The 57,671-nt window shown below is 63.3% G+C and carries 40 protein-coding genes (1 of these 40 running past the window's edge); 14 read left to right on the top strand and 26 right to left on the bottom strand.

The features are described 5' to 3' along the window. The 11 genes from G559_RS0123665 to glnE form a co-directional block, all read right to left on the bottom strand. On the bottom strand, positions 1-691 hold the 5' portion of the coding sequence (locus G559_RS0123665; RefSeq protein ID WP_028630603.1) for a glycosyltransferase family 2 protein. 233 nt of this gene lie to the left of the window's left edge; only the first 691 of its 924 coding nucleotides appear in the window; the start codon lies at positions 689-691; its stop codon lies beyond the left edge, outside the window. Beyond that, positions 675-2,432, bottom strand: coding sequence for a carbamoyltransferase family protein (locus tag G559_RS0123660; RefSeq protein ID WP_028630602.1), 1,758 nt, complete (start codon positions 2,430-2,432; stop codon positions 675-677). The genes G559_RS0123665 and G559_RS0123660 overlap by 17 nt, the downstream gene beginning before the upstream one ends. A 4-nt stretch (positions 2,433-2,436) precedes the next feature. Further along, positions 2,437-3,894 (bottom strand): lipopolysaccharide kinase InaA family protein, encoded by a 1,458-nt coding sequence (locus G559_RS0123655; protein ID WP_028630601.1) that lies wholly within the window; start codon positions 3,892-3,894, stop codon positions 2,437-2,439. Further along, a complete protein-coding gene (locus G559_RS0123650) occupies positions 3,891-4,646 on the bottom strand; it encodes a lipopolysaccharide kinase InaA family protein (protein ID WP_028630600.1) in 756 nt (251 codons plus the stop codon). Before G559_RS0123650 ends, G559_RS0123655 begins: the two co-directional genes overlap by 4 nt. Beyond that, entirely contained in the window at positions 4,643-5,380 is a 738-nt protein-coding gene (locus G559_RS0123645) for a lipopolysaccharide kinase InaA family protein (protein WP_028630599.1), read from the bottom strand. Before G559_RS0123645 ends, G559_RS0123650 begins: the two co-directional genes overlap by 4 nt. After that, entirely contained in the window at positions 5,377-6,192 is an 816-nt protein-coding gene (rfaP, locus tag G559_RS0123640) for a lipopolysaccharide core heptose(I) kinase RfaP (RefSeq protein ID WP_028630598.1), read from the bottom strand. The genes G559_RS0123645 and rfaP overlap by 4 nt, the downstream gene beginning before the upstream one ends. Continuing rightward, positions 6,189-7,310: a glycosyltransferase family 4 protein gene (locus G559_RS0123635; RefSeq protein ID WP_028630597.1), complete on the bottom strand. Its 1,122-nt coding sequence runs from the start codon at positions 7,308-7,310 to the stop codon at positions 6,189-6,191. The genes rfaP and G559_RS0123635 overlap by 4 nt, the downstream gene beginning before the upstream one ends. After that, on the bottom strand, positions 7,310-8,371 hold the full coding sequence (gene waaC / locus G559_RS0123630) for a lipopolysaccharide heptosyltransferase I (protein ID WP_028630596.1): 1,062 nt from the start codon (positions 8,369-8,371) through the stop codon (positions 7,310-7,312). Before waaC ends, G559_RS0123635 begins: the two co-directional genes overlap by 1 nt. After that, positions 8,372-9,415 carry a lipopolysaccharide heptosyltransferase II gene (waaF, locus tag G559_RS0123625; RefSeq protein ID WP_028630595.1) on the bottom strand — a complete coding sequence of 348 codons (1,044 nt, stop codon included), beginning with the start codon at positions 9,413-9,415 and terminating at the stop codon, positions 8,372-8,374. It lies immediately after the preceding gene. Positions 9,416-9,508: 93 nt separating this feature from the next. Continuing rightward, the gene (locus tag G559_RS0123620; protein ID WP_028630594.1) at positions 9,509-10,432 is read right to left on the bottom strand and encodes a branched-chain amino acid transaminase; all 924 of its coding nucleotides are present in this window, start codon (positions 10,430-10,432) and stop codon (positions 9,509-9,511) included. A gap of 42 nt (positions 10,433-10,474) precedes the next feature. Further along, positions 10,475-13,408, bottom strand: coding sequence for a bifunctional [glutamate--ammonia ligase]-adenylyl-L-tyrosine phosphorylase/[glutamate--ammonia-ligase] adenylyltransferase (gene glnE / locus G559_RS0123615; RefSeq protein ID WP_028630593.1), 2,934 nt, complete (start codon positions 13,406-13,408; stop codon positions 10,475-10,477). Between the two features lie 280 nt (positions 13,409-13,688). Between glnE and aceE the strand changes: the two genes are divergently transcribed. From aceE to G559_RS0123590, 5 genes are all read left to right on the top strand, one after another. Further along, complete coding sequence (aceE, locus tag G559_RS0123610) at positions 13,689-16,334, top strand: pyruvate dehydrogenase (acetyl-transferring), homodimeric type (RefSeq protein WP_028630592.1); 2,646 nt, start codon at positions 13,689-13,691, stop codon at positions 16,332-16,334. Positions 16,335-16,345: 11 nt separating this feature from the next. Further along, on the top strand, positions 16,346-18,331 hold the full coding sequence (gene aceF, locus G559_RS0123605; protein WP_028630591.1) for a dihydrolipoyllysine-residue acetyltransferase: 1,986 nt from the start codon (positions 16,346-16,348) through the stop codon (positions 18,329-18,331). Positions 18,332-18,588: 257 nt separating this feature from the next. Then, entirely contained in the window at positions 18,589-21,285 is a 2,697-nt protein-coding gene (locus tag G559_RS0123600; protein WP_028630590.1) for a putative bifunctional diguanylate cyclase/phosphodiesterase, read from the top strand. Positions 21,286-21,355: 70 nt separating this feature from the next. Further along, positions 21,356-22,003: a peptide-methionine (S)-S-oxide reductase MsrA gene (gene msrA / locus G559_RS0123595; RefSeq protein ID WP_028630589.1), complete on the top strand. Its 648-nt coding sequence runs from the start codon at positions 21,356-21,358 to the stop codon at positions 22,001-22,003. Between the two features lie 67 nt (positions 22,004-22,070). Beyond that, a complete protein-coding gene (locus tag G559_RS0123590) occupies positions 22,071-23,321 on the top strand; it encodes an HD-GYP domain-containing protein (protein ID WP_028630588.1) in 1,251 nt (416 codons plus the stop codon). Here G559_RS0123590 and G559_RS0123585 read toward each other — a convergent pair whose 3' ends face one another. After that, positions 23,322-24,161 carry a 23S rRNA (adenine(2030)-N(6))-methyltransferase RlmJ gene (locus G559_RS0123585; RefSeq protein WP_028630587.1) on the bottom strand — a complete coding sequence of 280 codons (840 nt, stop codon included), beginning with the start codon at positions 24,159-24,161 and terminating at the stop codon, positions 23,322-23,324. Positions 24,162-24,297: 136 nt separating this feature from the next. Here G559_RS0123585 and G559_RS0123580 point away from each other — a divergent pair, with 136 nt between their 5' ends. The 4 genes from G559_RS0123580 (at position 24,298) to selO (ending at position 33,053) form a co-directional block, all read left to right on the top strand. After that, positions 24,298-26,100 (top strand): acyl-CoA dehydrogenase, encoded by a 1,803-nt coding sequence (locus tag G559_RS0123580; RefSeq protein WP_028630586.1) that lies wholly within the window; start codon positions 24,298-24,300, stop codon positions 26,098-26,100. A 211-nt stretch (positions 26,101-26,311) separates the two neighbouring features. Continuing rightward, the gene (locus G559_RS0123575) at positions 26,312-28,054 is read left to right on the top strand and encodes a potassium/proton antiporter (protein WP_028630585.1); all 1,743 of its coding nucleotides are present in this window, start codon (positions 26,312-26,314) and stop codon (positions 28,052-28,054) included. A 167-nt stretch (positions 28,055-28,221) separates the two neighbouring features. Then, positions 28,222-31,551 (top strand): mechanosensitive channel MscK, encoded by a 3,330-nt coding sequence (gene mscK, locus G559_RS0123570; protein ID WP_036997864.1) that lies wholly within the window; start codon positions 28,222-28,224, stop codon positions 31,549-31,551. 41 nt (positions 31,552-31,592) lie between these two features. Further along, positions 31,593-33,053, top strand: coding sequence for a protein adenylyltransferase SelO (gene selO, locus G559_RS0123565; protein ID WP_028630583.1), 1,461 nt, complete (start codon positions 31,593-31,595; stop codon positions 33,051-33,053). A 75-nt stretch (positions 33,054-33,128) separates the two neighbouring features. On the opposite strand, the gene G559_RS0123560 is transcribed toward selO, so the two are convergent. Then, positions 33,129-33,824, bottom strand: coding sequence for an aspartate/glutamate racemase family protein (locus G559_RS0123560; protein ID WP_028630582.1), 696 nt, complete (start codon positions 33,822-33,824; stop codon positions 33,129-33,131). 237 nt (positions 33,825-34,061) lie between these two features. Between G559_RS0123560 and G559_RS0123555 the strand changes: the two genes are divergently transcribed. The 4 genes from G559_RS0123555 to G559_RS0123540 all read left to right on the top strand — a co-directional run bounded on the left by G559_RS0123555 (position 34,062) and on the right by G559_RS0123540 (position 37,770). Continuing rightward, positions 34,062-35,849 (top strand): SLC13 family permease, encoded by a 1,788-nt coding sequence (locus G559_RS0123555; RefSeq protein WP_028630581.1) that lies wholly within the window; start codon positions 34,062-34,064, stop codon positions 35,847-35,849. A gap of 55 nt (positions 35,850-35,904) precedes the next feature. Continuing rightward, positions 35,905-36,339 (top strand): thioredoxin TrxC, encoded by a 435-nt coding sequence (gene trxC / locus G559_RS0123550; protein ID WP_028630580.1) that lies wholly within the window; start codon positions 35,905-35,907, stop codon positions 36,337-36,339. Between the two features lie 89 nt (positions 36,340-36,428). Beyond that, positions 36,429-36,872 carry a PaaI family thioesterase gene (locus G559_RS0123545; RefSeq protein WP_028630579.1) on the top strand — a complete coding sequence of 148 codons (444 nt, stop codon included), beginning with the start codon at positions 36,429-36,431 and terminating at the stop codon, positions 36,870-36,872. Positions 36,873-36,945: 73 nt separating this feature from the next. After that, the gene (locus tag G559_RS0123540; protein ID WP_028630578.1) at positions 36,946-37,770 is read left to right on the top strand and encodes a universal stress protein; all 825 of its coding nucleotides are present in this window, start codon (positions 36,946-36,948) and stop codon (positions 37,768-37,770) included. A 53-nt stretch (positions 37,771-37,823) separates the two neighbouring features. Here the strand turns inward: G559_RS0123540 and G559_RS0123535 are convergent, their stop codons facing one another. From G559_RS0123535 to G559_RS0123480, 12 genes are all read right to left on the bottom strand, one after another. Further along, positions 37,824-38,588, bottom strand: coding sequence for a ParA family protein (locus G559_RS0123535; RefSeq protein ID WP_028630577.1), 765 nt, complete (start codon positions 38,586-38,588; stop codon positions 37,824-37,826). Between the two features lie 222 nt (positions 38,589-38,810). Further along, positions 38,811-39,878: a uroporphyrinogen decarboxylase gene (gene hemE, locus G559_RS0123530; RefSeq protein ID WP_028630576.1), complete on the bottom strand. Its 1,068-nt coding sequence runs from the start codon at positions 39,876-39,878 to the stop codon at positions 38,811-38,813. A gap of 283 nt (positions 39,879-40,161) precedes the next feature. Next, a complete protein-coding gene (locus tag G559_RS0123525) occupies positions 40,162-41,580 on the bottom strand; it encodes an FAD-dependent oxidoreductase (RefSeq protein ID WP_028630575.1) in 1,419 nt (472 codons plus the stop codon). A gap of 36 nt (positions 41,581-41,616) precedes the next feature. Beyond that, on the bottom strand, positions 41,617-46,062 hold the full coding sequence (gene gltB / locus G559_RS0123520) for a glutamate synthase large subunit (protein ID WP_028630574.1): 4,446 nt from the start codon (positions 46,060-46,062) through the stop codon (positions 41,617-41,619). 252 nt (positions 46,063-46,314) lie between these two features. After that, positions 46,315-47,970, bottom strand: a complete 1,656-nt coding sequence (locus G559_RS0123515) for an AAA family ATPase (RefSeq protein ID WP_028630573.1) — start codon at positions 47,968-47,970, stop codon at positions 46,315-46,317. A 9-nt stretch (positions 47,971-47,979) separates the two neighbouring features. After that, positions 47,980-49,083 carry a 3-dehydroquinate synthase gene (gene aroB, locus G559_RS0123510; RefSeq protein WP_028630572.1) on the bottom strand — a complete coding sequence of 368 codons (1,104 nt, stop codon included), beginning with the start codon at positions 49,081-49,083 and terminating at the stop codon, positions 47,980-47,982. A 56-nt stretch (positions 49,084-49,139) separates the two neighbouring features. Further along, the gene (gene aroK, locus G559_RS0123505) at positions 49,140-49,658 is read right to left on the bottom strand and encodes a shikimate kinase AroK (RefSeq protein WP_081668151.1); all 519 of its coding nucleotides are present in this window, start codon (positions 49,656-49,658) and stop codon (positions 49,140-49,142) included. Between the two features lie 5 nt (positions 49,659-49,663). Continuing rightward, a complete protein-coding gene (gene pilQ, locus G559_RS0123500; RefSeq protein ID WP_028630570.1) occupies positions 49,664-51,760 on the bottom strand; it encodes a type IV pilus secretin PilQ in 2,097 nt (698 codons plus the stop codon). Positions 51,761-51,817: 57 nt separating this feature from the next. After that, on the bottom strand, positions 51,818-52,351 hold the full coding sequence (pilP, locus tag G559_RS0123495) for a type 4a pilus biogenesis lipoprotein PilP (RefSeq protein ID WP_028630569.1): 534 nt from the start codon (positions 52,349-52,351) through the stop codon (positions 51,818-51,820). Continuing rightward, positions 52,348-52,971 carry a type 4a pilus biogenesis protein PilO gene (gene pilO / locus G559_RS0123490; RefSeq protein ID WP_028630568.1) on the bottom strand — a complete coding sequence of 208 codons (624 nt, stop codon included), beginning with the start codon at positions 52,969-52,971 and terminating at the stop codon, positions 52,348-52,350. Before pilO ends, pilP begins: the two co-directional genes overlap by 4 nt. After that, a complete protein-coding gene (locus tag G559_RS0123485) occupies positions 52,968-53,564 on the bottom strand; it encodes a PilN domain-containing protein (protein ID WP_028630567.1) in 597 nt (198 codons plus the stop codon). The genes pilO and G559_RS0123485 overlap by 4 nt, the downstream gene beginning before the upstream one ends. After that, a complete protein-coding gene (locus G559_RS0123480; protein WP_028630566.1) occupies positions 53,564-54,628 on the bottom strand; it encodes a pilus assembly protein PilM in 1,065 nt (354 codons plus the stop codon). The genes G559_RS0123485 and G559_RS0123480 overlap by 1 nt, the downstream gene beginning before the upstream one ends. 181 nt (positions 54,629-54,809) lie before the next feature. Between G559_RS0123480 and G559_RS0123475 the strand changes: the two genes are divergently transcribed. Further along, positions 54,810-57,248: a penicillin-binding protein 1A gene (locus tag G559_RS0123475; RefSeq protein ID WP_028630565.1), complete on the top strand. Its 2,439-nt coding sequence runs from the start codon at positions 54,810-54,812 to the stop codon at positions 57,246-57,248. A 129-nt stretch (positions 57,249-57,377) separates the two neighbouring features. On the opposite strand, the gene G559_RS0123470 is transcribed toward G559_RS0123475, so the two are convergent. Further along, positions 57,378-57,671 (bottom strand): transposase (locus G559_RS0123470; RefSeq protein WP_155945753.1); only part of this gene is annotated, 294 nt, incomplete at its 5' end.

Below are 57,671 nucleotides of genomic sequence, written 5' to 3'. Positions count from 1 at the left end.
GCGCAAGACCCACTTTGCGAGCTGCTTCGGCGTTGTGGCGCAGGCTGCCGGGGTGCTTGTGGATACGTGCGAGCATCAGGTCGAGGACTTCTACCTGACGCTGGGTCAGGCAGTAGGCGAACACCGGGATGTCCTCGCTGTGTCGCAGGTGTTCAGGATAAGGCCGTTCCAGCAGCAGCTCGCGTAGGAACACGCAGGCGCCGTGGCTGAGGGCGATATTCTTGTCCAGCAGGTAATCCTTCAGCCGTTGCAAAGCGTCGCCGGGAACGCTGCTGGCGGGATGTCCGCGTTCGCGGCCGTCGGGCTGGACGGCGACATGGCCGGCTAGCCAGAGGCCGACATCGGGCTGCTGGCGTAACCGCTCGCAGAGGTCAGGCAGCACATCGGGCGCCAGCTCGTCATCGGCGTCCAGCAACAGGACGTAGTTACCCTGGGCCAGTTTCACACCGTTGTTGCGTGCGGCTGAGGGGCCGGCATTGGTCTGTCGAACGCCCTGGAAGGCCGCACCGTAGCGCTGGCTCAGGGCGGTGAAGACTGCCGGGGTGTCATCGGTGGAGCCGTCGTCCACGACCCAGAGTTCGACCTCCGGGGTGGCTTGGGACAGCACCGATTCCACGGCACGCGGGAGCACGCCCGCGTAGTTGTAGGTAGGGATGATGACGCTAAGCAGCGGCTTAGCCGACATTGTCATACCAGTCCTTGCCTTCCTTGACGACGAGGATGTCTTCCATGATCAGGTACTGCAGGTCCGAGCCGTAGAACATGTTCAGCGCATCGGTGGGCGAACAGATCATCGGCTCGCCGCGACGGTTGAGCGAAGTATTCAGGGACACGCCGTTTCCGGTGAGGACTTCCAGTTCCTTCATCAGGTCATACCAGCGGGGATTGTGGCGACGCTCCAGGACCTGGGCACGGGACGTGCCATCCTCATGCACCACTTCGGCCACGCGGGTCTTCCACTCTTCGTTGACTTCGAAGGTGAAGGTCATGAAGGGCGACGGGTGATCGACCTTGAGCATCTGCGGCGCAACGGTGTCCAGCATCGACGGGCAGAAGGGGCGCCAGCGCTCACGGAACTTGATCTGCTCGTTGATGCGGTCGGCCACGCCGACCGCACTCGGGCAACCGATGATGGAACGGCCGCCGAGGGCGCGCGGGCCGAACTCCATGCGGCCCTGGAACCAGGCCACCGGGTTGCCGTCGACCATGATCTTCGCGATGCGCTGCGGCGTGTTCTCGATGCGCTTGAACACTGGCTTCTGCGGGTGCCTGGCACAGGCGGCAATGACGTCTTCGTTGCTGAACGCCGGGCCGAGGTAGACGTGTTCCATCTTCTCGACCGGCACGCCGCGCCTGACCGAGACGTAGGCAGCGGCACCCACCGAGGTGCCGGCGTCGCCAGACGCGGGCTGGACGAACAGCTCCTTCACTTCCGGACGGGCGATGATCTTCTGGTTCAGCTTGACGTTCAGCGCGCAACCGCCGGCGAATGCGATCTTGCCGGTCTGGCGGATGATGTCGCCCAGGTAGTAATCCATCATCTCCAGCGCCAGTTTCTCGAAAAGAGCCTGCATGCTGGCGGCGTAGTGGATATAGGGGTCGTCGGCGATGTCGCCCTGGCGTTTCGGGCCCAGCCACTCGATCAGCTTGGGCGAAAAATAGAAACCCTTGCCGTTTTCCTTGTAGCGTCGGAAGCCGATGACGTTGGCGTAGTCGGTGTTGATGATCAGCTCGCCGTTCTCGAACTTGGCCAGACGCGAGAAGTCGTACTTGGCGGCGTCGCCGTAGGGCGCCATGCCCATGACCTTGAATTCGCCGTCAAGCATCTCGAAACCGAGGTACTCGGTGATTGCGCCGTAGAGGCCACCGAGGGAGTCCGGATCGTAGAACTCCTTGATCTTGTGGATCTTGCCGTTCTCGCCCCAACCGAAGAAGGTCGTGGCGTACTCGCCCTTGCCGTCGATGCCGAGGATCGCGGTTTTTTCCTTGAAGCCTGAGCAGTGGTAGGCGCTGGACGCGTGGGCCAGGTGGTGTTCCACCGGCTCGATCTTCACCTTCTTGGCATCGAAGCCCAACTGCTCCAGGCACCAGACGATCTTCTTGCGGTAGCGCTTGTAGCGACGGTTGCCCATGAGGATGGCGTCCAGCGCACGATCCGGGGCATACCAGTAGCGCTTGGCGTAGTGCCAGCGGGCCTTGCCGAACAGGCTGATGGGCGCGAAGGGAATGGCCACGACGTCGACGTCGGAAGGCTTGATACCGGCCTGTTCCAGGCAGAACTTGGCCGACTCGTAGGGCATGCGATTCTTCGCGTGCTTGTCGCGCACGAAGCGCTCTTCTTCGGCGGCCGCGATCAGCTTGCCGTCGATATAGAGCGCGGCGGAGGGATCATGGCTGAGGGCGCCGGAAAGGCCGAGAATCGTCAATGCCACGGGGTTAGCCTCTTTCAGGGCAGGTGCCTGGCACCTGCGGTAATCGTTTATCCAGTAGCTGGTGCAGCGCCGATTCGGCCGGCCAGTTCCGCAGGAAGCGCGCGCGGTCGCGAGCATAGGCCCGGGCGAAGCTGCGCTCGCTGCGATGCTGGTACACGGCATCGAGATCGATCAGGGTCCAGCGGCCGTCCTGCCAGAACAGGTTGTAGCCCTTGAAGTCGCCGTGACTGATGCGCTCGCGGATAAGCGCAGCGAACAATCGGTCGAGAGCTTGCAACTCGACTTCCGGCGGAGCACCAGCCCCATCAGGATTGTCCAGATAGGGTCGAAAACGGGCGATTATATCTTGCCCGGAGAGATATTCGGTAATCAGGTAGGCCCGGCCGCGCATCCAGAGAAACCGCCGTTCGAGCACGGCCAGCGGACGTGGCGTGGCGATGCCAAGGAACTCCAGACGGTTGCCCTCGCGCCAGCTGTGCCAGGCGCGACTCGGGCGCCAGAAGCGCGTCAACCAGTGCAGCAGGCCCTTGATGTTGTAACGCTTGACCAGCAGTTTGCGTCCGTCGATCTGGACTTCCGCTACCGTGGCGGTAGCCCCTTGCTTCAGCGAGCGACCCTGCTCAAGCGCGGCGTCCGGCGCCTGCAGCAGCCTTTCGAGCCCTGCTTCCGCCTCGCGACGGACCGCGCGCAGGCCGAATGCGCCGCGAACGACACTGAACAGGCTGCAATCGCGAGCGATCTTTTTCATGTAGTCAGCCAGGCGCCAGCGTCGCACCCGGGCGATTTCTTTCTCCAGGGCCTCCAGCGGCAAGGCATGCTCGCCGTTGACCAGCAGGTAGTGCACCAGCAGCTCTTCCAGGAAGGGGTCCAGCTCCGCCGGCAATTGGGCAAAGAAGATGCCCAGGTTGGCCAGGACCTTGTCCCTCGGCAGAGGATTGCCGGGGTTTTCAGCGCGGATGCCGCCACCGTCGATCACGTGCAGCTTGTTGTCCTGTCGCAACAGGTTGTCCAGGTGCAGGTCTTCCTGTGCGAGCCCGACCAGGTGCAGTCGGGCAATGACTCCGAGCGCCTCGCCCAACACGGCTTGCTGACCGTCGGACAACGGGGCATCGCGCTCCACCTGGCGCCAGGCATCCCAGAGGCTTTCCGCTGATTCCAGATATTCGAACAGCAACCAGCCACCCTGCCCTGGCTGCTGCCCTTCATTCAGAAGCGCCGGGGAATCGATGCCCTGTTCATGCAGGGCGCGCGCGCCCGCCAGCTCGCGCTGGAAATGCCGCTCGGCCTTGGCGCCGACCAGCAGCTTGGCCAGCACCTTGCGGCCCTGCCACATCGCCACGCCCACGTAACGCTGCCCGGGCAGAACCCGCAGCAGGCCCTGCAGCTCCAGGCCGCCAGCGACATCAAGGCGAATGGGAAGCTGCGGGGTTCTCCCCGCACGGGCCAGGTCAGCCAGAGTCATTGAGCGCGTTCCTTGTCACGCCGGCGACTGGCGAGGCGTGCCAGCCAGTCATTCACGTCCGCCGAATCCTGCCCGCGCTCCAGGTAGCCAGACAGCAGTTCGCGTACCTCGACTTCGCCCCAGGCATCAGCCCGGCGCACCAGGGCCTCCAGGTCCTTGACCCGGTCGCGGCGCCCCAGCAGCAAGGGCCGGGTCTTTTCCAGGTCGATCAGACAAGCCTCGAATCCGGCCTGGGTCTCCCGCAGGAATACGTGCTTGGGATAGAAGCAACCGTGCACCTGGCCAGCGCCATGGAGGCGCCGCGCCAGATCCGCCACCGCGACGATGATCGCCGAGCGCTTCCCGGCGGCCATTGCGGGCCACGCATCCAGCCAACCGGCAAGCTCGCGCCAACCATCCAGGGCACGAGTCAGCAGGATGGCGCGACGCTCGCCCTCAACCAGGCGGTAGCCGAAGAAGGCCGCCTGCAGAGCCGGAACGCCCAGTTTCTGGTAGCGGCAAATGTTGCGGAACTCGCGAGCGAAGGTGGGCTCGCCAAAAGGTCGCAGCAGGTTGCGGCTAAGGAAGTTGCTCTGTCGCTTGAGGTAGTAGGTGGCCTCACCCAGGTCCAGGCGGAACACACTGCTCCAGCCACCACGACCGGTGTTGGGCTCATCGACCGCCTCCAGGCGCAAGGCCCAGAGCGATTCGAAACTGTCCAGGCCGTGGCGGGCGAGAATCTCGCGATCCGCCGCGGCGATGAAGTCGCTCATTCGCGCCCCTCGAAGAACTTGAGGATCTTCCGCACTTGGCGCTTGTCGCGGCTACGCAGGCGCGATTGATCCCGGTATTGCAGGTAGAAGCGCAGGCGCTGGCTGCGACTGAGGTGGTACTTGGCCACCTTGTCCAGGCAGGCCAAGTCCTTGATCACCCGATAGTGCAGGAAGGGTCCCCACCAGAACGTGCCGGTTGGGCAGTCGATCAGGAACAGCTCGCCAGCTTCGTCCACCAGCAGGTTGCGCCACTTCAGGTCGTTATGGGCGAAGCCGTGCTGATGCAGGCTTCGGGTGGCCTTCGCCAACTGTCGGCTGACGCGGTCGACCCAGCGCGGATCGCTCAGGCGCGGATCGCCCTGCTTGGCCATTTCCGCCATGTCGACCGTGCCTTCGAGTTCCCGGGTGATCAGCGCACCACGATGGAAGGCGCCGGCACGACGTTCCTGCCCCCACCCCACCACAGGCGCAGTGGGAATGCCCCATTTGGTGAAGCGCTTGAGGTTCTGCCATTCGGCCTTGACTCGCGGCCGACCGAACCAGCGACGCAAGCCCTTGCCCGCTGCCCAGTAGCGTTTGACGTAGTAGCGCACGCCACGGTGTTCCACCCGCAGCACCTCGGACAGCGGGTCGCCGGTGATCCAATCACCTTCCACGGCAAATACCTTGTCGAGGTCACCGAACAGCTCTGCGACCTCAGTCTCCAGCCCCTCGGCCAGTTTCCATTGGCTCACGCCTCTCCTCCCCCGGCGTACTTGCGCTCATAGCGCGAGAGCAGGCGCTCGGCCTTCTGCTCGAGCCAGGCCAGCAGACCGATTTCATCCCTCAGGACATGGCGCAGAGGCTGGCGGAAGTAGGCCTTGAGGAAGCGCAGCTTGTCACGCCGGGTCAGGCCGATGTTCAGCGCCGAGAAGTAGAGTCCGGCCAGGTCCTTGTCGCGCCAGCGCCTGGGAGTTGCGGCACGGGTTTGCGCACGATGCAGGTCAATCAGCGACAGTTTGAAGTCGTCGGCGGTCACCGGTCGTGCCGTGTGCAGCAGGAAGTGGCAGATATAGCAGTCGCGATGATTGACCCCGGCCCGGTGCATCGTGCCGGTCATGCGTGCCACTTCCTCGATCAGCGCCCACTTCAGCCGTACCGGCGGCGGATTGCTTGGCCAATCGACACAGAAGTCTTCGAGGCTGACCGTGGGTGCCAACTCTTCCGTGACAATGAAGGAGTGCTGGCTCGCCGGATTGCTGCCGCGCTCGCCAAATGCAACGGCGGTCATGGTCGGTACACCGGCCTCGTGCAGGCGCTGGATGGCCGTCCATTCCTGGCCAGCGCCCAGCACGGGCGCCTTCGCAGTGATCAGGTTCTTGACGATCTCACCCCAGCCGATGCCGCGATGGATCTTGACGAAATAGCCGCTGCCGGCCACTTCAGTGCGCAGGGTGCGACGACCTTCCAGCTCTCGGTAGACCTGGCCCTGGAGCGCTTCCACCTCGACGAAGGCGTCACGCCCGGCCCAGAGGTGCTCGAAAGGGGGCTTCAGGACAAGCTTCATGGGCGCTCCGCGAGAATCACATCCGCTGCGTGCTGCGGCATGCTGTAAAGGTCGGCGCTGTCGGCAAAGGCCAGGCCGTTAGCGCTCCAGCGCGCGCGGGCCGCCGAATCGGCGAGCATCTCGACAAGCGTGCGATTGAGGCCCTCCTGCTCGAAGGGGCTGGGCAACACGCGGCCGCTGTCCGCCTCGGCGATGTAGTGGGCATAGCCGCAAACGTCGGTGACCAGCACGGGCAGCCCCGCAACCAGCGCCTCCAGCAATACAGTGCCGGTGTTCTCGTTGTAGGCCGGGTGGATCAGCAGGTCGGCACCCAGCAGGAAGCGCGGGATATCGCTGCGCCCCTTGAGGATGTCCACCTGGTCGGAAATGCCCAGGGTCTTCATCTGCAGCAGGAAAGGCTTGGGATCGTCCTGGCCGATAACGATCAGGCGAGTGCGCTTGCGCAGTTCACGCGGCAGCGCGGCCACGGCCTTGAGACTGCGATCCAGGCCCTTGGTCTTGAAGCCGGAACCGATCTGCACCAGCAACAGGTCGTCATCGCTCAGCTTGAACTCACGGCGGAACTCAGCGCGGATGTCCGAGGCGTTGGCCGGCGCGCGGCGATCGGCGGCGATACCCGGTGGCAGCAGGTGGAAGCGTTTGGCCGGCGTGGCGTAGTGCTTGACGAAGAGCGGCTGCTGCACCTCGGAGATCATCAGCACCTCGGTCTTCGATTCAGGGGCGAACACCGCGCGCTCATAGTCTGAGAAGTGTTTGTAGCGACCCCAGCGGCGGTAGAGACCATTGCGCAAGGTCTGCGCCTTGTCCTCGAAGCAAGGGTCAGCGGCGTAGTAGACATCCAGACCCGGCATCTTGTTGAAGCCGATTACCCGATCCACAGGACGGCGCGCCAGGTCGGCCTCGACCCAGGCGGTGAATTTCTCGTTGCGCTTGTGGTTGAACAGCGCCTTGACGGGCGCAATCAGCACTTCGAAGCCGTCCGGGACGTCGCCCTCCCAGATCATGGTGTAGACGCGAATGGCATGACCGCGACGCTGGCACTCCAGGGCGATGCGCATGAAATCACGCTGCAGGCCACCGAAGGGGAAGTACTTGTAGAGCACGAATGCCAGTTGCATCAGTGGATATCCTCAGTCAGCAGAAGGGCTTCCAGCTGGGTCGCCACGCGCTGCGGATTCAGCCGGGTGAAACAAAGCGGCTGTTCACCTTCCAGATCGAACAGGCGGCGATCTTCCACCGTCGGCTTGTAGGCACAGACCTTCTTCAAGCAGGGCGCGCAGGGGAAGTCGCTACCCAAGTGGATCTGCGACCGCCCATAAGCGCCGGTGAAGCCCGGGTTGGTCGGGCCGTAAAGTGACAAGGTCGGCACATCCAGGGCGGCAGCCAGGTGGCCGAGGCCGGTATCCACCGCCACGCAGGCGCGGGCGCCGGCCACGACCTTGGCCATCCCCGCCAGGGATAACTTGGGGAGCACTGCAGCCTTTTCCAAGCCTTCGGCAATGCGTTCGGCACGTGCTTTTTCCGTCGGATTGCCCCAGGGCAGCCGCACGTGCCAGCCATGGTCGCAGGCGCGCTCGGTAAGTTCGCGCCAATACTTTTCCGGCCAGTGCTTGGTCTCCCACGTGGTGCCATGGAGGAACAGCAGGTAGGGCGCACCGCTCTGAGCGTCGGCCAGTTGGGCGCGATTCAGACCGTAGTTGCCAACCCCTTCAGGCACCCGATAGTCCAGTGCCTGGGCGAACAACTGGCGCACGCGCTCGACAGCGTGCTGTCCCCAGGCCACCGGATAGCGGCGATCATAGAAGTGGCTGGCCACCGGCTCGCGGGCCGAGTCACGATCCAGCCCCACTACCGGTGCCTTGGTGTAACGGGTCAGCAGGGCGCTCTTCAGCAAGCCTTGTGCGTCGATCACCAGGTCATAGCGGGTTTCCCGCAGACGGCGCTTGAAGCGGCGCCATTCGCCGCTTCTCAGGGTCTGCCAGAGGTTGTTGCGCCAGCGGCGGATCGCCACCGGAATGACTTGCGCCACCGCCGGATGCCAGGCCGGAATCTCGGCAAACCCCTCTTCCACCACCCAGTCGAACTCGATGCCGGGAATCGCCCGCGCAGCATCGGTGAGCGCCGGCAAGGTATGAATGACATCGCCCAGGGAAGACGTCTTGATCAGCAGTACCCGCACTCAGCGACTCTCCACCAGCTCGAGCGGGTCCGGCACCAGGCGGTCCAGGGCTTCGATCACCGGGCGCGGTTTGAGCTCGCGCAGGCAGTTGTAGTGGCCGAAGCGGCAAGTGCGCTCGAAGCAGGGGCTGCACTCCAGACCGAGGCGGACAATCTCCACCTGCTCGGCCAGGGGCGGGGTGAACTGCGGCGAGGTCGAACCGTAGACCGCCACCAGCGGTCGCGCCAAGGCAGCCGCCACGTGCATCAGCCCGGAGTCGTTGGACACCACTGCGCTGGCGCAGGACATCAGGTCGATGGCCTCGGCCAGGCTGGTTTCACCGGCGAGGTTGACCGCTTCTTCGCGCAGGCCCGGGATAAGGCGCATGCGGATGTCTTCGCCCCCCGGGTGGTCGTTCTTCGAGCCGAACAACCAGACCTGCCAGCCGGTCCGGATCTTCAGTTCGGCCACCTTGGCGTAGTGCTCGGCGGGCCAACGCTTGGCCTCGCCGAACTCGGCACCCGGACAGAGCGCCAGCACGGGGCGATCCAGATCCAGGCCGAACTTGGCCCGGGCGGCGTCGCGGCTGGCCGGATCGATCCGCAGCGAAGGGCGTGGATAGGGCTTGGGCAGCTCGGCGCCCGGTTCGAAGGCCAGGGCCATGAAGCGCTCGATCATCAGCGGGTAGCGCTGCTTGTCGAGAACACGAATGTCATTCAGCAGGCCGTAGCGCATCTCGCCCTTCCAACCGGTGCGTTTGGGGATGCCGGCGAACCAGGGCACCAGCGCCGACTTCAGCGAGTTGGGCAGGAGAATGGCCTGATCGTACTGCCCCAGCAGGGACTTGCCGATCTTGCGGCGAGTGGCGATATCCAGCACGCCGTGGCCGACGGGGAAACTCAGCGCCTGGCGCACTTCCGGCATGCGCTCAAGGATGGGCCGGCTCCACTCGGGGGCCAGCACGTCGATCTCGCAGTCGGGATGGCGGGCCTTCAGGCACTGGAAGAGTGTCTGCGCCATCACCATGTCGCCGACCCAGGAGGGTCCTACGATCAGTATTTTCATAAGGGCAGCTTCAAGCCTCAAGCGACAAGCCGCAAGCTCCAAGCGGTGCGAACCACTTGCAGCTTGCGGCTTGCCGCGTGCAGCTTAGTCGGATTACTTGACCAGGGTGCGCCACTCGCCGTGGGCGGAAGTCTTGCCGGTCACCAGGTCGAAGTAGGCTTTCTGCAGCTTCTCGGTCACCGGACCACGGCGACCGATGCCGATCTTGCGGCCATCCACTTCGCGGATCGGGGTGACTTCGGCGGCGGTACCGGTGAAGAAGGCCTCGTCGGCGATGTACACCTCGTCACGGGTGATGCGCTTCTCCACGACCTTGATACCCAGCTCGCCAGCCAGGGTCAGGATGGTGCTGCGGGTAATGCCATTGAGGCAGGAGGTCACTTCCGGGGTGTACACCACGCCGTCCTTGACCAGGAAGATGTTCTCGCCCGAACCCTCGGCCACGTAGCCTTCCGGGTCCAGCAGCATGGCCTCGTCGGCGCCGCCGGAAATGGCCTCCTGCAGGGCCAGCATCGAGTTGATGTAGTTGCCGTTGGCCTTGGCGCGCGTCATGGAAATGTTGACGTGGTGGCGGGTATAGGAGCTGGTACGCACCTTGATGCCGTTGACCAGTGCTTCCTCGCCCATGTACGCGCCCCAGTGCCAGGCGGCGACGATCACATGCACCTTCAGACCGGTCGCGCGCAGGCCCATGCCCTCGCTGCCGAAGAACACCATCGGCCGCAAGTAGGCGCTTTCCAGGCCGTTCTCACGAACAGCGGCGCGCTGGGCTTCGTTGATTTCTTCCTTGGAGAAGGGAATCTCCATGTTGAAGATGTGAGCGGAGTCAAACAGTCGGTCGGTGTGAGCCTGCAGGCGGAAGATGGCAGTGCCGTCCGGAGTGTTGTAGGCGCGTACGCCTTCGAACACGCCCATGCCGTAATGCAGGGTGTGGGTCAGGACGTGAGTGGTTGCTTCGCGCCACGGCACCAGTTCGCCGTCATACCAGATCACGCCATCACGATCGGCCATCGACATATTGCCAGCTCCTCAAGAATTCGATTGGTTCAGCCAGCCGGGTCAGTTCAGACCCAGTTCACGCCAGATCCGCATCACGCCATGGCGCTCCGCGTGGAACTGGTCCCCGCTCACTATCCCGGGCTGCTTCTGCAAGGCCTGGCGGTGGGCCGCTGAACGGTAGGCTTTGTAGGCTTCCTGCAGCAGGCGCACTTCGTCGCCGGCCAGCAGGTTTGCCTGCTCCAGGCCATCCAGAATGCGGATGTTATCGGTGTAACGCACCAGTTCAGGGTGCTGTCGCGACCAGGCCAGGGCCGCATATTGCACCATAAATTCGATATCGACGATACCGCCGGCATCCTGCTTCAGATCGAAGGAGGCCGCGGCCTCGAAGGCATTCGACCCTGTGCCGGCAGCGGTTTCGCGGGTGCCAAGGTTGCCACGCATCTTGGCGCGCATCTCGCTCACCTCTGCGCGCAACCCGGGCAAATCGCGCTCGCGGCCGAGCACCGCCAGGCGCACCTGCTCGAAGGCGGTGGCGACCTGCGGCGAGCCCACCAGCACCCGCGCACGCACCAGCGCCTGGTGCTCCCAGGTCCAGGCTTCGTTCTCCTGGTAGCGCTGGAAGGCGCCCAGGGAACTGACCAGCAGGCCTGCAGCACCCGACGGACGCAGGCGCATGTCCACTTCGTACAGGGCTCCGGAGGTGGTCTGGGTGGTCAGCAAATGGATGATGCGCTGCCCCAGGCGAGTGAAGAACTGCGCGCCGTCGATGGGTTTGTCGCCATCGGTTTCAGCCTGGGGATCGCCATCGTGGATGAACACCAGGTCCAGGTCCGAGCCATGGCCGAACTCGAGGCCACCGACCTTGCCGTAGCCGACGATGACGAAGTCCGGATCGCAAAGACTGCCGTCAGCGCGCTTGGGCGTGCCGTACTTGGCCACGGTCTGGCGCCATGAAAGGGCAAGCACTTGATCGAGAATGGCCTCGGCCAGCCAGGTCAGGTAGTCGCTGACCTTCATCAGCGGCAAGGTGCCGGCTATTTCCGAAGCCGCCACCCGCAGACTGTGGGCCAGCTTGAAGTGGCGCAGGGCCTCCATCTGCTGCTCCAGATCGTCTTCGGGGATCCGCGTCAGGCGCTCGCGCAGCTCGGCCGCCAGCTCCGGCGCCAGCGGCGGGCGATAGAGGCGGCCCTCATTGAGCAGTTCATCCAACAACAGCGGGAAGCGGGTGATCTGCTCGGCGATCCAGGGGCTGGCCGCACAGAGTTCGATCAAACGCTGCAGGGCGCCGGGGTTTTCGGTCAGCAGTACCAGGTAGGCGGAACGGCGCGCCACCTTTTCCACCATGGGCAGCACCCGCTCCAGCACCAGGTCAGGCGTGCGATGCTCCACGGTCAGGCTCAGCAGGCGCGGTATGAACGCATCCAGACGCTCGCGTCCGAGACGCTGCATGGCACGCACCTGCGGGCCATTGCGCAGGTCGGAAAGGCGACGCCAAGCTGCGACGGGCTCGGCGAAGCCGGCTTCGCCCAACTGACGGCAAGCACTCTCCTCGTCCAGCGCCTCCTCCCAGAGCGGAAGCCATTCGCCACCGATGCAGCTTTCACCGTCGCCGCCCTCTTCGTCATCCGGATCGGCGATCACTTGCTGAAAGTGCCACTCGACACGCCCGCGCCAGTGCATCAGGCGCTCGTGGAAGCTCGTCCAGTCGTCAAAGCCCATGATGAAGGCAACACGCGCTCGATCCAGCTCACTGTCCGGCAGCATCTGCGTCTGGCGGTCGGCGATGGCCTGCAAGGCGTGCTCGGTGTAGCGGAGAAACTCGTAGCCTTCCTTCAATTCGGCAACCACCGGTGGCGGCAGGTAGCCCTGGCCCTCCAAGGTCTCCAGTACCGTCAGCAGCGGTCGCTGCTGCAGGCTGAGGTCGCGGCCGCCGTGAATCAGCTGGAAGGCCTGGGCGATGAACTCAACTTCGCGAATGCCTCCGGAGCCGAGCTTGACGTTCTCGGTCATGCCCTTGCGCCGCACCTCCTGCTGGATCAATTGCTTCATCGAGCGCAGCGCTTCGATGGCAGAAAAATCCAGGTAGCGGCGATAGACGAAGGGACGCAGCATCTGCAGCAGGTAGGCGCCGGCCGCCTGGTCGCCGCCCACCACCCGCGCCTTGATCATGGCGTAGCGTTCCCAGTCACGCCCCTGGTCCTGGTAGTACTGCTCCAACGCATTGAAGCTGAACACCAACGACCCGGATGAGCCGTAAGGACGCAGGCGCATATCCACACGGAAGACAAATCCGTCCACAGTGATGGCGTCCAGCGCCTTGATCAGCCGCTGGCCGAGGCGCGTGAAGAACTCCTGATTGTCCAGGGCGCGCTTGGCACCTTCAGTCTCACCGCCCTCGGGGTAGCCGAAGATCAGGTCGATGTCCGAGGACAGGTTCAATTCATGGGCCCCAAGCTTACCCATGCCCAGCACGACCAGATGCTGTGGAAGACCAGAGCGACGGCCGATGGGCGTGCCGAACTGGGCGCAATGGCGGCTGTAAAGCCAGTGGTAAGCGAGGTCGATGCAGGCGTCTGCGAGGTCGGAGAGGTCGCGACAGGTTTCCGCAAGATCCGCCTGACGGGTCAGGTCGCGCCAGATAATGCGCAACTGCTGGCGGTGGCGGTAGCGGCGCAGCCGTCGCCCAAGGTCGTCTTCTTCCATGCAGTCTTCCAGCAGCTCCGCGACCTGGGCGCGCAACTCGCCGGGCGCCAGAGGCCGCTCCAGCTCACGGGAGGCAGCCAGCGCCAACAGCATGAGCGGGTCGCGCTGGGCCTGTTCGGCGACGAAATCACTGGCGGCACTGACTCGCACGAAGGCTTGCCGCCGTTCGTCGGGCCAGCTGTCAAAGTCCTGGGACTGATCAGCGAGGGCAGTGCGGAAGGCAGACAGCGCCCGATCGGCACTGGGCTGGAGGGTGGCCGACAGGGCGGCCAGCGACGGCAAGCTCATGGTCTATCCTTTCTGGGCTGCGGGCCGAGGCTGGACCCGCAGCTGGCGCAGCGGTGGCGGAACAGCTCTAACTCGGGGCTTTCAGCCGACTGCGCCGCGCAGTCTGTAGTTTTACTACGAAAGATTGTATCCAGAGTGCTGAAACCTTCGTCGATTTGTAGTAAAACTACACGAGCCCGGCCCTACCCCCGGTAACAAGAATTTCGCCGCGACCGCCCCACAAGGCCGGCCGTGACCACTGGCATCCGATTCTGGAAGCCTTTCCGCCCTGGAGCAAGCCATGCAAGACCTCGATCCCGTCGAAACCCAGGAATGGCTGGATTCCCTGGAGTCCGTACTCGACAAAGAAGGCGAAGACCGCGCGCATTACCTGCTGACCCGCATGGGTGAGCTGGCCACCCGCAGCGGCACCCAACTGCCCTACGCCATTACCACGCCGTATCGCAACAGCATCCCGGTAACCCACGAAGCACGCATGCCTGGCGACCTGTTCATGGAACGCCGCATTCGCTCGATGGTGCGCTGGAACGCCCTTGCGATGGTGATGCGCACCAACCTGCACGACCCGGATCTGGGCGGTCACATTTCCAGCTTCGCTTCCTCGGCGACCCTCTACGACATCGGTTTCAACTACTTCTTCCAGGCTCCTACCGAGGAGCACGGCGGCGACCTGATCTTCTATCAGGGCCACGCATCCCCCGGCATCTATGCTCGCGCCTTCCTCGAAGGCCGCATCAGCGAAGAGCAGATGACCAACTTCCGCCAGGAAGTGGACGGCAAGGGCCTGTCCTCTTACCCGCACCCCTGGCTGATGCCGGACTTCTGGCAGTTCCCCACCGTATCCATGGGCCTCGGCCCGATTCAGGCCATCTACCAGGCCCGCTTCATGAAGTACCTGGAAAGCCGCGGCTTCATCCCCGCCGGCAAACAGAAGGTCTGGTGCTTCATGGGTGACGGCGAGTGCGACGAGCCGGAATCCCTTGGCGCCATCTCCCTGGCCGGCCGCGAGAAGCTGGACAACCTGATCTTCGTCATCAACTGCAACCTGCAGCGCCTAGACGGCCCGGTCCGCGGCAACGGCAAGATCATCCAGGAGCTGGAAGGCGTCTTCCGCGGCGCCCAGTGGAACGTGAACAAAGTGGTCTGGGGCCGGTTCTGGGACCCGCTGTTCGCCAAGGACACCAACGGCTCCCTGCAGCGCCGCATGGACGAAGTCGTCGACGGCGAGTACCAGAACTACAAGGCGAAGGACGGTGCTTACGTCCGCGAAAACTTCTTCAACTCGCCAGAGCTCAAGGACATGGTCAAGGACCTCTCCGACGACGAGATCTGGAAACTCAACCGTGGCGGCCACGATCCCTACAAGGTCTATGCGGCCTACCACCAGGCGGTCAACCACAAAGGCCAGCCCACGGTCATCCTGGCCAAGACCATCAAAGGCTACGGCACCGGTGCGGGCGAAGCGCAGAACACCGCGCACAACACCAAGAAAGTGGATGTCGAGAGCCTGAAGCAGTTCCGCGATCGCTTTGACATTCCGGTCAACGACAACGATCTGGAAAAACTGCCGTTCTACCGCCCGCAGGAAGGCAGCGCCGAGCACAAGTACCTGCACGAGCGTCGCGCCGCCCTGGGTGGCTATATGCCGCAGCGTCGCGCCAACAGCTTCAGCATCCCGACCCCGCCGCTGGAAACCCTCAAGGCCATCCTCGACGGTTCGGGCGATCGTGAAATCTCCACCACCATGTCCTTCGTGCGCATCCTGGCGCAGTTGGTGAAGGACAAGGAACTTGGCCAGCGCATCGTTCCGATCATCCCGGACGAAGCCCGTACCTTCGGTATGGAAGGCATGTTCCGCCAGCTGGGCATCTACTCCTCGGTCGGCCAGCTCTACGAGCCGGTGGATAAGGACCAGGTGATGTTCTACAAGGAGGACAAGAAGGGCCAGATCCTTGAAGAAGGCATCAACGAAGCAGGCGCCATGTCCTCCTTCATTGCGGCCGGTACCTCCTACAGCAACCACAACCAGCCGATGCTGCCGTTCTACATCTTCTATTCGATGTTCGGCTTCCAGCGTATTGGCGACCTGGCCTGGGCAGCCGGCGACAGCCGTGCTCGCGGCTTCCTGATCGGCGGCACCTCCGGCCGGACCACTCTGAACGGCGAAGGCCTGCAGCACGAAGACGGCCATAGCCACCTGATGGCGGCCACCATTCCGAACTGCCGCACCTACGACCCCACCTACGGCTACGAGCTGGCGGTGATCGTGCGTGAAGGCATCCGCCAGATGACCGAAGAGCAGCAGAACATCTTCTACTACATCACCGTGATGAACGAGGCCTACCAGCAGCCCGCGCTGCCGGCTGGAGCCGAAGAAGGCATCATCAAGGGCATGTACCTGCTGGAAGAAGATAAGAAGGACGCCGCGCACCACGTGCAGCTCCTGGGCTCGGGCACCATCCTGCGCGAAGTCCGCGAAGCGGCGAAGATCCTCCGCGACGAGTTCAATGTCGGCGCTGACGTCTGGAGCGTTACCAGCTTCAACGAACTGCGCCGCGAAGGCCTGGCGGTCGAGCGTCACAACCGCCTGCATCCGGAACAGAAGCCGCGTCAGACCTACATCGAGCAGTGCCTGGCAGGCCGCAAGGGCCCGGTCGTGGCCTCCACCGACTATATGAAGCTGTTCGCCGACCAGATTCGTCAGTGGGTACCGAGCAAGGAATACAAGGTCCTCGGCACCGACGGTTTCGGCCGCAGCGACACCCGCAAGAAACTGCGCCACTTCTTCGAGGTTGACCGTTACTGGGTGGTCCTCGCGACCCTGGAAGCCCTGGCGGATCGCGGCGAGATCGAACCCAAGGTCGTGGCCGAGGCCATCGCCAAGTTCGGTATCGATCCTGAAAAACGCAACCCGCTGGACTGCTGAGGAGACGCATTGTGAGTGAACTGATTCGCGTACCCGACATCGGCAGCGGCGAAGGTGAAGTGATCGAGCTGTTCGTCAAGGTTGGCGACCGCATCGAAGCCGATCAGAGCCTGCTGACCCTGGAGTCTGACAAGGCCAGCATGGAGATTCCCGCGCCCAAGGCCGGTGTGATCAAGAGCCTGAAGGTGAAGCTGGGCGATCGCCTGAAAGAAGGCGACGAACTGCTGGAGCTGGAAGTCGAGGGTGCTGCAGCTGCAGCGCCCGCTCCGGCGGCGGCTCCGGCACCCAAGGCCGAAGAACAGCCCGCGGCCCCGGCGCCAGCTGCTGCCCCTGCGGCCGCCAGCTCCAGCGTGCAGGAAATCTTCGTCCCGGATATCGGTTCGGCCGGCACTGCCAAGGTCATCGAGGTTCTGGTCAAGGCCGGCGACACGGTGGCAGCCGAGCAGTCCCTGATCACCCTGGAGTCCGACAAGGCCAGCATGGAGATTCCCTCCCCTGCCGCCGGCGTGGTGGAGAGCGTCGAGGTCAAGCTGGATGCCGACGTCGGCACCGGCGACCTGATCCTCAAGCTGCGCGTAGCCGGAGCAGCACCGTCTGCAGCCCCGGCTCCGGCCCAGGCCGCTGCACCTGCCGCCGCACCTGCCGCCGCACCGGCACCGGCTGCCACTCAAACGCCTGCCCCGGCGGCAACCGCCTCGGTGCAGGACATCAAGGTTCCGGACATCGGCTCGGCCGGCAAGGCCAAGGTCATCGAAGTACTGGTCAAGGCCGGCGATACCGTCGAAGCCGAGCAGTCGCTGATCACCCTGGAATCCGACAAGGCCAGCATGGAAATCCCCTCGCCGTCCGCCGGCGTGGTGGAAAGCGTCGAAGTGCAGCTGGACGCCGAAGTCGGCACCGGCGACCTGATCCTCAAGCTCAAGGTCGCGGGAGCTGCTCCGGCAGCGGCCGCAGAGCAACCGGTCCATCGCGTACCCGAGGGCGCCCATCCGGTCGCAGCCGCCGAGGTCACTGCTATTGCCTCGCTGGCCGCAGCGGCTGCAAGCACCACCGGCATTCCGGCCCGTTCCAGCGGCGCCAAGGTCCACGCAGGCCCGGCGGTTCGCCAACTGGCCCGCGAGTTCGGCGTCGAGCTGAGCGCAGTTCCGGCCACCGGCCCGCACGGTCGCGTCCTCAAGGAAGACGTGCAGGCCTACGTCAAGACGATGATGCAGAAGGCCAAGGAAGCTCCGGCCGCAGCCGCCGCTGCAACCGGTGGTGCCGGTATCCCGCCGATCCCGGCGGTGGACTTCAGCAAGTTCGGCGAAATCGAAGAAGTGGCCATGACCCGCCTGATGCAGGTCGGTGCTGCCAACCTGCATCGCAGCTGGCTCAACGTCCCGCACGTGACCCAGTTCGATTCGGCCGATATCACCGAGCTGGAAGCCTTCAGGGTTGCCCAGAAGGCCGTGGCGGAAAAGGCCGGCGTCAAGCTGACCGTCCTGCCGCTCCTGCTCAAGGCCTGCGCCTACCTGCTCAAGGAGCTGCCGGATTTCAACAGCTCCCTGGCCCCCAGCGGCAAGGCGCTGATCCGCAAGAAGTACGTGCACATTGGCTTTGCCGTGGACACCCCGGACGGCCTGCTGGTACCGGTCATTCGCGACGTCGACCAGAAGAGCCTGCTGCAACTGGCCGCCGAAGCCGCCGAACTGGCGGAGAAAGCGCGCACCAAGAAGCTGTCCGCCGATGCCATGCAAGGCGCCTGCTTCACCATCTCCAGCCTCGGCCACATTGGCGGCACCGGTTTCACGCCGATCGTCAATGCGCCTGAAGTGGCGATCCTCGGTGTGTCCAAGGCCACCATGCAGCCGGTATGGGACGGCAAGGCCTTCCAGCCGCGCCTGATGCTGCCGCTGTCGCTTTCCTACGACCACCGCGTGATCAACGGCGCCGCTGCCGCGCGCTTCACCAAGCGTCTCGGCGACGTGCTGGCGGATATCCGCACCATGCTGCTGTAACCGTTTGCAATTCGCGAGCACGCCACGCTCGTACCTCAACCCCGCCCCCTGAGGCGGGGTTTTTTTTGACTGCTGGATGCCCTCCACCCTCACGGTGACTGCGCAGTCCCGCACAATTCCAACCGTCTTTTCTCCACTCGCGAAAAGCACGGTGCGGCGCGCTTGCCAGTGCCATCATCATGATGCACCCTTGCCCGATGCTTTGAAGAAGTAGGCCGGACCCTCTTCCGGTCAGAGAAGTGGAAGCCTAGCGCCCAATGAAGAGCCATCCCGATGCCACCAGCCGTACGGTGGCCGAGATAGTGACGCAACTGCCCGTCCCCTCGCGGCTGGGCCTGATGCGTTTCGAGCGGCTCAATGAGGCCAGCTGGGCGATGCTCTTTCTCGACCCCGCCTGCGAACGCACATTCGGCCTCCCGGCCAGCGAACTCTGCGCCCTGATTGACGCCCCTTACGCCAGCCTGATGGAACCGGAAATCCGCTACCGGTTGCACGACGAGGTGCAACTTCAACTGGCCGCGCACCCGCATTACTCCATCCAGTACACCCTGCACACGCCCAAGGGCCCGCTGCTCCTGCAGGAAGTCGGCGAGCCTTTCCAGCAGCACGGGCGGCAGCTGCTGCGCGGCTACCTGCTGGTGGCCGGCGAGTCATCGGAACACCAGGAACGGCTGAAAAACCTCGATCTGGAGGCCCAGAACAGCCGGCTGCGCACCTCCCTGGAGCTCTACCAGCGTTCCCAGGACGACCATCTGCAGCACCTGGTGCGCTCCCGCGCCCAACAGAGCCTGATCGTCCGCCTGGCGCGACACCGTTACATGTCCAGCAACCCCGCCGAGGAAGCCGCACAGCTCATCACCCAGGCTGCCTGCGAAGCCTACGACGTAGCGCGCGCCGGCGTCTGGATGCTCGAAGGCACCCAATTGGTAGCGGTCAGCCTGTTCCGCCGCGACCAGGACCACCATGTACACCCGCGCGCCATGGAGATGAGCCAGTTCCCGCATTACCTCGATGCCCTGCACAGCGGCCGTGCCATTGACGCCCACAATGCCCAGAGCGACCCACGCACCAGCGAACTGGCCAAGGGTTACCTCAAGCCCCAGGGCATCAGCGCCATGCTCGACGCCAGCATCCGCATTGGTGGCGAAGTGGTCGGCGTGCTCTGCCTGGAACATACGGGCGCGCCACGCGTCTGGCAGACCGACGAGATCGCCTTCGCCGGCGAGCTGGCCGACCAGTTTGCCCAGGTGCTGGTGAACCAGCAGCGGCGCCACGCTACCAGCGCGCTGCACCTGTTCCAGCGCGCCGTCGAGCAAAGCGCCAGCGCCTTCATGCTGGTCGACCGCGACGGCCTGGTGGAGTACGTCAATCCCAGTTTCACCGCCATCACCCAGTACAGTGCCGATGAAGTGCACGGTCGCCGCCTGTCGGACCTGCCAGCCCTGGAAAACCTCAGTGAACTGCTGTTCGACACCGGCTCCGGCCTGGCGGCCTGCAACAGCTGGCAAGGCGAGTTCCGCAGCCGGCGCAAAAACCTCGAGCCCTACTGGGGCCAGCTGTCGATCTCAAAAGTATTTGGCGAGGACGGCGAGCTCACCCACTACATCGGCATCTACGAAGACGTCACCCAAAGCAAGCTGGCCCAGCAGCGCATCGAGAAACTGGCCTATACCGACAACCTCACCGGCCTCGGCAACCGTCCCTACTTCATCCGCACCCTCGAGGAGCGATTCCAAAGCGACCGCGATACTCCGCTCTGCCTGCTGCTGGTGGACATCGACAACTTCAAGCGGATCAACGACAGCCTCGGCCACCAGACGGGGGACAAGTTGCTGGTAAGCCTGGCCCGGCGCCTGCGCAATAGCCTGAGCCCCAACGGTATCCTGGCGCGCTTTGCCAGCAACGAGTTTGCCGTATTGCTGGACGGTGCCGACCTGGATAGCGGCCAACGCATCGCCGCCCAGGTCCTGCAAACCCTGGACAAGCCGTTGTTCGTCGACAACCAACTGATCAACGTCACGGGTTCCTTGGGGCTCGCCTGTGCGCCGCAGCACGGGCGCGACCCGCAGACCCTGATGAAGCACGCTGGCCTGGCACTGCACAAGGCCAAGGCCAACGGCAAGCACCAGCTGCAGCTGTTCACCGAGGCGCTGAATGCCGAGGCCAGCTACAAGCTATTCGTCGAGAACAACCTGCGCCGCGCCCTGGCACAGAACGAGCTGGAAGTCTTCTACCAACCCAAGCTCTGCCTGAAGACCGGCCAGTTGCTCGGCATGGAAGCGCTGCTGCGCTGGCACCACCCGGAAAAGGGCATGATCAGCCCGGATCAGTTCATCAGCGTGGCGGAAGAGACCGGCATGATCATCCCCATCGGCAAATGGGTGATTCGCGAAGCCTGCCGCATGAGCAAGCGCCTCAGCGCTGCCGGGCTGGGCGACCTGCAGGTGGCCATCAACCTGTCGCCCAAGCAGTTCAGCGACCCGGACCTGGTGGGCTCCATCGCTGCGATCCTCCATGAAGAGCAGCTACCGCCAAAGCATCTGGAGCTGGAGCTCACCGAAGGCCTGCTGCTGGAAGCCACCGAAGACACCCGGCACCAGCTCAACCATCTGAAAAACCTCGGCCTGACCCTGGCCATGGACGATTTCGGCACCGGTTACTCGTCGCTCAGCTACCTGAAGAAATTCCCCATCGACGTGATCAAGATCGATCGCAGCTTCATCAAGGACATCCCCGACAGCCAGGATGACAAGGAGATCACGTCTGCGGTGATCGCCATGGCTCACAAGCTCAAACTCAAGGTGGTCGCCGAAGGTATCGAGACGGCCGCCCAGCTCGGTTTCCTGCGCCGGCAGCACTGCGATGTGGGCCAGGGCTACCTGTTCGACAAACCGATCTCCGGCAAGCACCTGTTCGAGAACCTCGTCCGCTACCCCTGCCGCAAAGGCGTCTGAACAGTCGTTGAAAAACGACTGCACAATCGGGGTAACATCGGGATTCATTGCAATCCCGAGGAGACGGCTGATGGTCCTGCGTTCGCAAATACTCGCCCACAAACTCGAGCTGCCAAGCGCCGCCCAGGCCCTGCCCGGCCGCGAGACGCCCATGCCGGTGCCCGACAGCCACTACGTCAATGGTCGCCCGCTGCAAGGCCCCTTCCCCGCCGGCCTGCAAATGGTGCAATTCGGCCTGGGCTGTTTCTGGGGCGCTGAAAGGCGCTTTTGGCAACAGCCGGGGGTCTGGACCACGGCTGTTGGCTACGCGGGCGGCTTCACCCCGAACCCCACCTATGACGAAGTCTGCTCCGGCCTGACCGGGCACACCGAAGTGGTGCTGGTGGTGTTCGATCCGCGGGAAACCAGCTTCAACGAGCTGTTGAAGGCGTTCTGGGAAGCCCACAACCCGACCCAGGGCATGCGCCAGGGCAATGACGTTGGCACCCAGTACCGCTCCGCCATCTTCTGCTATGACGAAGCCCAACTGGCCGCCGCCCGTGCGAGCCAGGAGCGCTTCCAGGCCGAGCTGGAGAATTCCGGATTCGGCGCCATCACCACCGAAGTCCGAGAGGCGCCAGCCTTCTATTACGCCGAGGCCTATCACCAGCAGTACCTGGCGAAGAATCCTGGCGGCTACTGCGGCCTGGGCGGAACCGGGGTCTGCCTGCCCGCCTGAAGTCGGGCAGGCGGGGTGGTTATTGAAGAGTTAGACTCAAGTGGCCAATCGCCACCCAGCCTCCGGTATGTCGCCCCAAATTCACTACATCCATCCCGACCAGCTCTGCATAGGCCTCTACATCCAGCTGGAGCTGGGCTGGCTGGAGCACGACTTCACCTTCAGCAACTTCAAGATCAAGGATGAAGGGCAGGTTCGCGCCCTGCAGGCGCTGGGCCTGCAGCGGCTGCGCTACGACCCCGCGCGCAGCGACTGCGAGCCCCTGCCCCTTGAAACGTCCGAAGTGCCGGCACCAGCCCCGCCGCAGGAAGACCCGGAGACTCGGGCGCGCCAGGCTCGAACCGAGAAGCTCCGCGAACTGCGGCAGCGGGTAGCCGAGGTGGACCGCCGGTTCCTTCAGGCCAGCCAGCAGGTCAAGAACCTCAACCAGATCCTGCGCAGCCGTCCGGAAGAAGCGATCCAGCATGCCGGTGCCATTGTCGGCGGGCTGGTGGAAACCCTGCTGGGAGAACCCGGTGTCGTGCTGCACAGCATTACCGGCAAGGGGGCCGAGGACAGCTATTACCACGCCCTGAATGTCACCGTGCTGGCGCTGCTGCTGGGCCGCCAACTCGGCCTTGATAGCGAGGCCTGCCACAGCCTGGGTCTCGGCGCCCTGCTGCATGACATCGGCAAGATGGAAGTCCCGAGCAAGGTACTGCTCAAGCCCGAGCCCCTGACCCGCGCCGAGCAACAGTTCCTGCAACTGCACACCGAATTCGGCCTGCGCATGGGCCAACGCCTGATGCTGGACGACGAAGTGCTACGCATCATCCACGAGCACCACGAGCATTGCGACGGCAGCGGCTATCCCCGCGGCCTGCGGGAGGCGGGCATCGGTCGGCTGAGCAAGCTGGTGGCCATCACCAACCAGTTCGACAACCTGTGCAACCCGCTCGACCCGCGAAACGCCCTCAGCCCCCATGAGGCCCTGGCGCTGATGTTCAAGCAGCAGCGTTCGCGCTTTGACGAGGTGGCCCTGAAGGCATTCATACGTGCCATGGGCGTCTACCCGCCCGGCAGCCTGGTGCAACTGGATGACGAGCGCTACGCCCTGGTACTGGGCATGAACCCGGGCCAGCCGCTGCGACCGACCCTGATCGTCCACGCCCCGGACGTGCCCAAACAGGAGGCGCTGATCCTCGACCTGGAACAGGAATCGCACCTGTCCATCGCCCGCAGCCTGCGGCCGGCGCAGTTACCGCTGGAGGTGCTGGAATACCTTAACCCGCGGCAACAACTGACCTACTACGTGGAACCTCGCCCCGGACGAAGCTGATCACTCAGCGATCAGCCAGTCCAGTTGCCAGCCACCCTTGCTTTGCGCCAGGCGCTCGGCGAGCCAGGGCAGGACCTGGCGCAGTTCGTCCTCGATGCCCCACGGCGGGTTGGCGATGACCAGGCCTGAACCGTTCAGCCCGGAATCCGCAGTGTCAGCCGCATGCACCCGCAGCTCTGCACGCAGCAGTTTGGGCGCGCCACTGGCCTGCAGCCCCTGGTAGAAGCGCTTGAGCTGGCGCTGGTCCTTGATCGGGTACCAGATGGCGACCACCGTCTGGCGCATGCGGCCGATGGCTTCCTTCAGGGCGGTGACACAGCGCTCCAGTTCGTCCGCCTTTTCGAAGGGCGGGTCGATGAGCATCAGCGCGCGCTTTTCCGCCACGGGCAGCAGCGCCCGCGCCAGGTGCCACCCTTCACCCAGGTGCACGGCGACTCGGCGGTCGCCGGCCATGTTGTCCCGCAACAGCTGGCCGTCTTCCGGATGCTTCTCGTTCAGTTGCAGGCGGTCCTGGGGGCGCGTCAGGCGCCGCGCCAATTCCGGTGAGCCGGGGTAATAACGCAGGCTGCCATCCGGGTTCAGTTCATGGATCACCTGCAGGTAGTCGGCCATCGGCGCCGGCAGGTCGGGCAGGTCCCAGAGGCGACCGATGCCCTCGCGCCATTCATCGGTGCGACTGGCCTGGTCCCCCAGCAAGTCATAGAGACCGACACCGGCATGGCTGTCGAGGTAGGCGAAGGGTGCCTCCTTGCGCGACAGCAGGGCAATCAGGCGGGCCAGGGTGAAGTGTTTGAGTACGTCGGCGTGGTTGCCGGCGTGGAAGGCATGGCGGTAGTTCATGGAGAGTCCTCGCGAGGCGCGCATTCTATCAGCCAGTGGCTCACCACGGCTTCACCCCCTTTATCACGCTCATGGATGTTGCTAGGCGCCCTTCATTCACCGATCTAGACTCAGGCGATCCCACCGGAGAGCCACCATGTCCGAGACCCTGCTCAGTTCCCGTAACCTGGCTTTCGAACTCTACGAAGTGCTGGACGCCGAAGCCCTGACCCAGCGCGAGCGATTCGCCGACCACAACCGCGAAACCTTTGATGCCGCCCTGGGCACTGCCCGCAGCATCGCCGAGAAGTTCTTCGCTCCGCACAACCGCAAGGGCGACGAACAGGAGCCGGAGTACGTCAATGGCGCCGCCACCCTGATCCCGGAAGTGAAGCCGGCGGTCGACGCCTTCCTCGAAGCCGGATTCCTCAACGCCACCCGCAGCTTCGAACAAGGCGGCATGCAGTTGCCGACCTTGCTGTCCCAGGCCTGCTTCGCGCACTTCCAGGCGGCCAACGTCGGCAGCTCGGCGTACCCGTTCCTGACCATGGGCGCGGCCAACCTGATCGAGAGCTTCGGCAGCGACGAGCAGAAACAGCGGTTCCTGCAACCGATGATCGACGGCCGCTTCTTCGGCACCATGGCCCTGACCGAACCCCATGCCGGCTCGTCCCTCTCGGACATCCGTACCCGAGCCGAACCGGCTGCCGATGGCACCTACCGCATCAAGGGCAACAAGATCTTCATCTCCGGTGGCGACCACCCGCTGGCGGACAACATCGTGCACATGGTCCTGGCCAAGCTGCCGGACGCCCCGCCCGGGGTGAAGGGTATCTCCCTGTTCATCGTGCCCAAGTTCCTGGTCAACGACGACGGCTCCCTCGGCAAGCGCAACGACGTGATCCTGGCCGGCCTGTTCCACAAGATGGGCTACCGCGGCACCACGTCTACCGCGCTTAACTTCGGTGATAACGGTGAATGCGTCGGCTATCTGGTGGGCAAGCCCCACGCCGGGCTGTCCTACATGTTCCAGATGATGAACGAGGCACGCATCGGCGTTGGGATGGGCGCGGTGATGCTCGGCTACGCCGGCTACCTCTATTCCCTCGAATACGCCCGCGAGCGCCCGCAGGGTCGTCTACCAGACGGCAAGGACCCAACCTCGCCCCAGGTCTCGATCATCCAGCACGCCGACGTGCGCCGCATGCTGCTGACCCAGAAAGCCTATGTGGAAGGCGCCTTCGACCTCGGCCTGTACTCGGCGCGCCTGTTCGACGACACCCAGACGCTGGCCACCGAGGAAGAGCGCCAGCAGGCCCACGAGCTGCTCGACCTACTCACCCCGATCGTCAAATCCTGGCCTTCGGAGTTCTGCCTCAAGGCCAACGAGCTGGCGATCCAGATACTCGGCGGCCATGGTTACACCCGCGAATACCCGGTGGAGCAGTACTACCGCGACAACCGCTTGAACCCGATCCATGAAGGCACCCACGGTATCCAGTCCCTCGACCTGCTGGGTCGCAAGCTGGCGCAGAACAAGGGGGCCGGCCTCAAGCAACTGACCCGGCTGATCCAGGGTTGCTGCGAGCGCGCCGCCGAATACGAGTCGCTGACCGCCCTGCGCCAACCGCTGGAGCACCTGCTGGCACGCCTCTCCAATGTCACCCTGGCGCTGCTCGGCGACCTGATGCAGGGCAAGGTCAACCAGGCCCTGGCCAATTCGGCGCTGTACCTGAAGGTGTTCGGCCATACGGTGATCGGCTGGCGCTGGCTGGAACAGGCCATCCGCGCCGAACAGGGACTGGCCCGTGGCAATACGGCAGACGCCGACTTCTACCAGGGCAAGCTGCAGGCCGCACGTTACTTCCTCACCTGGGAAGTGCCCGGCTGCCACCACGAGCTGACACTACTCGAAGCCCGCGACGACACCTGCCTGGCAATGCAAGACAACTGGTTCTGACCCTTTTTCAGGGTATTTCACGCCCCGCGCACATGCGGGGCTTTTTTATGCCCGCTCGCTGAGACTGGCCACGCCCGGGGAACCGCCGTTCCAGCCGCTGGCAAGAACCCTGCATGAAATCTTGCAGGGGCTTGCCACCGGCAGGTTAGAATTCCTCGGCATGCGCCCCCTGCATGCCCCATAGCCCCTCCCCCCATGCAAGGAGCCACCAGTGGATGCCACCACCGTCAATAGCCTGTTCCTGATCGGCGCGGTGCTGGTAGGCATGAGTATTCTGGTCAGCGCCTTCGGGTCACGCTTCGGCGTCCCCATCCTCGTCGTATTCCTCGTGGTCGGCATGCTCGCCGGCAGCGACGGCCCTGGCGGCATCGTCTTCAACAACTATTCCCAGGCCTACCTGGTGGGCAACCTGGCGCTGGCGATTATCTTGCTGGACGGCGGCATGCGAACCCGTGCCGCCACCTTCCGCGTGGCGCTCTGGCCCTCCTTGTCCCTGGCCACCATCGGGGTGCTGGTCACCGCAGGACTGACTGGTGTGGCCGCCGCCTGGCTATTCAACCTGAGCACCCTGGAAGGCCTGCTGATCGGCGCCATCGTCGGCTCCACCGACGCCGCAGCGGTGTTCAGCCTGTTGGGTGGACGCGGCCTCAACGAGCGCGTCAGCGCGACCCTGGAAATCGAGTCGGGCAGTAACGACCCGATGGCGGTGTTCCTCACCGTGACCCTGATCGAGATGCTCGCCAGCGGCCAGACCGGCTTCAGCTGGACCTTTGTCGTGCACATCATCCAACAGTTCGGCATCGGCACCCTGCTGGGCTTCGTCGGTGGCTGGCTGATGCTGCAACTGATCAATCGCCTGACCCTGGCGAACGGCCTCTACCCCCTGCTGGTAGTGGCCGGCGGCATCCTGGTGTTCGCCGTGACCAACGCCGTACAGGGCAGCGGCATCCTTGCCGTCTATCTCTTCGGCCTGTACCTCGGCAACCGGCCAATCCGCTCCCGCCACGGAATACTGCACATGCTCGACGGCCTCACCTGGCTGGCGCAGATCGGCATGTTCCTGGTGCTCGGCCTGCTGGTCACGCCACACGAAATGTTCCCGATTCTGCTACCGGCCCTGGGCCTGGCGCTGTGGATGATCATCTTTGCCCGTCCGCTGTCGGTGTTCCTCGGCCTGCTGCCCTTCCGCGCGTTCCACGACCGCGAAAAGGCCTTCATTGCCTGGGTTGGCCTACGCGGCGCGGTGCCAATCATTCTCGCCGTGTTCCCGCTGATGGCCGGGCTGCCCAATGCCCAGCTGTTCTTCAACGTGGCGTTCTTCATCGTGCTGGTGTCCCTGGTTCTACAAGGCACCAGCCTGCCCTGGGCCGCCAAGCTGCTGCGAGTCACGGTACCGCCCGAGCCCGCGCCGATCTCCCGCGCGGGCCTGGAAGTACACCCCACTAGCGAGTGGGAGCTGTTCGTCTACCGACTGGGGGCCGAGAAGTGGTGCATCGGCGCCGCCCTGCGCGAGCTGAAAATGCCCGAAGGCACCCGTATCGCCGCCCTGTTCCGCGGCAAGGAGCTGCTGCACCCATCGGGCAGTACCACCCTGGAAGCTGGCGACATCCTCTGTGTCGTCGGCCACGAGCATGACCTCTCTGCCCTCGGCAAACTGTTCAGCCAGGCGCCTCAGCGCGGGTTGGACCTGCGCTTCTTCGGCGACTTTGTCCTGGAAGGCGATGCCCAGCTGTCTGCGGTGGCCGCGCTCTATGGCCTCAAGCTCGGCGAGCTGGATGGCCACCAGGCCCTGGGCCGTTTCATTGCCCACGAAATCGGCGGCGAGCCGGTGGTCGGAGACCAGGTGGAATGGAACGGCCTGACCTGGACCGTTGCGCTGATGGAAGGGAACAAGGTACGCAAAGTGGGCGTCAAATTCCCCGAAGGGCAGGGTCGTCCGGGGCTGTTCCTCTAGAGGACGCGTCTAGGACGGCTCTCCCGAGTCGTCAGGCCCCCGCCATGGAAACCCGGGGTTCGCCTATGCGCGAACCCGGATCACTACCGCTCGTGCCAGACAGTCCCGCAAAGGCCGTCGTGGCATATCATTAGCCGCATTTGAACCCGAGTTACCCGATCGCGATGATTGCCTCCTTGCGCACCTTTCTTGCTGCCACCCTGCTGGGCCTCTGCCTGACTCCGGCCTACCTGCAAGCTGCCCCCACCGTCGGCGCTGCCTTGCCCAAACCGACTGCCGCGCCAACCGAGAGCAAGTCCGCCGAAGGCGAGGCCCAGGACAAGCCCTCGCTCGAGGAACAGACTCAGACCTTCGTGGCCAGCCAGCAGGAAAGCCAGCAAGCCCTGACAGCGCTCAAACGACAGCTGAGCGATGCCCCCCGTCTGATCAATGAAGCACAGCGCGAACTGACGCGGCTGAAGAACAGCCCGCCAATCGCGGTGAAAGAGCGCTATGGCAAATCCGAACTCGCACAACTGGAAAAGCTGCTGGATGAGCGCAGCAGCGAACTGGCCGAGCGGCAGAAGTCACTGGCCGACGCCAACAGCCTGATCATCACCTCCCAGACCCGCCCGGAGCGGGCCCAGGCCGAGATCAGTACCAACCAGACGCGTATCCAGCAGATCAACAACAATCTCAAGACCGGCAAGGAAAACGGCAAGACCATCAGCGACAATCAGCGCAACCTGCTCAGCGCCGAGCAGGCCGCCCTCGCTGCCCAGACCGAATTGCGCCGCGAAGAGCTGGCGGGCAACAGCCTGCTGCAGGACCTCGGCAACAGCCAGCGCGACCTGCTCATGGAGCGCATCCGCCGCCTTGAGCAGGAAACCCAGGACCTGCAGTCGCTGATCAACGAGATGCGCCGGGAAAGCTCGGAGCAGACGGTGGCCGAACTCTCCCGCGACACTGACAAGGCGACGCCGGATAGCCTGCTCGCGAAAGAAAGCGCCATCAACCTGAAGATGTCCGACTACCTGCTGCGTGCCACCGACCGTCTCAACGAGCTGACCCAGCAGAACCTGCAGACCCGCCAGCAACTGGACAACCTCAGCCAGGCCGACCAGGCCCTGGAAGAGCAGATCAGCGTACTCAAGGGCAGCCTGCTGCTGGCCAAGATCCTCTACCAGCAGAAGCAGGCCCTGCCCCTCCTGCACCTGGACAAGAACCTGGCCGATGAGATCGCCGATATCCGTCTCTACCAGTTCGAGCTGAATCAGCAGCGCGACCAGTTGAGCAACCAGCAGGCCTATGTTGATGACCTGCTCGCCGAGCAGCCGCCCGAGCAAGTGACAGCGGATCTGCGTACGACCTTGATGAAACTGGTCTCCACCCGCGCCGAGCTGCTCGATCGCCTGAGTCGTGAGCTCAACACCCTGCTCAACGAATCCATCACCCTGCAGCTCAACCAGAAGCAATTGCAGGAGACCTCCCAGGCCTTGCGCAACACCCTCGACGAGCAGATGTTCTGGATTCCGAGCAACAAGCCACTGGACCTCAACTGGCTGAAATCCACGCCGCACCTGTTGGAACGCCAGTTGGCAGAAATGCCCTGGGGTGCAGGGCTGCGCGAATTGGGCGAGGGCCTGGTGGACCGTCCCTGGCTGTTCCTGCCGTTGCTTCTGGTGATTGGCGGCCTGCTGTGGAAGCGTCGCTACCTGTACGCCAAGCTCCACGAGATCAACCAGGACGTCGGCCACTTCAAGCGTGACAGCCAACTGCACACGCCAATGGCGCTGTTCCTCACCGTGATGCTCGCCCTGCCGGTCAGCCTGTTCCTGGTCCTCTGCGGTTTCGCCCTGCAGATCGACGCCCGCGGCCAAAACGCCACCCTGGGCGCCGCCTTTATGGAGATGGCCCAGGCCTGGATGGTGTTCTATACCCTCTACCGCATCCTTGCACCGGGCGGCATCGCCGAACTGCACTTCCACTGGGACCGCCCTCGGGTCGCCTTCCTGCGCAGCCAGATCCGTCGCCTGGGTGGCGTGGTCATGGCGCTGGTAGCCATCGTCACCGTCGCCGAGCACCAACCCGCTGCGCTGGCAGACGACATCATCGGCGTCATCGTAGTGCTCAGTTGCTATGCCTTGATGACCCTGGTGCTGAGCAACCTGTTGCTGGCCGAACCCATGCGCGAGCAGACATCACCTGTCCGCCTGCTGATCGGCGTCGCCTTCACGCTGGTTCCGCTGGTCTTCATCGTCGCGGTGGGCTTCGGTTACTACTACACCTCGCTCAAACTCACCGATCGGCTGATTACCTCTCTTTACCTGGTGATCGTCCTGTTGCTGGTCGAGGCAGCCTTCGTCCGCGGCCTCTCTGTGGCGGCGCGGCGCCTCGCCTACCAGCGGGTGCTCGCCAAGCGCCAGGCGCAGACCAAGGAGAATGCAGAGGGCGAAGAGGTCGTGGTGGAAGAGCCGACCCTCGACATCGAAAAGGTCAACCAGCAGTCGCTGCGCCTGATCCGCCTGGCGCTGCTGGGCGTGTTCATCGCCTGCCTGTACCTGGTCTGGGCCGACCTGATCAGCGTGTTCGCCTACCTCGACCAGATCACCCTCTACCAGTACTCCACCGGCACCGGCAATGCCGCCACGCAGGTGCCCATCAGCCTGTTGGACGTGCTCGGTGCATTGATCATCGCCGGCATTACCATGGCGCTCGCGCGCAACCTGCCAGGCCTGCTGGAGGTCCTGGTGCTATCCCGGCTGAAGCTGGCCCAGGGCAGCGCCTACGCCACGACCACCCTGCTGTCCTATGCCATTGCTGGCATTGGCTTTGTCACGGCGCTGTCCACCCTCGGCGTCAGCTGGGACAAGCTGCAATGGCTGGTGGCCGCCCTCTCGGTGGGTATCGGCTTCGGTATGCAGGCGATCTTCGCCAACTTCATCTCCGGCCTGATCCTGCTGTTCGAGCGCCCCGTGCGCATCGGCGACCTGGTCACCATCGGCACTGTCACCGGCACGGTGAACCGTATCCACATTCGCGCCACCCACATCACCGACAGCGACCGTAAGGAAGTGATCGTCCCAAACCAGACCTTCCTTACCAGCCAGCTGATCAACTGGACCTTGACCGACACCGTCACCCGCATCGTGCTGGAGTACAGCGTCAACCGCAGCAGCGATCTCGACCTCGAGATGGTGCGCAAGCTGCTGCTGCAAGCCACTCAGGAGAACCCGCGCGTACTCCGCGACCCTGCACCCACCGTGCAGCTGAAAACCTATGGCCCTGCCACGTTAGATCACGAACTGAAGATCTATGTGCGCGAGCTCAGCGACAGAGGCCTGGCCACGGACGAACTGAACCGTCGCATCGACCAGCTGTTCAAAGAGCACGACATCAATACCTCCAGTACGCCGAAGATGGACGTCACCCTCACCCGCAGGATCGACAAACATGGCGATACCGAAGCCGAAGGCATACCGATCAAGGACAAGGCACCGGTCCCGGAAGCCAGATGAGTCCACTTCCAGCGCCGACGGCGGCATGACAAGCTGAGCCCATGAAAAGACTCGACGACCTGCAGTTCGACAACCGTTTCGCCCGCCTGGGGGATGCCTTCTCCACCGAGGTGCTGCCCGAGCCCATCGCGGAGCCGCGCCTGGTGGTGGCCAGTCCGGCGGCCATGGCCCTGCTCGACCTGGACCCGGCTGAAGCCGACACCCAGGTGTTCGCCGAGCTGTTCTCCGGGCACAAGCTCTGGTCCGAGGCAGAGCCACGCGCAATGGTCTATTCCGGGCACCAGTTCGGAGCCTACAACCCGCGCCTGGGTGACGGCCGCGGACTGCTGCTGGGCGAGGTGCTCAACGATGCCGGCGAGCATTGGGACCTTCACCTCAAGGGCGCGGGCCAGACGCCCTACTCGCGCATGGGCGATGGCCGCGCGGTGCTGCGCAGCTCGATACGCGAATTCCTCGCCAGTGAATACCTGCACGCCCTGGGCATTCCCACCAGCCGCGCACTGTGTGTGACCGGTTCCTCGACCCCGGTGTACCGGGAAACGCGCGAAACCGGCGCCATGCTGCTGCGTCTGTCGCCGAGCCACGTACGCTTCGGTCACTTCGAGTACTTCTATTACACGCGCCAGCACGAGCAGCTCGAAACCCTGGGGCGACACGTCATGGAATGCCATTTCCCCCAATGCCTGGAGCAGGAGCAACCCTGGGCCGCGTTCTTCCGCGAAGTGCTGGAACGCAATGCCGAACTCATCGCCCTCTGGCAGGCCTACGGCTTCTGCCACGGCGTGATGAACACCGACAACATGTCGATCCTCGGCATCACCTTCGACTACGGCCCCTACGCCTTCCTCGACGACTTCGATGCCAACCACATCTGCAACCACTCCGACGACACCGGCCGCTACAGCTTCAGCAACCAGGTGCCTATCGCCCACTGGAACCTCGCGGCCCTGGCGCAGGCGCTGACGCCCTTCGTCGACGTGGAACAGCTGCGAGAGACCCTCAACCTGTTCCTGCCGCTCTACCAGGCCCATTACCTGGACCTGATGCGTCGCCGTATGGGCTTCACCTCAGCTGACGAGCAAGACGAGGCGCGAGTGCAGCGCCTGCTGCAACTCATGCAAGGCAGTGCCGTGGACTACAACCAGTTTTTCCGCCGTCTGGGCGAGGAGAGCCCGGAGCAGGCACTGCGCAAGCTGCGGGAAGACTTCGTCGACCTGGCAGGCTTCGATACCTGGGCCGCCGACTACCAGGCCCGCGCGGCGCTGGAAGGCGACGACCAGCAAGCACGCCGTACCCGAATGCACGCGGTGAACCCCAGGTACGTCCTGCGCAACTACCTCGCCCAGCGCGCCATCGAGGCGGCCCAGCAGGGTGACTATGCCGAGGTGCGCCAACTGCACGCGGTACTTTCCCGCCCGTTCGACGAACAACCTGGCATGGAACGTTTTGCCGAGCGCCCGCCGGAATGGGGCAAGCATTTGGAGATCAGTTGCTCGTCCTGAGCCGCGATCCCTGTAAGAGCTAGCTTGCTAGCGAACGACTTTTTTCGCCAGCAAGCTGGCTCCTACAAATCAGGGCTAGCGGCCCAACATCCAGTCCAAGCCCATCGCCACATGCCGCTCGGCGCTGTCCACCAGCGGCAGCGGCGAGGCGCAGCCGTCCAGCAACAGACCAATTTCTGTACAACCGAGGATGGCCGCCTGCGCACCCCGCGCCTTCAACTGCGCCAGCTGGTCGAGATAGAAGGTTCGGGCAGCAGGCAGGAACTGCCCCACGCAGAGTTCCTGGAAGATCACCCGGTCGATCTCCGCCATTGCCTCCGCGTCGGGCACCAGCACCTGAATGCCGAAGCTCCGGTCCAGGCGTTCGCGGTAAAAGTCTTCTTGCATGGTGAAGCGGGTGCCAAGCAGGGCCGCACGCTCGACGCCGCCCGCACGCAGCGCCCCGCCAACGGCATCGCCAATGTGCAACAGCGGAATATCCACGGCCTGCTCGATGGCCGCAGCGACCTTGTGCATGGTGTTGGTGGCCAACAACAGCGCCGTCGCACCAGCACCCTCCAGCCCACGCGCGGCTTGCGCCAACACCCCACCGGCAGCCTCCCATTCACCGGCCTTCTGCTGCGCGGCGATCTGCGCGAAGTCCACCGAGTGCAGCAGCAGAGGCGCCGAATGCAGCCCGCCCAGACGGTCGCGCACGCCTCGGTTGAGCAGTTGGTAATAGGTAACGGTGGATTCCCAGCTCATCCCACCCAGAACGCCCAGCATCCTCATCACTGCCACCTCTTGAATGGAAAGACCCAGCCTAGCTGATGCCCCCGGCGCTGCAGGCATACAGCTGCATGGCAAGGCAGGAATACAGCCTTCCGCTGATAACCAAATGACATATAAACCTATTGAAATTGTCTTAGACTCTCTAAAAAAACCCCACTAAATTGGCGGCCTTGCGCGGGTGCCTTACAGGCGCGCCCGATACCTCATACGAGATTCGCACGCCCTCTAAGGAACTCCATGCCCTCTTGGGACGCTTTCCCTCTGCTATTCGTGTCTGCGCTCCTGGTCTGGGTGCTCTATGCGTTCGTCCGCGAAAAGTGGACCCCGGACGTGGTTGTGGCCATCGCCGTCGCCGCCCTGCTGGCCGCTCAGCAACTCACGCCCCACGACGTGCTCGGCGTGCTTTCCAACTCCGCCCCCGTAACCATCGCCTGCATGTTCGTGCTCTCGGCAGCGCTGGAGCGCACAGGTTGCATCGATGCCCTTGGCAACTGGCTCGGTGACCTGGTGGGCGACAGCCCCACCCGCGTGCTCGCAGGCCTGATGATCACGGCCCTGGTGGTGTCTGCCTTCCTCAACAACACCCCGGTGGTAGCCATCCTCACCCCGGTAGCCATCGCCCTGGCCAAACGTGCCAGCAGCTCGCCTTCGAAACTGTTGATCCCGCTGTCCTATGCCACGGTGCTGGGCGGCATGCTGACCATGATCGGCACCTCCACCAACATCCTGGTGGACGGCGTGGCGCGCAAGGCCGGCCTCGAGCCGTTCGGCATGTTCGAGATCACCCCGGCGGCCCTGGCCTTCTGCGCCGTCGGTTTCGTCTACCTGATGCTGTTCAGCCGCCGCCTGCTGCCGGACCGCGAAACCCTCTCCAAGCAACTGCGCCCGGACCTGGGCCGAACCTTCATGAGTGAGTTGCTGGTGCCCCACGATTCACCGGTGATCGGCCGCACCATCGGCGAGGCCAACCTCAACGGCGGCAGTGGCCTGAAGGTGCTGAAAATCTTCCGCGACGAGCTGGAAATCACCGAGCCGGGCCATGACACGGCACTGGCGGCCGGCGACCTGCTGGTCCTGCACGGCCAGGTCAAGGACGTGGTCGACCTGCGGGAGAGCAACAAGCTCACCTTCAACCGCGGCGAGGCCTTCGAGACCGTCAGCAGCCATGATGTGATCGTGGCCGAGGCCATCGTCGGGCGTAACTCGCGCTACAGCAACCGCCCCATGCGCGACCTCGACCTCACCGCGCGCTATGGCATCGCCGTGCTTGCCGTGCACCGCCAGGACGAGAACGTGCAGGGTAACCTGGACGACTTCCAGCTGCAGTTCGGCGACGTGATGCTGGTGGAAGGCACGCCTGCACAGATCAAGCGCTTCGCCGACAACGGCGACCTGATCAGCCTCAATGCCGTGCAGGAACGCGCCTACCGCCGCGACAAGGCGCCCATCGCAATACTTGCGACCCTGGCAGTGGTCGTCCTGTCCGCCTTCAGCTTCATGCCCATCGAGGGGCTGGCGATCATCGCTTGCGCCGTGGTCCTGGGCACCCGCTGCCTGGACGTAGATGACGCCTACAAGGCCGTGGACTGGAAAGTACTGAGCCTGATCTTCGGCATGCTCGCCATCAGCATCGCCATGGACAATGTGGGACTGATCGACCTCGTCGTGGCCAAGACCATGGCCGCGATCCCGAACGCCAGCCCGCTGCTGATGCTGGGCTTCGTCTACCTGCTGACCACCATCCTCACTGAGATCCTCTCCAACAACGCCGTGGCGGTCCTCGTCACCCCTATCGCCATCGGCATTGCCCAAAGCCTCGGACTGGACCCCCGGCCGTTCGTGGTCGCGGTGATGTTCGCCGCCAGCGTCAGCTTCGCCACTCCGATCGGCTACCAGACCAACACCTTCGTCTACAACGCCGGCGGCTACCGATTCAGCGACTTCATGCGCATTGGCATCCCGCTGAACATCCTCATGGTCGGGGTCGCCATGCTGGTGATCCCGCGCATCTGGCCGCTGCAGTAACCTTGAAATTCGCAGGCGCGGCTCCAGATCGGTATCACCGACTCTGGAGTCCCTCATGACCGATCCTTTGCTTGTTCCCTGCGCCCACTGCGCCAGCCTGAACCGCATTCCCGCCGCCCGCCTGGGCGACTCGCCGCGTTGCGGGCATTGCAAGGGCGCCGTGCTACCCACCGCCCCCTTCGACCTGAATGAGACCAGCTTCGCCAAGCAACTACGCGGCGACCTGCCGCTGCTGGTGGATGTCTGGGCCGACTGGTGCGGTCCCTGCAAGGCCTTCGCCCCCATTTACCAGCAGGCCGCCGGCCAGCTCCAGGGCCGTTGCCGGCTGGGCAAGCTGGACAGCGAGGCCAACCGCAACCTCGCCGGGCAACTGGGCATCCGCTCGATCCCCACGCTGATCCTGTTCAAGGATGGCCGCGAGGTCGCACGCCAGAGCGGTGCGCTGCCCCTGCCGCAACTGCTCGGCTGGCTCAGCGCCCAAGGCATCTGATCGCTTCGGTCAATCATGCTGGCCATCCCGGTCATTGCCCGGATGGCCACGGCCGCTAGTCTCTGGACATCGCCAAGCCGGAGTCCGCCATGTCCATGCCCATCGAACTGGTTCGCCAGCTGACCGAGGAACAGATCGCCTTCGTCAAACGCAGCGGCCTCAAGGCCGAGGTCCTGGAGCCCGGCCATGTGCGCCTGCGCATGCCCCTGGAAGGTAACCAGAACCACATCGGCACGCTCTACGCCGGGGCACTCTTCACCCTGGCCGAAGTACCCGGCGGCGCGCTCTTTCTCACCAGCTTCGACAGCCGCCGCTTCTACCCCATCATCAAGGAAATGAACCTGCGCTTCCGCCGCCCCGCCAAGGGGGACATTACGGTCGAAGCACGCATGGGCAGCGAGGAAATCACGCGCATCCAGCAAGAGGCCGAAACCAACGGCAAGGCCGACTACCTGCTGGAGCTGCAGTTACTGGACGCCGACGGCGAAGTGGTTGCGCAGAGCCGCGGGCTCTATCAGATGCGAGCCCATTGATCGGCCTTGCCCTGGATCAAAATGGCGGGTGACGAAAAGTCGCAGAGTGCGAGCCTCAGAGGAGGCCCCCACCATGTTCCAGCACATCCTTGTCGCCCATGACCTCAGCCACGAAGCAGACATCGCCCTGCGCCGTGCCATCCAGTTGGCCCGCCAGCACAATGCACGCCTGTCCCTGCTGCACGTTCTCGAGGACCACCTGCCCAATGCTGTCCAGGGCAACCTGCGGGATGCAGCCCAGCAGTACTTCACTGAACGCCTGGCACAGCTGGGCGCCGAGGACTGCCAGGTGCTACTGCGCAAGGGCCGTCCGGCACAGGAGATTCTCGAGGAAACAGGCGACAGCCAGGCAGACCTGCTCGTTATCGGCCGGCACCACCACAACGCACCCGAGCTCTTCATTGGCACCACGCTGGAGCGGGTCGCCCGCCACCTCACCACGCCACTGCTCCTGGTAGTCGGGGAGCGACCTGAACAGCCCTACCAACGTGCCGTCGCCGCCCTGGACTTCTCCCTCTGCGCCTGCGACGCCCTGCGCAAGGGCTGCGCCCTGCTACCTCGGGAGGCCCACCTGACCGCACTGAATGTGATGGAGCTGGGCAACAGGTTGCTGTCCAGAAGCGCCAGCTCGGGCGATTTCCTGGAAACCCAGAAAGTGCTACTGGGGAAGCTGCTGGAAGACGAACTCGCCGGCCTGGCCGAACGGGCCCCCACAGTGGAAGTGGAAGTGCTGCGTGGCTCGCTCCCCAAGGCACTGGACGACGGCATCGCCAGCCTGCGCCCACAACTGCTCGCCCTCGGCAGCCACGGCCGCAGCCTGATTGCGCAGGCCCTGCTTGGCAGCCTCGCCCTGCGCTACCTGCAAAACCCACCCGCCGACCTGTTGCTGGTCAAATAACGCATTCGCCCCGGCAAGCCGGGGCGAACAAGATGCTGTCCATTACCGAGCCATCAGCTTTCCAGCAGGTCGTGCAGCTCGACGAACTGTTGGGTCAGCTTATGGCTACGATCGAAGTAGATCAGCGGTTTGCAGGCCTGGTGCGACTCGCGCATCTTCACCGACATCATCAGGTTGACCGGCAGCACCGGCAGCCCCTCCTCCAATAGCTCATCCAGCAACTGCTGGGGCAAGGTCGCCCGCGGCTGGAACTGGTTGACCACAATGCCCTCCACTTCCAGGCCCTCGTTGTGGTCCTCTTTCAACTCCTCGATTTCTGCAAGCAACCCGTAGAGCGCATTGCGGGAGAAGCTGTCGCAGTCAAAGGGAATCAGGCAGCGATCGGCGGCGATCAACGCGGAAACCGTATAGAAGTTCAGGGCAGGAGGCGTATCCAGGTAGATCCGGTCGTAGTCTTCGGCCAAGTCGTCCAGCAACTTACGCAGCTTGTTGATCTTGTGCTTGGCCTCGAGCTTCGGCTGGAGATCGGCCAGCTCAGCCGTGGCGGTCACCACGTGGAGGTTGTCGTAGGGCGTTTCGTAGATATCCACCTTGCCCTTGCGGAAGGCGGTAGCCGAGAGCGTCTGCTTGAAGAAGTCAGCGATCCCCATGGGGATATCTTCACCGGTCAGGCCGGTGAGGTAGTGGGTAGAGTTGGCCTGGGCGTCGAGGTCGATCAACAGGGTGCGATACCCCTGCGAAGCACTCACCGCCGCCAGGTTACAGGCAATGCTGGACTTGCCGACACCGCCCTTCTGATTGAAAACCACGCGCCGCATCGCACACCTCACTGAGCCTGATAAGTGTCGGATTCTATGCAATGCCCATGACAAGGGCGAGGCCTCCGGCAAGATGCTTGCACCAAACAAGTGAAATCAAAAAGCCACTCGGAGGACTCCTCCATTGCTCACCATCGACCAGGCTCCAGAAGCACAGCGCGGCGAACTCATCAGGATCAACTAAAAAAGGCCGCGAAAGCGGCCTTTTCCATTGCACGGATCTCAGGCGTGGTACTGCGCCGACAGTTCGTGCACTGCCTCGAAGAAGGCACCGGCGTGGGCCGGGTCGACTTCCGGGGTGATGCCGTGGCCGAGGTTGAATACGTGGCCAGAGCCCTTGCCGTAGGCGGCGAGGATACGGCCCACCTCGGCGCGGATGGCCGCCGGATTGGCGTACAGCACGGAGGGGTCCATGTTGCCCTGCAGCGCGACCTTGTCACCAACGCGGGCGCGGGCGCTGCCGATGTCGCAGGTCCAGTCCAGGCCCAGGGCTTCGGCGCCGCTGTCAGCCATGGATTCCAGCCAGAGGCCACCGCCCTTGGTGAAGAGGATCACCGGTACGCGACGGCCGTCGTGTTCGCGGATCAGCCCGTCGACGATCTTCTTCATGTAGGCCAAGGAGAATTCCTGGTAGGCCGCCGCTGACAGGCTGCCGCCCCAGGAGTCGAAAATCTGCACCGCCTGGGCGCCGGCCTTGATCTGGCCGTTCAGGTAGACGGTCACCGACTGGGCCAGCTTGTCCAGCAGGGCGTGCATGGCTTGCGGGTTGTCGTAGAGCATCGCCTTGGACTTGCGGAAGTCACGGCTGGAACCGCCTTCGACCATGTAGGTGGCAAGCGTCCAGGGGCTGCCGGAGAAGCCAATCAGCGGTACGCGGCCATTCAGCTCGCGGCGAATGTTGCGGACGGCGTCCATCACGTAGCCCAGGTCCTGCTCCGGGTCCGGGATCGGCAGGGCGTCGATGTCGGCCAGGTTGCTCACCACTTTCTTGAAGCGCGGGCCTTCGCCGGTCTCGAAGTACAGCCCCTGGCCCATGGCATCGGGAATAGTGAGGATGTCGGAGAAGAGGATCGCCGCATCCAGCTGGGGGTAACGGTCCAGCGGCTGGACGGTGACCTCGCAGGCCAGTTCAGGGTTCTTCATCAAGCTGACGAAGTCACCGGCCTTGGCGCGGGTTGCTCGGTATTCCGGCAGGTAACGACCGGCCTGGCGCATCATCCAGACGGGAGTGACATCAACGGGCTGCTTGAGCAGGGCGCGGAGGAAACGGTCGTTCTTCAAGACGGTCATGGCAGTGTCCAACGAAAAAGTGCGGGCATTTTCGCAAAGCCCAACGCAAAAGGCACGGCGAGTGCCGTGCCTTTTGTCCATCGCGACGAAATGCCGCGAACCGCAGCTCTCTGAGCGTCACGAGCGAAGGTCAGGCTAGGCGCAACGACCAACGGAAGTAACAGCCAGAGGCTGGCCCGAAGGGCGAGCGCCAGTGAGTCAAACAGGCGAGGAAGCGGAGTTTACTAGCTGTTAATGAGCATTCCGAGCCTGTTTTCAACAACGCCTGGCCGAGCGCAGTAGCTTAGACGCCCAGGTAGTCCAGGATGCCTTCGGCGGCGGTCCTCCCCTCGAAAATCGCCGTCACCACCAGGTCCGAACCGCGGACCATGTCGCCACCGGCGAAGATCTTCGGGTTGCTGGTCTGGTGTTTGAACTGCGCCTGCGCGGGGGCGACCACGCGACCCTGGTTGTCGATGCTGATTTCGAACTGCTCGAACCAGGGCGCCGGGCTCGGACGGAAGCCGAAGGCGATCAGCACGGCTTCGGCCGGAATGATCTCCTCGGAACCCGGAATGGGCTCGGGGCTGCGACGGCCGCGGGCATCCGGCTCGCCGAGACGGGTCTCGACCACCTTCACGCCTTCCACCTTGTCTTCGCCAACAATGGCGATGGGCTGGCGGTTGAAGAGGAACTTCACGCCCTCTTCCTTGGCGTTCTTCACCTCTTTGCGCGAACCGGGCATGTTCTCTTCGTCACGGCGGTAGGCACAGGTCACGGCCTTGGCGCCCTGGCGAATGGAGGTGCGGTTGCAGTCCATCGCAGTGTCGCCACCACCCAGGACCACCACGCGCTTGCCCTTCATGTCGACGAAGTCTTCGGGAGACTTCTCGAAGCCGAGGTTGCGATTGACGTTGGCGATCAGGAAATCCAGCGCGTCGTGCACGCCCGGCAGGTCCTCGCCCGGGAAACCGCCCTTCATGTAGGTGTAGGTACCCATGCCCATGAAGACTGCATCGAACTCCTCGAGCAGTTGGTCCATGGTCACGTCCTTGCCCACCTCGGTATTCAGGCGGAACTCGATACCCATGCCGGTGAAGACTTCGCGGCGACGGCTCAGCACCTGTTTCTCAAGCTTGAACTCGGGGATACCGAAGGTCAGCAGGCCACCGATTTCCGGGTTCTTGTCGAAGACCACGGGAGCCACGCCATTGCGCACCAGTACGTCGGCGCAACCCAGGCCCGCCGGACCGGCACCGATCACCGCTACACGCTTGCCGGTGGGCTTGACCTTGGACATGTCCGGACGCCAGCCCATGGCGAACGCGGTATCGGTGATGTACTTCTCCACCGAGCCGATGGTCACGGCACCGAAACCGTCGTTCAGCGTGCAGGCGCCTTCGCAAAGGCGGTCCTGCGGGCACACGCGGCCGCAGACTTCCGGCAGTGTGTTGGTCTGGTGCGACAACTCGGCGGCAGCCAGGATGTTGCCTTCCGAAACCAGCTTCAGCCAGTTCGGAATGAAGTTGTGCACCGGGCACTTCCACTCGCAATAGGGGTTGCCGCAGCCAAGGCAGCGGTGGGCCTGGTCAGCCGCTTGCTGCGGCTTGAACAGGTCATGGATCTCGACGAATTCCTTCTTGCGCTGGCGCAACAGTTTCTTCTTCGGATCCTTGCGCCCGACCTCGATGAACTGGAAGTCGTTGTTCAGACGTTCAGTCATTAAAAAAACCTCATCAAACCACTTCAGGCGCTGTTGTTATTGCGGGTTGGCACGGGTGCTGGAGAGCAGCGAGGCAAGGCTCGCGGCCTTCGGCTTGACCAGCCAGAACTTACGCAGGTAATCGTCCAGGTTTTCCAGCAGGTGGGCACCCCAATCGCTGGAGGTTTCCTTGACGTATTCCACCAGCACGCCGTGCAGGTGGCTGCGATAAGCCTCCATGGACTCGTTGCTGATGCGCTGGATCTCCACCAGCTCGTGGTTGACCCGGTCGACGAAGCTGTTGTCCTGGTCCAGTACGTAGGCGAAACCGCCAGTCATGCCGGAACCGAAGTTATAGCCAGTCTTGCCCAGGACACAGACGAAACCGCCGGTCATGTACTCGCAGCAATGGTCGCCGGTGCCTTCCACCACAGTGTGGGCGCCGGAGTTACGCACTGCGAAGCGCTCGCCTGCAGTTCCTGCGGCGAACAGCTTGCCACCAGTGGCACCGTAGAGGCAGGTGTTGCCGACGATGGCCGACTCCTGGCTCTTGAACGGGCTGCCCTTGGGCGGAGTGATGACCACCTTGCCGCCGGTCATGCCCTTGCCCACGTAGTCGTTGGCATCGCCTTCGAGGTACAGGTTCAGGCCACCCGCGTTCCACACACCGAAGCTCTGGCCCGCGGTACCGCGGAAGCGGAAGGTCACCGGAGCATCCTTCATGCCCTGGTTGCCGTGGCGACGGGCGATCTCGCCGGAAATCCGCGCGCCGATGGAACGGTCGCAGTTGCAGATTTCCAGGTCATAGACGCCACCAGTCTTGCCTTCGACGGCTGCCTTGGCGATGTCCCACATCTTCTCGGCCAGCAGGCCCGGGTCGAAGGGCGGGTTCTTCTCAACGACGCAGAACTGCGGCTTGTCAGCCGGTATGTGGTCGCTGCCCAGCAGCGGGCTGAGATCCAGGTGGCCCTGCTTCTCGGTATCGCCCGGCAGCATTTCCAGCAGGTCGGTACGGCCGATCAGTTCACTCAGGCTGCGCACGCCCAGCTTGGCCAGCCACTCGCGGGTTTCTTCGGCGATGTAGGTGAAGAAATTCATCACCATTTCGACGGTGCCGATGAAGTGGTCCTTGCGCAGCTTGTCGTTCTGGGTGGCGACACCAGTGGCGCAGTTGTTCAGGTGGCAGATGCGCAGATATTTGCAACCCAGGGCGATCATGGGTGCTGTACCGAAGCCGAAGCTTTCGGCGCCAAGGATGGCCGCCTTGATCACATCGAGGCCGGTTTTCAGGCCGCCGTCGGTCTGCACCCGAACTTTGCCGCGCAGGTCGTTGCCGCGCAGGGTCTGGTGGGTTTCCGCCAGGCCAAGTTCCCACGGGCTGCCCGCGTACTTGATGGAAGTCAGCGGGGATGCGCCGGTGCCACCGTCATAGCCGGAGATGGTGATCAGGTCGGCATAGGCCTTGGCCACGCCAGCGGCGATGGTGCCAACGCCCGCTTCGGCCACCAGCTTCACCGAGACCAGCGCCTGCGGGTTGACCTGCTTGAGGTCATAGATCAGCTGGGCCAGGTCTTCGATGGAGTAGATGTCATGGTGCGGCGGCGGCGAAATCAGGGTGACGCCAGGCACTGCGTAACGCAGACGGGCAATCAGGCCGTTGACCTTGCCGCCGGGCAACTGGCCGCCCTCACCGGGCTTGGCGCCCTGGGCGACTTTGATCTGCAGCACTTCGGCGTTGACCAGGTATTCCGGGGTGACACCGAAGCGGCCGGTCGCCACCTGCTTGATCTTGGAGCTCTTCACCGTGCCGTAGCGCGCCGGGTCTTCACCGCCCTCACCGGAGTTGGAGCGGCCGCCCAGGCGGTTCATGGCTTCGGCCAGTGCTTCGTGCGCTTCGGGAGACAGCGCGCCCAGGGAAATACCCGCTGCGTCGAAGCGCTTGAAGATGGACTCCAGCGGTTCGATCTCGTCCAGCGGCAGCGGCTGGTCGATGGTCTTGACCTTGAGCAGGTCGCGCAGCATCGACACCGGGCGGGTGTCCACCAGCGCAGTGTATTCCTTGAACTTTTCGTAGTTGCCCTGCTGCACGGCGGCTTGCAGGGTGTTCACCACGTCCGGGTTGTACGCGTGGTACTCGCCGCCGTAGACGAACTTCAGCAAGCCGCCTTGCTGGATGGCCTTGCGGTTGTTCCAGGCTTCGAAGGCCAGCAGCTTCTGCTCCGACTCGATGTCGACGAAGCGTGCACCCTTGATGCGACTGGCGACACCACGGAAGCTGAGGTCCACCACTTCTTCGGACAGGCCGACGGCTTCGAACAGCTGCGCGCCACGGTAGGAGGCGATGGTGGAGATCCCCATCTTCGACAGGATCTTCAGCAGACCCTTGGAGATGCCCTTGCGGTAGTGCTTGAAGACTTCGTACAGATCGCCCAGCACTTCGCCGGTGCGGATCAGGTCCGCCAGCACTTCGTAGGCGAGGAACGGGTACACGGCGGAAGCACCGAAGCCGACCAGCACGGCAAAGTGGTGCGGATCGCGGGCAGTGGCGGTCTCGACCAGGATGTTGCAGTCGCAGCGCAGGCCCTTTTCCACCAGGCGATGGTGCACGGCACCGACGGCCAAGGACGCGTGGGCCGGCAGCTTGCCGGGCGCGATGTGGCGATCGGTCAGCACCAACAGGACCTTGCCGGAGCGCACGGCTTCTTCGGCCTGGTCAGCCATGTTGCGCACGGCCGCTTCGAGGCCGAGGCTCTCGTCGTAGTTCAGGTCGATGATCTGCCGCTCGAAGCCCGGACGATCCAGGCTCATCAGCGCGCTCCACTTGGCCGGGGAGATCACCGGGCTGCTGAGGATCACGCGGGTGGCGTGGTCGGGCGACTCACTGAAGATGTTGCGCTCGGCACCGAGGCAGATCTCCAGGGACATGACGATGGCTTCACGCAACGGGTCGATCGGCGGGTTGGTGACCTGCGCGAACTGCTGACGGAAATAGTCGAACGGCGAGCGCACGCGCTGGGACAGCACGGCCATGGGGGTGTCGTCGCCCATGGAACCAACCGCTTCCTGGCCCTGTTCGGCCAGCGGGCGCAGTACCTGGTCACGCTCCTCGAAGGTGACCTGGAACATTTTCATGTACTGCTTGAGCTGGTCGCTGTCGTAGCTGGCCACGCCGTGGTCGTCGTCGAGCTTGGCCTGGATGCGCACAGCACTCTGGCGCAGCCACTGCTTGTACGGATGGCGCGACTTCAGGCGGTTGTCGATGTCTTCGGTGTTGAGGACCTGGCCGGTCTCGGTATCCACCGCGAGGATCTGGCCCGGGCCGACACGGCCCTTGGCGATCACGTCCTCCGGCTTGTAATCCCACACACCGATTTCCGAGGCGAGGGTGATGTAGCCATTCTTGGTGGTGACCCAGCGAGCCGGACGCAGACCGTTACGGTCGAGCAGGCAAACGGCGTAGCGGCCATCGGTCAGCACGACGCCGGCAGGGCCGTCCCAGGGCTCCATGTGCATGGAGTTGTATTCGTAGAAAGCACGCAGGTCGGCATCCATGGTTTCCATGTTCTGCCAGGCCGGCGGGATGATCATGCGCACGCCACGGAACAGGTCGATGCCGCCGGTGACCATCAGTTCGAGCATATTGTCCATGCTGGAGGAGTCGGAACCCACGCGGTTGACCAGCGGGCCGAGCTCATCGATGTCGGGCAGTTGCTCGTTGGCAAACTTGGTGCGACGGGCTACCGCCCAGTTGCGGTTGCCGGTGATGGTGTTGATCTCGCCGTTGTGGGCGAGGAAGCGGAAGGGCTGCGCCAGCGGCCACTTCGGCAGGGTGTTGGTAGAGAAGCGCTGGTGGAAGACGCAAATGGCGGTCTGCAGGCGTTCGTCACCCAGGTCCGGGTAGAACTGCTGCAGGTCGGCCGGCATCATCAGGCCTTTGTAGATGATGGTCTTGTGCGAGAAGCTGCAGATGTAGTGGTCGGCGTCAGCGGCGTTGGCCACGGAGGAGCGACGACGGGCGCTGAACAGCTTGACCGCCATCTCCTGGTCACCCAGACCTTCTCCGCCGATGAAGACCTGCTCGATCTGCGGCAGGCGCTCGAGGGCCAGGCGACCAAGGACGCTGGTGTCCACCGGAACCTTGCGCCAGCCGATCAGTTGCAGGCCCGCAGCGAGGATTTCGCGATTCATGTTCTCGCGAGCGGCTTCGGCACGAGCCGGGTCCTGGTTGAAGAAGACCATGCCAACAGCGTACTGGGCAGGCAGATCGACCGCGAAAGTCTCCTTGGCAATAGCACGCAGGAAAAGATCGGGCTTCTGGATCAACAGACCACAACCGTCGCCGGTCTTGCCGTCGGCGTTGATGCCGCCGCGGTGGGTCATGCAGGTCAGGGCTTCAATGGCGGTTTTCAGAAGATGGTGGCTCGCCTCGCCCTGCATATGGGCGATCAAGCCGAAACCGCAGTTATCCTTGAATTCATCAGGATGGTACAGACCTGCTTTCATAGGGGAACTCTCACCAGGGCTGCCTTAAGAAAAAGGCAGAATTGCTTTGTAATTCAACTCCTTACCATACGCGCCGGACTTGTTGCCAGCTTTTGCGTAGGCAAAGGGAGGTCATTGTACATAGCCCCTTGGTCGACCACAAATCTTAGTGGCCAACTAGTGAAAGTCGATGTCGCAAAAATGAATGAATGAACCAGGAGGTCGTGCTAGCGACCGCCTGGTCAGAAGGCGAGGGATCAGGCTCGCGCGAAACTAGCGAGCCATCTCCTGCTGGATGCTGGCGAAGGTCTTGGGCCAGGGCTTACCAGCCTGAACCTTGGCCGGCAGGGACTTGATCGCAGCCTGGGCAGCAGTGCGACTAGGGAAGCTGCCATAGGTCACGACATAGAGCGCCTTGCCCTGATATTGCTTCTTGAAGTAGTGGTACTGGCCGCCATTCTGCTGAACGAAGGCCTTGGCACTGTTCTCCGAACTGGTGCCAAGCACCTGCAGGGCAAAATGATTGCCGGTCTGGCTGCGGTACCAACCACTCCCCGCACTCCCACCCGCAGTAGCGGCCGCAGGCGCCGTTGCAGGTTTCTCAGCCGGCTTGGCCGCGGCCTGGCTCGGCGCGGGAGCCGGCTTGGGTGCCGGGGACGAAGCGGCCGCCGGAGCCGGAGCGGCAGGTTTGGCGGGTGCGACCGGGGCAACAGGCACAGCTGCGACAGGCTGAGTCGGCATGGGCAACGGTTGCGACGACGCAATGGGTTCTACCGGTGCAGGCGCTGGACTGGCTGTCGCCCCCTGGGGCGGTGCAACGGTGGTGACGGTGGGCGGCACATTGGCGGTCGCATCGGGTGCCGGAGCATCTTCCGGCTCGCCCTGACCAGCCGCCTGCGCCAGCGGTTCGCGAATCACCGGCTGAGCTTCTCCCACCAACGGCAACGGCAGCGGTTGCGAGGAACCTGCAAACTCGACAGCCGGCGCGCCAGAATCATCCTGACTGCCAGCCTGGCCAGCTGGCGCCTGCCCCAACGGCACCTGGGCGGCTGCGGGTGCAGTGTCAGCATTGCCGTCGTTGCGCCCCTGCATCATCCAAGCAGCAATCACGCCAACCCCGACGACTGCAAGGGCCAGCAGGTGTTTCTTCGGCAGGCTGAAGCCGGTAGCGGACTTCCGCGACGCGCCACGCTCGGCAAGCATCGCTTCGACCATGAGATCACGTGCGACCTGGTTGATCGAACCGGGCCAACCACCGGATTGCAGGTGGATCTCTTCCACCTGCTCATCGCTCAGCAACTCGATGCCACGACCAGCACCTTCGAGGCGCTGAGCGAGGTACTCACGGGTTTCTTCCTGACTGTAGGGCTGTAGCTCAATGACATGGAAGCGCTCCTCCCCTTCAGCCAGAGCATCGAGGCGTGCCAGCAAGGAGTCTTCACCAAACAGGAATACGTGGGTGCGCGCCTCGACATTGCCCTCGGCCAAGGCCAGCAGGTTGTCGAGAGACGCGTCATCCAGTTCTTCGGCGTCATCCACCAGGAGATACACCTCCTGGCCGGTCAGGGCGAGCTGGGCAACCTGGGCCAGAATGGAACGCACATCGGCCTGGGCAACACTCAGCCCTTGGGCGATCTGCCTTAGCAGACCTCCGGCTTCGACCGAATTGCGAGCCGATACCACGAGACTCTGCACGGCCTGTTTGTTGGTGCTGGCGACCAGGGCCTGACGCAGCAGGGTCTTGCCACTGCCATGCGGGCCGCTCACCACGAGCATCAGTTGGCTATAGCGCGCCAGATGGTGCAGCTGACCAAGCACCGGCTTGCGCTGGGCAGGGAAGAACTTGAAGCCAGGCACCCGCGCCGCGAACGGGTCATGGGTGAACTGGTAATGACCGAGGTAGGCCTCGTCGGCGTGCAGGCTGCTCATGGGAATCCTTTACTCTCCAAGCTTGTCGGCCAGGGCGCGATAGTCGGCGGCCAGAGTGGCCTCCAGCGCATCGCGCGAATATTCGGCAGTCACGACGGCTTCGCCTATACGGCGCAGCAGCACCAGGCGTAGCTGGCCATCGAGCACCTTCTTGTCTACGGCCATATGCTGGCGAAATTGTTCCGGCGTCATGTCCGTCGGCGGTACGACCGGCAAGCCGGCACTGCGCAGGAGGCGAATAGCCGCATCGCGCTCGTCGGTTGAAATCCAGCCCAGACGGCTGGACATCTCCAGGGCCATGACGGTACCTGCCGATACTGCCTCACCGTGCAACCAGGCACCGTAACCCTGCTGAGTTTCGATGGCGTGGCCGAAGGTGTGGCCCAGGTTGAGAATGGCGCGTAGACCAGACTCACGCTCATCCACCCCGACCACCCTGGCCTTGGCGGCACAGGAGCGCTCGATGGCCTCGGTCAGGGCGCCGGCGTCGAGGCCGCGCAGGGCAGGCATCTTCTCATCGAGCCAGGGCAGGAACGACTCGTCGCAGATCAGGCCGTACTTGATTACCTCGGCCAGGCCGGCAGACAGTTCGCGTTCCGGCAAGGTGCGCAGGCTGTCCGTGTCGATGATCACCGCCTTGGGCTGATAGAAGGCGCCGACCATGTTCTTGCCCAGCGGATGGTTGATCCCGGTCTTGCCACCGACCGAGGAGTCCACCTGGGACAGCAGAGTGGTAGGTACCTGGATGAAGTCCACGCCACGCTGGTAGCAGGCTGCAGCAAAGCCGGCCATGTCACCGATCACACCGCCCCCAAGGGCAATAACGGTAGTGCGCCGATCATGGCGCGCACCCAGCAGGGCGTCGAAGATCAGCTGCAGGGTTTCCCAGTTCTTATGGGCCTCGCCATCAGGGAGCACAACCGGCAAGACCGAATAGCCCTGCAAGGCCTGGGTCAGTTTCTCAAGATAGAGGGGCGCCACAGTCTCATTGGTGACGATAGCCACCTGCCGACCCGCGATATGCGGCGTGAAGAGCTCCGGCTGCGACAGCAGGCCGGAACCTATATGAATGGGATAGCTACGCTCGCCAAGATCGACCTGAAGTGTCCGCATGGGGCCCCCGACATAAAAAGGGCTAAAGGATAGCGCAGTTCCGCCCGCGCATTAACTTAACGGGGCGGCAGTGCCTGCAGGCGCGCCAGTATTTCTTGCACCACAAGGCGCGGCGGCCGCTCGTCGGTTTCGATGATGATATCGGCGATCTCGCGGTAGAGCGGATCGCGAATCGCCATCAGGTCGCGCAGGACCTTTCCTGGATCAGCCGAGCGCAGCAGCGGGCGATTGCGGTCCCGAGCGGTCCGTTCGATCTGCTGCTCAACGGAGGTATGCAGATAGACAACTCGCCCGCCACAGCGCAAGGCCTGGCGATTGGCCGGTCGTAGCACTGCGCCGCCGCCAGTCGCCAGGACGACACCGTCCTGCTCGCAAAGCTCTTCGATCATCGACTGTTCACGATCACGAAAGCCTTGCTCACCCTCGACGTCGAATATCCAAGGGATATTCGCTCCGGTGCGCTGTTCGATTTCCTTATCGGAGTCCTTGAAGGGAAGTCGCAGTTCTTTTGCAAGCAAACGCCCGATGGTGCTTTTTCCTGCCCCCATCGGGCCGATCAGAATCAAATTTCGCACCGATATCAGCGACTCACCGCAATTGCCTGGTTGTTCATGATACGGGGAGTGAGGAATACCAGTAGCTCGGATTTCTTGTCCTGAACCACGTCGCGACGGAACATGCGGCCGAGGAAGGGCAGGTCGCCGAGGAAGGGCACCTTGTCCACCGCCTTGGTTTGGGTGTTGGAGAATACCCCACCTATGACAATGGTTTCACCATCGTTGACCAGTACCTTGGCGTTGACTTCGTTTTTGTTGATCGGCGGTACGCCGTTCAGGGCGTTGGCGAAGTCCGGAGCATCCTTGGTGACCTTGACCTCCATGATGATGCGGTTGTCCGGAGTGATCTGCGGAGTCACCTCGAGGGACAGGGCCGCCTCCTTGAAGGAAGTGCTGGTGGCACCGCTGGAACTGGCCTCCTGATAGGGAATCTCGGAACCTTTCAGGATCTTGGCAGTTTCCTTGTCAGAGGTGACCACCTTGGGTTGCGACACGATCTCGCCGTTGCCGGTCTTCTCCATGGCCGACAGCTCGAGGTCGAGAATGGTGTTATCGGTGATGAAACCGATACCAAGGCTCGAGGTAGCACCACTGGCGCCGAGATCGACGAATGGAGCATTCGCCAGGTTCACGTTGCCTGCCTGCGAAGCAGCCGGACGACCGGCGCCACCGCCACCGACAACGAAGTTGTTATCACCGATGCTCACGCCACGCCATTCCACACCCAAAGCCTTGTCGTAGTCGACGTTGGCTTCGACGATGCGCGCCTCGATCATCACCTGACGAACCGGGATATCCAGTTGGGCGACGATGCGGCGCAATTCGCCCAGCTTGTCCTCGGTCTGGTAGGCGATGATGCTATTGGTGCGGTCGTCCACGGTAATGGAGCCGCGCTCTTCGGTACCGTCGGCACTCGGGTCGCCACTGGTGACGGATTGGAACAGCTTGGCGATGTCGGCAGCCTTCGCGTAGTTCACCTGGATCAGCTCACGACGCAAGGGAGCGAGTTCGGCTATCTGCTTCTGCGATTCCAGCTCCTGGCGCTCGCGAGCGGCAATTTCGTCAGCCGGCGCGACCAGCAGCACGTTGCCGACCTTGCGCTTGTCCAGGCCCTTGGTCTTCAGCACCAGGTCCAGAGCCTGATCCCACGGCACATTCTGCAGGCGCAGGGTGATGTTGCCCTGCACGGTGTCCGAAGCCACCAGGTTCAAGTCGGTGAAGTCGGCAATCAGCTGCAATACCGAGCGCACGTCGATGTCCTGGAAATTCAGCGACAGCTTCTCGCCAGAGTAGGCAAACCGTTCGGCCCTGCGCTTCTCCACGTCATCCTGGGTCAGCGGCTTGATACTGACGGTGAGCTTGTTGTCGGTCTGGTAGGCCAGATAGTCATAGAAGCCGGTAGGTTCGATGCTGATGCTGGCGTTGCTGCCGGAACCCGAGGCGCTGACAAACTGCACCGGAGTGGCGAAGTCCTTCACATCCAGGCGTACACGCAGAGGCTCTGGCAACTGGGTCTTGGAGAAGTCCAGGCGAATCTTGCCGCCCTGCTCCTGAATGTCCGGGCTGACGCTGGGGTCGGACAGGGTAATGACCACATTGCCCTCACCCTGCTCGCCACGCTGGAAGTCGATGTTTTCGATGGCGCGATCGGCACGGCCGTAGCTCTTGACCGGCTGCGAAGCCGTCAGGGGGGCAGCGGCCGGAGCTGGCGCGGACGCCACAGTGCGCGGAGCGGCGGACGCGGAATCTCCCACCAGGACATAAAGGTTTCGACCCTCCACACGGGTGCTATAGGGCACCAGGGTGGTCAGGTTGATGATCAGACGGGTGCGATCCTTGGCCTCGACCACCGTCACGCTGCGAGCGTTGCCTACGCCCAACTCGCGATTCTTGGAGCCCAGCTTGTTCGACACGCCTGGAAGGTCCAGGGCGATGCGCGCAGGCTGCTCAATGGTATAGCCACGGGGAGCGACCACTGGCTCGTCGAAAGCCAGTTTGAGTTCAACCCTGTCGCCCGGAAGGGCCGCAACATCCAGCGCCTGCAGGTTCGCAGCCAGCAGCGCTGGCGACAGCAGTGCAGCCAATAGCGTGATACCAAGGCGCGATAGCGAGCTTTTCATCATCTGGTTCCGTTGTGCAGACCGGTAGTTATTCTTCATCGGTGATTCACCTCGCCCTCAAGAGCGCTCTCTGAGCGCGAGACTGCGCGGACGTTCCAGCCATCCGCCTTCTCCATCCGGGACAATCTCGACCACGTCGACCTTGGCTTCATCGATGCCAACGATGCGGCCGTGGTTACGACCCAGGTAGTCACCCACCTTGACCCGATGCACCCCTCCTGCACCATTGATCAAGGCAAAGGTTCCCGAGCCATTGGACAGGGTACCGACCATTTCGAAGGACTCGATGTTGAAGCCCTCGAGGAATTGCTTGACGCGGGTCTCGTCCGGGTGAACGTCCTTCGACCCCTTTTGCTGCTTGGCCAGATCGATCTTGATCGGCGGCTGGAAGGGGCTGCGCAATGCGGCAGCACTGTACGTGAAGGCCTCATAAGGCTGGAATTTCGGCAAGGGTTCGATGGAACCCTTCGGACGGGCGCGCACCTCATCCATATAGGCCTGGAGGTCACCAAAGTCGCTGCCAGCACCGCAACCGGAAAGGCTGGCGAGCATCAGGGCACAAAGTGCCAGGCGGGCGCGAGGACTACTCATTTCTGCAGCCCCTTGTCGTTGTAGCGGTAGGTCTTGGCCAGGATTGACATACGCAACTTGGAGCCGCTGTCCTGGCCAACAGGCTTGATGTCGAAATCATGCAGGGTGACGATCCGCGGCAGGCTGGCGACGCCGCTGACGAAGGTCGCCAGATCGTGGTAACCGCCAACCACCGAAATCTGAATCGGCAGCTCGATATAGAACTGCTGGGCAGCCTCCGGCAGCAACTTGATCTCTTCGAACTCGAGACCGCTGCCCAGACCGGTACGGGTGATGTCTTCCAGCAAGCCCGGCACTTCGGTGTCGCTGGGCAACTGGCGCAACAGAGCACCGAAGGAGGTCTCCATCTCCTTCATCTGCTCCTTGTAGGCTTCCAGGTTCGCGGCCTGGAAAGCCTTGGCAGCGAACTGCTCCTTTAGAGTCGCCTCTTCGGCACGCTTCGAGTCCAACTGGAGCTCAAGGTCCTTGAGATGGAAGTTGTAACCCAGCACCAGCACCAGTATCAGCAGCAGTACGCAAGTGATGACCTTGACCGCAATGGGCCAGGACCCCAGGTTGTTGACGTCCAGATCAGCCAAATCGATCTTGCGCAGGCTTTCGAGGGAGTCGGAGAAACTCATTTCGCGGCTCCTTTGGTGGCGGCGTTCTTGCCGTTTTCCTCTTCGGAGCCCGGCTGGGTCTGCTGCACGGTCAACTGGAACACGTTGGCCTGGTCCACTGCCCCGGCAGTAATCGCCTTGACCTCGGTGAGATTGGGCGAAACCAGCCACTCCGAGGCATCCAGATTACGCATCAGGTTGGAAACCCGGTTGTTCGACTCGGCGGCGCCAACAATAGCGATGCTTTTCCCGGTCATTTTCAGACCGGTGAAGAAGACACCATCGGGCAGAGTACGCACCAACTGATCGAATACACGACCAATGATCGGTCGGTTGCCCTGCAGGTCCTGAATGATCTTCATCCGCTCAAGGAGCTGCTGACGACGAGTCTTCAGCTCGCTGATTTCCTTGATCCTGGCATCCAGGACAGCAATTTCCTTGCGAACGAAGTCATTGCGCGCCTGCTGGTTCTCGATGGCGCTGTTCAGGTACTGGTCACCCAGGAACACTGCACCGGCGCCCAGCGCCAGAATGGCCCCCATTGCCACCAGAAAGCGCTGCTTGCGCTCCTCGCGCAGTTGCTCCCGCCAGGGGAGTAGGTTGATGCGCGCCATCAGTCGAAACTCCTCATCGCCAAGCCGCAAGCAATCATCAGCGCCGGCGCATCACTGGCCAGCGCGCCCGCATTGACCTTGCTACTCAGTGCCATGTCGGCGAACGGGTTGGCAACCAGGGTCGGCGTACCGATCTTCTGCTGGATCAGTCGATCCAGATCGGGAATCGAAGCCGTACCACCCGCCAGGAGGATGTAATCCACATCGTTGAACTGGCCCGCGGCGAAGAAGAATTGCAGCGAACGGGAAACCTGCTGGACGACTGCATCCTTGAACGGTTGCAGAACCTCGCTGTCGTAGTCATCCGGAAGACCACCCTGCTTCTTGGCAAGGCCAGCCTCTTCGACCGAGAGACCATAACGACGCTGGATCTCTTCGGTCAGTTGGCGACCACCAAAGAGCTGCTCGCGGGTATAGATGGTGCGCCCGTTGTGCAGGACGCTGAGGGTGGTCATGGTGGCGCCGATGTCGACGACCGCTACTGTCAGCTCGTCATGCGAATCGCCGAGCTGGGCCGAAAGCAGCGAATAGGCGCGCTCCAGCGCATAGGCTTCAACGTCGACCACCTTGGCAGTGAGCCCGGCCAGCGCAAGCGCGGCCTCGCGCACTTCGACGTTCTCCTTCCGGCAAGCTGCCAGCAGTACGTCGACCCGCTCCGGGTTACGCGCGGATGGCCCCTGCACCTCGAAGTCGATGGAAACTTCTTCCAGCGGATAGGGAATGTACTGGTCGGCCTCGATCTTCAACTGGTTCTCCAGATCATCATCGGAGAGCCCGGCTTCCATTTCGATGGTCTTGGTGATCACAGCCGAACCGGCCACGGCTACCGCGACAGCCTTGACACCGGTACGCGCTTTCGTGACCACACGGGAAAGCGCCTGCCCAACGCCCTCCAGCTCGGCGATGTTCTTTTCGACAACCGCGTTTGGTGGGAGTGGCTCGACGGCATAGGACTCCACTTTGAAGCGGCTTCCCGAGCGACTCAATTCAAGGAGCTTGACTGAGGTCGAGCTGATGTCGATCCCCAACAGCGAATTCGCTTTCTTATTGAAGAGCCCTAGCACGACCGATTTCCTATCTGCGTCCGAGACTTACGGACGATTTATGTTTTTCCACATTAAATAGCAGTCTTGACAGAAGCGCAAATGGCTCCCCCGGAAAAAAAACGCTTATAATGTGATCGGCTTTTGCCTTTTATCATCGCCTACTACTTAACTCATTCTTTTGCCTGGAAATCCACAAGCCTTGATTCGCCTGCTGAAGTTTTTCTGGTGGTCCTTCGTCGCCGTTTTCTGTGGCCTGCTGCTCAGTTTCAGCGGCGCCTACCTCTATCTTAGCCCCAGCCTTCCGTCCGTCGACTCGCTACGCAGGATCCAGCTCCAGATCCCGCTACGCGTCTACAGCAGCGATGGCAAGCTGATCGCGGAGTTCGGCGAGATGCGCCGGTCTCCGGTGCGTTTCGCCGACATCCCGCCGGATTTCATCAAGGCCCTCCTGGCTGCCGAGGACGACAATTTCGCGAACCATTATGGCGTCGACCTCACCAGCCTGATGCGCGCTGCCACGCAATTATTGAAGACTGGCCACATCCAGACAGGCGGCAGCACCATCACCATGCAGGTGGCGAAGAACTACTTCCTCACCAGCGAAAGAAGTTTCTCCCGCAAGATCAATGAAATATTGCTAGCCCTGCAAATTGAACGGGAACTCAGCAAAGATGAAATTCTTGAACTTTATGTGAACAAGATCTACCTCGGTAACCGCGCCTACGGTATCGAAGCCGCAGCACAGGTCTATTACGGCAAGTCCATTCGTGAACTCAGCCTCGCACAGATGGCGATGATCGCCGGCCTGCCCAAGGCCCCCTCGCGTTTCAATCCGCTGGTGAATCCGACCCGCAGCAAGGAACGACGTGACTGGATCCTCGGACGCATGTACAAGCTCGGCCGAATCGATGATGCCCGCTACCAGCAAGCGCTCAATGAGCCGATCAATGCCAGCTACCACGTTCCCACGCCTGAACTGGCCGCGCCCTACATTGCCGAGATGGCCCGCGCCGAGATGGTCGGTCGCTACGGCAGCGATGCTTACACTGAAGGCTTCCGCGTCACCACCACCGTCCCCAGCGACCTCCAGCAAGCCGCCAACACCGCCCTGCGCGAAGGTCTGATCGAGTACGACCAACGCCACGGCTACCGCGGCCCGGAAACCCGCCTACCGGGCATGACCAAGGAAACCTGGCTGCAGGAACTGAGCAAGCAGAAGTCGCTTGGCGGCCTGGAGCCGGCCATCGTCACCCAGGTAGAGAAAAGCGGCATCCTGGTCCTGACCCGGAGTGGCCAGGAAGAAGCGGTGAGCTGGGACAGCATGAAGTGGGCCCGTCCCTTCCTTAACACCAACAGCCTCGGCCCACGCCCGCAACAGCCCGCTGACGTCACCCAGGTCGGTGATCTGATTCGCGTACAGCGCCAGGCCGATGGAAGCCTGCGCTTCGTTCAGCTTCCCGCTGCGCAGAGCGCACTCGTTTCACTGGATCCGAATGACGGCGCCATTCGCTCCCTGGTCGGCGGCTTCTCCTTCGAGCAAAGCAACTACAATCGCGCCGCGCAGGCCAAGCGCCAACCAGGCTCGAGCTTCAAGCCGTTCCTTTATGCCGCAGCCCTGGACAACGGTTTCACCGCCGCCAGCCTGGTGAACGATGCCCCCATCGTCTTCCAGGAAGCAGGTATGGAAGAAGCCTGGCGCCCGAAGAACGACAACAACACCTTCCTCGGCCCGATCCGCCTGCGCGAAGCCCTGTACAAGTCGCGCAACCTGGTGTCGATCCGCGTGCTGCAGGCCGTCGGCATCGACTATGCGCTGAACTACATCAGCCGCTTCGGCTTCAACAAGGATGACCTGCCGCGCAACCTATCCATGGCGCTTGGCACGGCCAACCTCACTCCACTGGAGATCGCCGGCGGCTGGAGCGCCTTCGCCAACGGCGGCTACAAGGTGCAGCCTTACCTGATCGATCGGATCGAAAGCCGCGACGGCAAGGTCCTGTTCGTCGCCAATCCGCCGCGAGTTCCAGAAAACGAGGCGCAATCCAGCGAAGTCGCACAGGCGAATGCCGCGCCGGACACCCTGCTTGCCTCCACCGACGCCTCAGCACCCCAAAGCCAGACACCGGCCACTGCAGAGCGCATCGTCGACCCGCGCACTACCTACATCCTCAATAGCATGCTGCAGGATGTGATCAAACGCGGGACCGGTCGCCGCGCCCTGTCCATGGGTCGCAACGACATCGCTGGCAAGACCGGCACCACCAACGAGTCCAAGGACAGCTGGTTCTCCGGCTACAACGCCGACTACGTCACCACAGTCTGGGTTGGCTTCGACCAGCCGGAAAGCCTGGGCCGCCATGAGTACGGCGGCACCGTCGCGCTGCCGATCTGGATGAACTACATGGGCACCGCTCTGAAGGATAAGCCGGCCCACGTCCAGCCCGAGCCCGCCGGCCTGCTGACCCTGCGTATCGATCCCCTCAGCGGTCGCGCTGCCAGCCCCGGCACGCCGGATGCGTTCTTCGAGCTGTTCAAGAGCGAAGACACACCGCCGCCAATGAGCGAGCTGGATCCGGGCCTGGCCATCCCCGGCAGCCCGCTGCCCGCCGACGAAGCTGCCCCCATCGACCTGTTCTGAGGAACAGGCGCCCAATAAAAAGCCCCGCGACTCAGGCTGTGTGAAAACTCCCTGAGTGCAGGCCAAGCCAACGCCCCGACTGGTTCGGGGCGTTGGTGTTTCTGGGTAATCGAAAGCGAGGAGCGGGATTTATCCCATCAGCTCGATCAACCGACGGGCGCCCAGCACGTTGAGGGCCCGCTTCAGGTTGTAGGCGTTTACCGCCAGGGCCATTTCCGTGCGTGCGCCCTGCAACTGGCGGAGCAGGAAGCGGCCGTTGCCCAGGATCCACTGCTTCAGGTTGCCGAAGGGGTGTTCGACGATGGATCGGCGCCTGACCATCATCTCCGGATGCGCCTGCATCCGCTGCTGCATCCGCGCAAACGCCGCTTCATGGGCATGCCGGGTCACGTGTCGGCGCCGGGCATTGGTGCACTGCGGCTT

The organism is Metapseudomonas resinovorans DSM 21078, from assembly GCF_000423545.1.
Taxonomy (GTDB): domain Bacteria; phylum Pseudomonadota; class Gammaproteobacteria; order Pseudomonadales; family Pseudomonadaceae; genus Metapseudomonas; species Metapseudomonas resinovorans.
This window is presented reverse-complemented; position numbering and strand designations above follow the sequence as displayed.

Coding starts and splice junctions, on each gene's coding strand:
- G559_RS0123655 (WP_028630601.1), bottom strand. CDS start 3,894: ATGACTCTGGCTGACCTGGCCCGTGCGGGGAGAACCCCGCAGCTTCCC.
- G559_RS0123650 (WP_028630600.1), bottom strand. CDS start 4,646: ATGAGCGACTTCATCGCCGCGGCGGATCGCGAGATTCTCGCCCGCCAC.
- rfaP (WP_028630598.1), bottom strand. CDS start 6,192: ATGAAGCTTGTCCTGAAGCCCCCTTTCGAGCACCTCTGGGCCGGGCGT.
- G559_RS0123635 (WP_028630597.1), bottom strand. CDS start 7,310: ATGCAACTGGCATTCGTGCTCTACAAGTACTTCCCCTTCGGTGGCCTG.
- waaF (WP_028630595.1), bottom strand. CDS start 9,415: ATGAAAATACTGATCGTAGGACCCTCCTGGGTCGGCGACATGGTGATG.
- G559_RS0123620 (WP_028630594.1), bottom strand. CDS start 10,432: ATGTCGATGGCCGATCGTGATGGCGTGATCTGGTATGACGGCGAACTG.
- glnE (WP_028630593.1), bottom strand. CDS start 13,408: ATGAGCTTGCCGTCGCTGGCCGCCCTGTCGGCCACCCTCCAGCCCAGT.
- aceE (WP_028630592.1), top strand. CDS start 13,689: ATGCAAGACCTCGATCCCGTCGAAACCCAGGAATGGCTGGATTCCCTG.
- G559_RS0123600 (WP_028630590.1), top strand. CDS start 18,589: ATGAAGAGCCATCCCGATGCCACCAGCCGTACGGTGGCCGAGATAGTG.
- msrA (WP_028630589.1), top strand. CDS start 21,356: ATGGTCCTGCGTTCGCAAATACTCGCCCACAAACTCGAGCTGCCAAGC.
- G559_RS0123590 (WP_028630588.1), top strand. CDS start 22,071: ATGTCGCCCCAAATTCACTACATCCATCCCGACCAGCTCTGCATAGGC.
- G559_RS0123585 (WP_028630587.1), bottom strand. CDS start 24,161: ATGAACTACCGCCATGCCTTCCACGCCGGCAACCACGCCGACGTACTC.
- G559_RS0123580 (WP_028630586.1), top strand. CDS start 24,298: ATGTCCGAGACCCTGCTCAGTTCCCGTAACCTGGCTTTCGAACTCTAC.
- selO (WP_028630583.1), top strand. CDS start 31,593: ATGAAAAGACTCGACGACCTGCAGTTCGACAACCGTTTCGCCCGCCTG.
- G559_RS0123560 (WP_028630582.1), bottom strand. CDS start 33,824: ATGAGGATGCTGGGCGTTCTGGGTGGGATGAGCTGGGAATCCACCGTT.
- G559_RS0123555 (WP_028630581.1), top strand. CDS start 34,062: ATGCCCTCTTGGGACGCTTTCCCTCTGCTATTCGTGTCTGCGCTCCTG.
- trxC (WP_028630580.1), top strand. CDS start 35,905: ATGACCGATCCTTTGCTTGTTCCCTGCGCCCACTGCGCCAGCCTGAAC.
- G559_RS0123545 (WP_028630579.1), top strand. CDS start 36,429: ATGTCCATGCCCATCGAACTGGTTCGCCAGCTGACCGAGGAACAGATC.
- G559_RS0123540 (WP_028630578.1), top strand. CDS start 36,946: ATGTTCCAGCACATCCTTGTCGCCCATGACCTCAGCCACGAAGCAGAC.
- G559_RS0123535 (WP_028630577.1), bottom strand. CDS start 38,588: ATGCGGCGCGTGGTTTTCAATCAGAAGGGCGGTGTCGGCAAGTCCAGC.
- hemE (WP_028630576.1), bottom strand. CDS start 39,878: ATGACCGTCTTGAAGAACGACCGTTTCCTCCGCGCCCTGCTCAAGCAG.
- G559_RS0123525 (WP_028630575.1), bottom strand. CDS start 41,580: ATGACTGAACGTCTGAACAACGACTTCCAGTTCATCGAGGTCGGGCGC.
- gltB (WP_028630574.1), bottom strand. CDS start 46,062: ATGAAAGCAGGTCTGTACCATCCTGATGAATTCAAGGATAACTGCGGT.
- G559_RS0123515 (WP_028630573.1), bottom strand. CDS start 47,970: ATGAGCAGCCTGCACGCCGACGAGGCCTACCTCGGTCATTACCAGTTC.
- aroB (WP_028630572.1), bottom strand. CDS start 49,083: ATGCGGACACTTCAGGTCGATCTTGGCGAGCGTAGCTATCCCATTCAT.
- pilQ (WP_028630570.1), bottom strand. CDS start 51,760: ATGAAAAGCTCGCTATCGCGCCTTGGTATCACGCTATTGGCTGCACTG.
- pilP (WP_028630569.1), bottom strand. CDS start 52,351: ATGAGTAGTCCTCGCGCCCGCCTGGCACTTTGTGCCCTGATGCTCGCC.
- pilO (WP_028630568.1), bottom strand. CDS start 52,971: ATGAGTTTCTCCGACTCCCTCGAAAGCCTGCGCAAGATCGATTTGGCT.
- G559_RS0123485 (WP_028630567.1), bottom strand. CDS start 53,564: ATGGCGCGCATCAACCTACTCCCCTGGCGGGAGCAACTGCGCGAGGAG.